We start from the raw sequence: 55,073 nt of genomic DNA, 5'->3' as shown, positions 1-55,073 counted from the left end.
ATCGCCTTCTCGCCCAGGCCCGCGCCGCCGGTGATGACGAGGACACGGCTGATCTCCTGAACCAAGCCCTCGGTTTGTGGCGAGGGGAGGCCTTCGCCGCCCTGGACAGTCCGTGGATCAACGCCATCCGCGACAGTCTGAACCGGGAACGGTGGGCCGCCGAACTCGACCGCAACGACCTGGCACTACGCCGCGGTCAACACGCCGCCCTGGTGGCTGAGCTGGCCGCGAGATCCGCCATGGGCCCGCTGGACGAACGACTGGCCAGCCAGCTCATATTGGCCCTGTATCGCTGCGGCCGCCAAGCCGATGCGCTGTCCTGCTACGAGGAGATGCGGCGACGGCTGGCCACCGAGCTCGGGGTTGATCCCAGCCCTCCACTGCAGCGGCTACACCATCAAATCCTCACCGTCGACCCGATACTGGCCGCCCCACCCCTCGTCGCCGACCGGTCCGGGCCAGCGGCAGGATGTTCAATACCGCGCCAACTGCCCGCCTCACCGCAGTCGTTCACCGGCCGTACGCACGAACTCGACCAACTCGACGCGGTCCTGGACGTCGCCGGCCGGCAACCCACGGCGGTGATCATCTCCGCCCTGTCCGGCACGGCCGGGGTCGGCAAGACGGCCCTGGCCGTGCACTGGGCGCATCGAGTGGCCGACCATTTCGCCGATGGGCAGCTGTATGTGAACCTGCGCGGGTTCGACCCCACTGGTGCGGTGATGGACCCTGCCGCAGCGATTCGCGGGTTCCTAGACGCCCTGGCCGTACCGCCACAGCGCATCCCGGCCGATCCGGATGCCCAGGCGGCCCTCTACCGGAGCCTGCTCGCCGGTCGGCGCATGCTGGTTGTGCTGGACAATGCCCGCACCCCCGACCAGGTTCGCCCACTGTTGCCCGGCTCGCCCGGCTGTCTCGTGCTGGTCACCAGCCGCGACCGGCTCTCCGGCCCGGTCGCCGCCAACGGCGCTCACCCGCTCACCCTCGACCTGCTCACCCCGGAGGAGGCGTGGCAGTTGCTGGACGCCCGGCTCGGCACCGCCCGGGTAGCCGCCCAACCCGACACGGTCGACGACATCATCTCGTCCTGTGCGCGGCTGCCTCTGGCCCTGGCGATCGTGGCCGCCCGTGCCGCCGCCCTTCCCCACTTTCCCCTGCACGCCCTCGCCGCCGAACTACACGACGCCCGGGACCGGCTCGACGCCCTGGCCGACACCGATCCGAGCAGCGACGTACGGGCCGTATTCTCGTGGTCCTACCAGCGGCTCAGCGCCGACGCTGCCAGACTGTTCCGGTTACTCGGCCTGGCGCCCGGCCCAGACATCTCCACAGCCGCGGCGGCCAGCCTCGTCGGCCTGCCCTCTCACCGGGTGCGCCTCCTGCTGGTCGAACTCACCCGTGCGAATCTCGTGACCGAACACGTTCCCGGCCGGTACGCGTTCCACGACCTGCTCCGCGTCTACGCCACCGAACGAGCTCACGCTCACGACAGCCACATCGACCGGCGCACCGCAATCGGCCGGCTGCTCGACCACTACCTGCACACGGCGCTGTCCGGCGCTCGTACGGAGTCGCTGTCCAACCCGCATTCGGCTTCGATCACCGCCGCCCCGCCATTGGCCGGAGTCACCCCTCTGGATCTCGCCGACGCCGGCCAGGCGGCGGCCTGGTTCGCCGCCGAGCGCGCCGTGTTGCTCGCCGCCGTGAGCGAAGCCGCCAGCACAGGGTTCGGCATCCATGTCTGGCAGCTTGCCGTGACCCTCACGAACTTCATGAACCGCCGGGGGTACTGGCACGATCAGATCATCCTCCAGCGCGCCGCCATAGCCGCCGTCCCCCTGGCCGACCGGCCCGAACAGGCCCACACCCGCCGCAGACTCGGCCGTGCCTACGATTACCTCGCCATCGCCTACGAACATCTGGGGCGCTACGACGACGCCCTGGCGTGCCTGCAGGAGGCGCTCGATCTGTTCGGCGACCTCGGCGATCAGGCCGGCGCTCACATCCATCTCGCCTGGCTGTCTGGAATGCGCGGCAGCAGACAGGCGGCAATGGATCACCTGCGGCGGGCGGTCGACCTGCACCCGCCTGCCGGCCCGCCGGTAGGGTCGGCAGACGCCCTCAACGCGGCTTGCACGCGTCATCCCCACCTCGACGAACACCAGCAGATCATCGTCCTCTGTCTGAAGGCCCTCGCCCTCACCCAGGAAACGGTGACCGCGACAGTCAGGCAAGGATGTGGTTCGGTCTCGGTGTCAGCCATGACAGGCTGGGCCATCAGGCCCAGGCCGTCGCCTGCTACGAGCAGGCTCTCGACCTGTGCCGCATGGTCGGCGACCGCTATTTGGAAGCCGACACACTTACCCACCTCGGCGACGCCCACCACGCCGTCGGCGAGCACGAAGCCGCACGTGCCGCCTGGCAGCACTCGCTGTTCATCCTCGATCAGCTCGACCACCCGGACGTCGAGGAGGTTCGCACCAGACTCGAGAAACACCACTCGTAACGGGCATCCGGCCGGCGACTCGGTCGACAGAGATCAAGATACCGTCGGGTGTCTCCGGCCGCGGACGACGCTTGCCGGAGCTGACCGGCAAGCGTCAGCTCACGACCCGGCCTCCTGCACCATCGCCGCGAACTCCTCGGCGGTCATCACCGTCACGCCCAGCTGCTGCGCCTTGGCCAGCTTGCTGCCGGCGCCGTCGCCGGCCACCAGGATGTCGGTGTTCTTGCTGACCGAGCCGGACACCGAAGCGCCGAGCCGGGCCGCCGCCTCCTGGGCCTCGGTGCGGCTCAGGCCGGGCACGGAACCGCTCACCACGACCTTCTTGCCGTCCCACGGTTTCGGGCCGCCGGTCTCGACGATCTGCATGGTGAGGCCGTGCGCGGCCAGCCGGTCGATGACCTCGCTCATCGCCGCTAGACCGTCCACCACGTGCTGGGCCTTGATCAGGCCCATCTTGTCGATCTGGGCGATCTCCTCGACCGTCGCGGCGCGCAGCGCGTCCATCGTCTTGAAGTGGGCGGCCAGCCATCGGCCGACGCTGCGGCCGGTCATCCGGATGCCGAGGCCGGTGACGACCCGGTTGAACGGCTGCTTCTTGCTGGCCTCCAGGCCGGCGATGATGCGCTCGGCGTTGTTGCGGCCCAGCGTCACCGTGCCGCCGGCGGCGGTCTTGCCGACCGGGAGGTCGGCGATGCGGTCGACGGTCAGGTCATACAGGTCGGCGACGTTGCGGGCGAGCCCCTGCTCGACCAGCGTGTCGCAGAAGGAGTCGCCGGCGCCGTCGACGTCCAGCGCCTCGCGGCTGCACCAATACGCCAGCGCGTTGGCGGCGGCGCAGGAGGCGGTGTGGCAGCGCCACAGCAGGCTCGACTTGTCCCACGGCTCGCCGCACTGCGGGCACTCCTCGGGGGCGGTCCACGGGGTGAGGCCGTGCGGCTGCTCACCGATCGGCGAGGTGACCCGCGGGATGACGTCGCCGGCCCGCCACACCGCGACGGTCTGGCCGATGGCCAGGCCCTGATCGGCGACCCACTTGGGGTTGTGCAGGGTGGCGTAGGTGACGGTGGTGCCGGCCACGTAGACCGGCTCGACGATCGCGCGCAGGCTGATCCGCCCGGTCCGCCCGACCCGCACCTGGATGTCGCGCAGCACCGTGGAGGCGGTGTCGGGCGGGTATTTGTACGCCGTAGCCCAATACGGCGTACGGCTGGCGAGCCCGAGCCGGCGGCGGGTGCTCTCCAGGTTGGCCTTGATGACCGCACCGTCCAGAGGGAACGGCAGGTCCGAGCGGTGCGCGCCGATCGTGTCGATCGCGGCGATCACCTGCTCGGGGGTGTGCAACTCCCCCGCCACCTCGGGAATCAGGCCACAGGCCGGCGTGAACCCGAGGCTCTCGGCGTGCGCCATGGCGGCCAGGTGACTGCCGAACTCGCCACTGATCTCATAGGCCGCGAAGGTCATCGGCGCCTCGTAGTTGCGGTCGATCGCCCGGATGGCGCCGGCCACCGCACCGCGGGAGTTGACGAACGGCTTGCCACCCGCGGCGACCCGGTTGGCGCCGGCCGCCTCGAAGTCGGCGACGGTCATGAAGACCTCGCCCCGAACCTCACCGCTCCACGACGCGGCCAGTTTCTCCGGCAGGCCGACGACGCCGCGCCGGACCTGGACGGTCACGTCCTCCCCGGTGGTGCCGTCACCGCGCAGGGCGGCGAGGACCAGGGCGCCGTCCACATACTCCGCCCGGATGGCCAGGCCGTCGAGTTTCACCTCGACCAGGCAGCCGTCGCCGCCGAGGGTGGCGACGAACTCGGCGGCCTCCTCCGGCGTCTTGATCTTGTCGAGGGAGAGCATCGCCGTCGGGTGCCGCACGTCCCCGCCGGCGGAGGCGCCGGCGGCGACCGCGGTGGTGATGCCCCGGTCGTCCCAGCCGGGGTGCGCCTCGACGGTCGCGGCGATCCGGTCGGCGAGCACGTCGTAGTCGGCGTCGGTCATCAGCGCGTCGCCGGTGTCGTAATACACCTGGGCGGCCTGGCGCGCCTGCTCCACCGCCTCGTCGAACTCGGCGCGGGTGGAGAACGGAGAACTCGCGGTCATGAGGTGAGACTACGACCGGGGTCTGACATTTTTTCGACCTCGGCGAGGTAGGCGGCGGTCAGTTCGGCGAGCACGGACGGCGTACCCGATGGGCGGGCCAGGCCGAGGTGCAGCTCGCGCAACTCGTCCATGAACCGCTCCCACAGCGCAGGCCCGCCGAGCTCCAGCACCTCGGCGCGGATCGCCAGCTCCGGCGTCACCGGCAGGTGGCGCCGGCCCCAGGCCCCGAGGTGCGCCAGGACCGGGACCAGCTGGATGGCCGGCTCGGTGAGGCTGAGCAGCACGCGCTGCTTGTGCCGCGGATCCGGCGCCGACGTGATCATGCCGAGCTGGGTGAGCCGTTGCAGGCGGTCGGCGAGGATGTTGGAGGCGATGCCCTCCTCGGACTGCGTGAGCAGCGCCCGGAAGTGCCGCCGGTTGCCGAACATCATGTCCCGGATGATCAGCAACGACCACCGGTCGCCGAGAACCTCCAGCGACAGGTTGATCGGGCATCCGGAGCGACCCTCGTCCACGAATTTCCTCCTCAGAACCACTTGCAGTCTACAACCGGTCTTCGCTACGGTCCAGACCAGTAGCAAGTTGCAACCAGTTAGCCAGGGAAAGGGAAAGAGAGTCATGACCTTCGTCAGCGCCTACATCTCCGTGTCCGCGGACGGCTACGCCGCCGGACCCAACCTCAGCGCCGACAAGCCGTTCGGCGACGGCCCGGTCGACGAGCTGCACCGCTGGATGTTCGAGACCCCGGAGGAGAACAAGGAGGTCACCGAGGAGATCGTCGCCGCAGACGCGTTCATCATGGGCCGCAACATGTTCGGCCCGATCCGTGGCGAGTGGGACCTGTCCTGGACGGGCTGGTGGGGCGACGAGCCGCCGTACCACAAGCCGGTCTTCGTGCTCACCCATCACCCGCGCGAGGACCTGCCGATGGCCGGTGGCACGACGTTCCACTTCGTCACCGGCGGCATCCACGAGGCCCTGAAGCGGGCCCGCCAGGTCCCCGGCGACGGCCACGTCACGATCGCCGGCGGCGCCGCCACCCTCAACCAGTACCTCGCGGCCGGCCTGGTCGACGAGCTCACGCTGACCATCGCGCCGGTCACCCTCGGCGCCGGCCAGCGCCTCTTCGAGGGCGTGCCCTCGCTCAAGCTGGAGCAGACCAGGATCCGCCCCGCAAGCCTGGCCACCCACATCACCTACCGCGTGGTCCGCTGAAAACCAGGGCAAAACCTTTCTCCGGTACGCGTCCGCGCCGTCACCGCAAACCACACCTCCCCGCCGAGCCGCGCGATCATCAGCGCCGTCCCGGCCGCAGCGCGGCCGCCGGGAAACGGCACGCCCGGACGGCGGGACCGTCTCAAGAGGACCGCTGCGGGCGCACCCGCGGCCGCTCGCCGCCCAGCATCTCCACGACGGTGCCCGGCTTGCCGTCCCGGACGAGGTCGAGGACAACCGTCACGATGTCCTCCGGCGGGATCAGCGGCCGGGTCGCCGCCTGCCGATCCGGGCTCATGGCGGCCCATTGAGCCCGCGCCCGGTCCAGTCCGATCCAGTCCGGGACGACGCACATCATCCGCACGCGGTGGCTGTCGGCCAGTCCCGCCGAGCTGGTCGTGAACCGGACCAGGCCGGCTTTGGCAGCACCGTACTCCGGTGACTCGTACGGATCGGAGGCGATGCCGGCGGTCGACGCGATGTTGATGATCGCCCCGCCGCCCAGGTCGCGCATGGGTTCCAGGACGAGCTGGCTGAGCAGCATCGGTGCGGTCAGGTTCAGGGCGATGGTGGCCGCCCACTCGGCCGGTGCGGCGACCGGGTACTGGCGCTCCGGGGTCCAGCCGCCGGCGTTGTTGACCAGGACGCCCGGGCCGCCCATCTCGGCCGCGGTCCGCACGACGCGTTCCGCCTCGGCGGGGATGCGGATGTCGCCGTCCACCGCCCGCGCCGGCACCCCGAGCGCGGCGATCGACTGTGCACAGGCCTGCGCGGCCGCCGGGTCGGTGTCCGCGATGACCACGCCGTGACCGGATCGGGCCAGCCCGAGCGCTATCTCGCGGCCCAGTCCGGCGCCGCCCCCGGTCACGATCGCGATGCCGGCCGTCATGGTCGCCTCCGTCCGTCGATGATCCGGATGTGCACCCGGACCGCTACGGCCAGGTAAGCACGGCCAAGGGCAACGTGCCGCACGGGATCACGCTGGCACCGTCGGCGAGCGTCTGCGTCGTGGCCTCCTGGAGGGCGGCGCGGATGTGCGGCTCCCGGACCAGCGAGCCGGTGATGTGGTGGGCGGTGTTGCCGGCGATGACCCGGCCCTGCGTGTTGACCAGCGCGACCGACGCGCCGACCGCGCGCAACGCCGGCCGCAGAGCGCGTTCCAGGTCACCGACGAAGACGTCGGCTCCGGCGATGCCGGCGAAGGCGCCGCGAACGGTGAGCGGGACGGTGAAGGTCAGCGTGTACTGCTCGGCGCAGACGTAGTCCACGTACGGCCCGGTGACGTGGCGGCGGCCGGTGGTGCGGGGCACGGCGAACCAGGCCTGCCGGGACACGTCCACGAAGGTGTCGCTGGCCGGGTCGAGGTCGAGTTCGAGCCGGGTACGGCCCTCGGGCCGACTGTCCATCCACCACTCCAGGCCGGAGCGGTCGTCGGCCAGCGGTGTGGTGATGACACCGGCCCCGGTGATCAGCCCGCCGAGGGCGGCGACCACCTGAGGGCGGAGAACGGCGAGGTCGGCTGAGTGCGGCACGCCACCGGCGAAGAGGTCCTCGGTGAGCCGGCGGAGCTGGTCGGCCACCGTGAACGTCTGCTCGGCGAGCGTGGTGACGTGGCCGGCCAGGGCGGCGCCGGCCGGCGCTGCGGTACGGGTAGTCGCTTGTCCCACGGGACCCACCTCGGCTCTAACGACGGGCGTGGTCACGGCTCGACCAACGTCAGATGCAGGTTTATCAGTCGCTCGACGGCCGTCTCAATGTGTTCCTCGGTGAGCCGCCGGGCCAGATCGTCGTCGCCCTCCGCGATCGCGGCGGTGATCGCCCGGTGCTCGGCGTGCGGATCACCGGTGTCGTCGCTGTGCAGGACCGGTGACCAGAGCAGCGTGCCCAGCTCCGTTGCGAATCGTACTTCCTCACGGGCCAGCCGGGCGGACTGCGCGACGGCCGCGACCTCCAGGTGGAAGGCGCGTTCCACCCGGTGCACCGGCCAGCCACGGTCCCGGGTCTCCTCCTCGACGCGCTCGATGTCGTCGGGGGTGGCGCGCTGCGCGGCGAGCCGGGCGGCGGCTCCGGCGATCGCCACGTAGTGGTCGGCGGTGTCCTGAAGGTTGGGCAGGCTCAGTTCGCCGAGCCGAGCGAGCAGCACCGTGTCGGCGGGGGCCCGGACGAAGCTGCCACCGCCCCGGCCGCGCCGGGTCTCCAGCAGGTCGCGGTGCCGCAGGGCGACCAGGGCTTCCCGGACGGTGACCCGGGAGACGCCGAACTGTGCGGCGAGCTCGGCCTCGCTGGGGAGCTGCTCGGCATCGGTGAGCAGGCCGAACGTGATCGCGTCGGTGAGCCGCCGCACCACGGTCTCGGCACGGCTGTGCGGGTCGAGTGGTGTGAAGACCACGGCTCGCGCGCTGGCTCGGTCCGTCCCCATGCTCAAGATTCTTCCTCACGGCTGTTTACCAAGCGGTTACCGGGCAGCCTTGACCTTTAAAGTCTAACGCCATACGTTTTCCGAAAATTCGCTGCCGGAGGACGCCACGTGACCGACACATCCACACCGGCCATCCGGCTCACCGGACTCCGCAAGTCGTTCGGCGGCGTCGAGGCGGTGGCCGGCATCGATCTGGAGATCGCCGACGGCGAGTTCTTCTCGATGCTCGGGCCGTCCGGATCCGGCAAGACCACGGTGCTCCGGATGATCGCCGGGTTCGAGCTGCCCACGGCCGGGACGGTCGAGCTCGGCGGCCGGGACGTGACCCGGCTGGCGCCGTTCGAGCGGGACGTGAACACGGTCTTCCAGGACTACGCGCTGTTCCCGCACCTCACCGTGATGGAGAACGTGGAGTACGGCCTGAAGGTCCGCAGAGTGCCCAGGAGGGAACGTCGTGTCCGCGCCGAGGAGGCGCTGGCCAAGGTTCGCCTGGCGGGCTTCGGCGACCGCAAGCCGGCCGAGATGTCCGGTGGTCAGCGCCAGCGGGTGGCGCTGGCCCGCGCCCTGGTCAACCAGCCCAAGGTGCTGCTGCTCGACGAACCGCTCGGCGCACTGGACCGGAAACTGCGCGAGCAGATGCAGGTGGAGCTCAAGGCGATCCAGCGCGAGGCCGGCATCACCTTCGTCTTCGTCACGCACGACCAGGACGAGGCGCTCACCATGAGCGACCGCGTCGCGGTCTTCGAGCACGGGCGGATCGCCCAGGTGGGCAAGCCGGAGGCGGTGTACGAGAAACCCGCGAGCTCGTTCGTGGCCGGCTTCGTCGGAACGTCCAACGTGTTCAGCGGTGACACCGCGAAGGCCCTCTTCCACCGCGAGGGCGCGTTCTCCGTACGTCCGGAAAAGATCCTCCTGACGGCCGACGGCGAAGCCGAGGCCGGAACGCCCGGCACCGTGGCCGAGGTGATCTATGCCGGGCCGGTCACCAGGTACGTCGTCGACCTCGACGCGGGCGGCCGGGTCGTCGTCGTCGCGCAGAACCGGCACAACGGCGCCCCGCTCGCCGCCCGCGCCCAGCGGGTGCGCCTGAGCTGGCTCGACGACCACGTCGTCGAGATCCCCCCGAATGACAAGGAGACCGCGAATGCATAGCAGCAGCAGGATGGTCATGGCGGCCCTCGCGGCGGGCGTGCTCACGCTCGCCGGTTGCGGCGGTGGCGGAGACAGCGAGGGCAGCGGTTCGGGTCCCGGCGGCATGGCGGTGCCGAAGATCGACAAGATGGCGTCGCTGGGCGCCGGCGAGGGCACGGTCAACGTGGTGTCGTGGGCCGGGTACGTCGAGGACGGCACCACCGACAAGGCCGTCGACTGGGTGACCGGTTTCGAGAAGGAGACCGGCTGCCAGGTCAACAACAAGGTGGCCGGCACGTCCGACGAGATGGTCGCGCTGATGAAGACCGGCGAGTACGACGTGGTCTCCGCCTCCGGTGACGCGTCGCTGCGGCTGATCTACGGCGGTGACGTGGCCCCGGTCAACACCGATCTGCTTACCAACTACAAGGACGTGTTCGAGGGGCTGAAGAACAAGACCTGGAACTCGGTGGACGGCCAGGCCTACGGCGCACCGCACGGTCGCGGCGCGAACCTGCTGATGTACCGCACCGACGTGGTCAAGCCGGCCCCCACCTCGTGGAGCGTCGTGTTCGACCCGGCGTCGCCGTACAAGGGCAAGATCACCGCCTACGACTCGCCGATCTACATCGCCGACGCGGCGCTGTACCTCATGAAGACCAAACCCGAACTCAACATCAAGAATCCGTACGCGCTGGACGACACCCAGTTCCAGGCGGCCGTCGACCTGTTGAAGCAGCAGAACGAGGTGATCGGCGAGTACTGGTCGGACTACACCAAGGAGGTGCAGGCGTTCAAGGCCGGCAACTCGGTGCTCGGCACGACCTGGCAGGTGATCGCGAACCTGACCAAGGCCGACAAGGCGCCGGTCGAGGTGGTGCTGCCGTCCGAGGGTGCCACCGGCTGGTCCGACACCTGGATGGTCTCCGCCAAGGCGAAGCACCCGAACTGCGCGTACCTGTGGATGAACCACATCATCTCGCCGGAGGCCAACGCCGGTGTCGCCGAGTGGTTCGGTGAGGCGCCGTCGAACAAGCTGTCCTGCGGCAAGACCAAGGACCCGCAGCACTGCACCACGTTCCACGCCGAGGACGAGGCCTACTTCGACCAGGTCTGGTACTGGACCACGCCGCTGGCCCAGTGCGTCGACGGGCGTACCGACGTGACGTGCAAGGACTACGCGGCCTGGACCCAGGCCTGGACGACGGTCAAGGGATGACGTGACGGCTCTCGGTTCGTACCTGCACCGGCACCCGCGCCTGCGCCTGGCCGGGCTGCTCTCCGCCCCGCTGCTCTGGCTGGTCGTCGCCTATCTCGGTGCGCTCGCGGTGCTGCTGGTGTCGGCGTTCTGGACCGTCAACGGGTTCACCGGTGAGACGGTCCGGGAGTTCTCTTTGGCGAACTTCCGGACCATCCTCACCGAGGAGGTCTACCGGGCCGTCACCCTGCGCAGCATCGGGGTGGCGGCCGCGGTCACCGCCATCTGTGTGGTCGTGGCCGTACCGATGGCGTTCTTCATGGCCAAGGTCGCCTCGGCCCGGTCCCGGCACTGGCTGGTGATCGCGATCCTCACCCCGCTGTGGGCCAGCTACCTGGTCAAGGCGTACGCCTGGCGGATCCTGTTCGCCAACGGCGGACCGGTCGACACGCTGCTCGGCGGCCCCGGTCGCGGACCCGGCTACGGGCTGTTCGCCACCGTCGTCGTGCTGTCCTACCTGTGGCTGCCGTACATGATCCTGCCGATCTACGCCGGACTGGAACGGCTGCCGGACTCGCTGCTGGAAGCGTCGGCAGACCTGGGCGCGCGGGCCGGGCGTACGTTCCGGGCCATCGTGCTGCCGATCCTGGTCCCGGCGGTCTTCGCCGGTTCGATCTTCACGTTCTCGCTGTCGCTCGGCGACTACATCACCGTGCAGATCGTCGGCGGCAAGACCCAGCTGCTCGGCAACGTCGTCTACGCCAACATCGGCGCGGCGAACAACCTGCCGTTCGCGGCCGCGATCGCCACCATCCCGGTCCTCGTCATGGTCATCTACCTGGTTGCGGTACGCCGCTCGGGCGCCTTGGAGCAACTGTGACCCTCTCCCCCGCCGCCCGCTGGTCGCTGCGCATCGCGATGGGCCTCGGCCTGGTCTTCATCTACGTGCCGCTGCTGCTCGTCCTGGTCAACTCGTTCAACGGCGACCGCACGTTCGCCTGGCCCCCGGACGACCTCACCACCCGGTGGTGGGCGGCCGCCTGGGCGAACGAGGGAGCCCGGCAGGCCCTGCTGACCTCGGTGAAAGCCGGGCTCGGCGCGACCGCCATCGCCCTCGTGCTGGGCACCATGGTCTCGTTCGCCGTGCAGCGGTTCGCGTTCTTCGGCCGCGACACCGTCTCCCTGCTGATCATCCTGCCGATCGCGCTGCCCGGCATCGTCACCGGCATCGCCCTGGACAGTGCCTGGCGGTCCGTCATGGGCGACCTGGGCATCGGCAAGGGCATGTTCTCCGTCATCGTCGGGCACGCGACGTTCTGCGTCGTCATCGTCTACAACAACGTGCTCGCCCGGTTGCGCCGCACGGGAACGAGCCTGGAGGACGCCTCGGCGGACCTGGGCGCGTCGCCGTGGCAGACGTTCCGGTTCATCACGTTCCCGATGATCCGGACCGCGCTGCTCGCCGGTGGGCTGCTGGCGTTCGCGCTGTCCTTCGACGAGATCATCGTGACCACGTTCACCGCCGGGCCGGGCGTGACCACCCTGCCGATCTGGATCTTCAACAACCTGTTCCGGCCCAACCAGGCACCGATCGTCAACGTGGTCGCGGCCGTCCTGATCGTCCTGTCGGTGATCCCGGTCTGGCTGGCACAGCGGCTGGCCGGCCCGGAGGCCGGCGCCAGCCGCACGTGACGTCAGCCGCCGTAATACCGGGACCGGCGCGAACGGTACGCCGGCCGGCGGCTGCCGGCGAGCTGCCGGGTGGCGAAAGCGCCCGCGGCCAGCCCGCCGGCCAGCGCGGCCAGCACCAGGGGAACGTTTGCTCCGGAGGACGGGGCGTCCTCGGCCGCGGACAGCACCTGAGTGGGAGCCGCTGCCGCCGCCGACGGTGCGGGCGCGGTGGGCAGCGCGGCGAAGTCGACGATGCCGCTGCTCTCCAGCAGGGTCATGTGCGTCATGACGAACTGGTTCGCCTGCTGCGCGAGCTTGCGTACCGTGTCGTTGCGGGTGCTCGACCGGATCGTGGCGATCGCCGGGAAGATCTTGCCGTGCGCCGCCCGGAGCCGGTCGATGTAGACGTCGTCGAATTCGGCGCCCTCCGCCTCCTCCATCTCGGCGAGCCAGCCCTTCTGGTCCTTGTTGGGCTCGTCCGGCAACTCGATGTCCAGCTTCTTCGCGGCGTTGCGGGTGAGCTCGTCGAGCGCGACGTGCTGGTCCGCGATGTTGCGGCCGATCCGCTTGATCCGCGCGCTGTCCGACTTCTGCTGTGCCATCTCCCCGGCCGGGATCTCCCACAGCCCGGCGAGCCGGACCTTCACGACGAAGTCGCGGTCGGCGTCCGAAATCTCGCCCCGCCCCCGGTCGGAGAGCAGGTTCTCGGGCGGCACCGGCACGTCCGGTGCGGCTCGTGCCTTATCCGGCACGAGCAGAATCAGCGCAGTGGCGAGGAGCGCCGCACTACACAGACGGCGCCACCCAGAGCTCAAGCCGACAGCGGCCACGCGAACCTCCTTGACGACAGGTAACCGGAGATACGCAGCAATGACCGGATCGGATCAGCTGTCGCGGTGCGAAACTACCGGGCCCGGATCCGCCACCTCTGATTGACGGTGTCCGCGCAGTCGCGCAGGCGTACGGTGCCCCGGCCGGCCTTGTCGACGCTGACCTCGGTGACGCAGCGGCCGAACCGGCCGGCGCGCAGGGTGGTGCTGAACCACCAGTCCTGGTCGTTCGTGTAGGTGCAGGCGGTCACCCGCACGATGCCGCCGCGAGTCCGCTTGTCCGGCTCGACGCAGTTGCCGTTGTTGGTGAAGTGGCCCTCGCTGGTCTGGTAAAAACTCTGGGCCGGCCGTCCCGGCCGGCAGGCGCTGGTGTGCACAACCGTGCCGATCACACCACCGGTGAGGCAGCGTCCCGGCGCCTGCTCGGTGACGATCCACCCCTGAAGCAGCGGCGGCGGTGCCGGCGCGGCCACCGCGGTGCCGGGTGCGGCGAGCAGGGCGGGAACGGCCACGAACAGGGCGAGGGTACGACGGGTGGCCATGCCCACACTCTAAGTAAGATCGCGCGGCCGCTCACCGAGAACCGGTCAAACGGTCCGGCGGTTCATATGCTGTTCGACGAGCGCCCGCACCGGGCGGCGGAGGTGACCGCCGGCCACTCCCTCGGCCTCGAGCACCGCGTCGGTGAAAGCGTCCACGCCACGCGGCGGCGACGCGCACAGCCGCAGCTTCGCCCTCCGGCGGCAGGCAGAAGCCCAGCGTGACGCAGAGGTCGTCGAGCAGCCGCCCGGCCTCGGCGGACTGATCGCGCAGGGCGGCGACCAGACCGGCCACCGTCTCGCCGTGCCCGGGCCCGAAGGCCGCCCGCTGGACGGCCGCCACCGCCTCATCGTCGACAGGCCGCGCGAGGCGAAGGGGCATGGTGCGGCACGCTAGAGCCTTCGTGGTCAGGGTCTTGTCCGGCCCAACATGGGTGCTGCCTGACGGCCGTTGAGACAGCACTGAGCGCGGGCCAAGCAAGATCACCGCTTGGGGACCCAGCCCTCTAGCCCCGCCACCACGCCGGCCAGTGAATGTCGCCCGCAAGTGACGCCGCGGGTGGCGAACCGCTGTAGCGGATCGCCACCCCGGGCATACCTCAGCCGGCCGCCGTGGGGAAGCGGCGCAGTGGGTAGGTGTCGTTGGTGAGCCAGCGCGGCAGCAGGTTCTGCTCGAAGCGGCCGCCGAGTTGTTCGCTCGCGCCGCCGGGCATCGAGTTCACCGTGGTCCAGCCGGACGCGGTCGCCGAGGCCACGAAGCGGCGGGCCGGGATCAGGCTGATGGTGAACCTGTCCGGCGCGTCGGCGCGGACCGGGTGGCTGGAGACGTCGGGCACGTTGAAGCCGCCGTCGACCGGGATGCCGGGGAGGCCGGGCAGCGGTGAGGTGAACCGGTTGCCGTCGGACGGGATGGTGTACGGCGCACCGAGCGGGGACGTCAGCGTGATCCGGTGCAGCTTGCCCCAGCGGTAGTCGCTCTGCCGTGTGGAGTTCGCGTACGCCGCCTTGAAGTTGTCGGAGGCTGCCAGGGTGAGCGCGTCGCCCAGGCTCTTGAGGATGAGGAAGTCGCGCCGATCCGCAGGATCGGCGATGCCGGGCACCGCGAAGAAGTCGATGCCGGAGCGGCCCACGCCCTTGCGGGTGCCGAAGTCGTCGAGCAGCCGGCGCACGGCGATGACGGACTGGGCGTCGGCGACCGGCAGCTTGGGCGAGATCCGCTGGACGTGCTGGTCGAGCGTGTTGACGACGAACCGGCCGCGCCACAGCGCGTAGATGGTGGCGGCCACACTCTCGTCGATCTCCTGCTGCGACGGGGTGCTCAGCTTGCCGTCGCGGTCGGATGCGTCGTAGCCCTGCGGGATGCCGGTCGGATAGGTGTGCCGCCAGCGGGCCAGCCGGCCGGCGGCCTCGACGATCCGCTTGTCCGAAGCCAGCTCGGCGAGCGAAGGGACTTTGCTGGTACGGGCGCGCTGGAGAGCCTGCGCGACGAGCGGCGTGAAGTACTGGCCGTCCAGGGCGGTGGTGTCGGCCTGCATGGCCCGCACGTCGGCCGCGGTGACCGGGCCCTTGCGGATGGCGGCCCGGACCATGTCGGTGATCCGGCGGGCGCGGAAGCCGTTGTGGAAGAAGGCGAGGTACGAGATCCCGCCGCCCGGCCGCAGCTGGTTGAGCATGTCGTTGTCGAAGGTGTTGGCGGTCGGGTCGTTGTTGGCCGACACGATGAACCCGGCCGGCGGATTGATCACCTTCGGGAGTTCGCTGAACGGCAGGATCTCGTACGGCAGGGACTGGTTGGGCTGCCGGTTGGTGACCGGGAGCCACTCGTTGCCGCCGGTGCCGTCCCGCAGCAGGTAGGGCGGGTTGCCCTTGACCTCGCCGGCCTGCAGGTCCTCGCGGATCGGCACCTCGGCGTTGGTGAAGTACGCGATGGTGCCCTTGCGGTCGGCGTAGACGAAGTGCTGCGCGCCCACGTCGAAGTGCTGGATGGCCTCGCCGAAGTCGTCGACGTCGCGGGCCGGGTTGAGCCGCCGGAAGGCCTCCAGCTCGGTGGTCGGTGAGAAGCCGGTGTACTGCACCGACAGGCCGGTGCCGGCCTGGTCGTCGACCGACAGCAGCGGGCCGTTGTTGCGGCGCGGCACGATCAGGGTCCGGCCGGGCGGCTCGGCGTCGAGCACGTCCAGCTTGCCGGGGGTACGCGGATTGACCCGGAACGTCTCCTCGATGGCCACCACCGGTTCGCGCTTGCCCTGGTAGACGGTGGACAGCCCGCTCGGCGACGCCGGGTCCTTCTCGATCTTCTCGATGTACGTGTCGGTGACGTCGGCGAAGTGCTGGGTCGCGGCGTACGTGATGTCGCGGTTCTGGCCGAGGACGATGAACGGCGTACCGGGAAGGCTGTCGCCCTGCACGTCGAAGCCGCCGCCCTCCAGGGTGATCGGGTGGAACGTGGCGGGCGTCTCCAGGCTCAGGTGCGGGTCGCTGGCCAGGATCGGCCTGCCGGTCGCGGTGTGCTCGCCGCCGATCACCCACGAGTTGGAGCCCCGGTCGCCGGAGCGGTCCAAAGCCGCGGTGATCATCGGGGCCTGCCGGGCGCGTTCCAAATAGTCGGCGGCGAGCCCGGTCGGTGTCGTCCTGGTCTTGACCGCCGTGGAGTCGATCACCGGGGACGCCTCGGCGAACGGCGCGAACGGGAACAGGTCGCCGAACACCGCGGTGTGCCCGTCCAGGCCGGCCGCGTCGTACGCCTGCACGTTCGTGGTCCGGTCGATGTCCAGGTCGAACGAGAGGGTGAAGGCGAGCGCCTTGTTGACCACCAGACTGTCCACCGGCGTCCACGGCGGGATCTTGCTGACCTGTACCGCCGCGTACTGGCCGGGCAGCCTGTTGCGGCTGGTCCAGGCGTTGACGCCGGCGGCGTACGCCCGCAGCGCGTCCTGGGTCTGCGGAGACAGCAGCGGCAGGCTCTTCTCGGCCGTACGCCGCAGTCCCATCGGCCGCATCTGCTGATCGCCGGCGAGCGAGCCGCGGCCGAGCAGCTCGGCGAGGGTGCCGGAGGCACGCCGCCGGGTCACGTCCATCTGGAACAGCCGGTCCTGGGCGTGCACCCAGCCCTGCATGTAGAACAGGTCTTTCGCGCTGGCCGCCTTGATGTGCGGGACGCCGTCGGCGTCGCGCACGACGGAGGCGGCGGCGTGGGCGGGCCCGGCCGGGAGGGCGACGAGTGTGCCGGCCGCCATCAGGCCGGCGGTTAACAGGGCGAGGCGCATGAGCGGCTCCCATACCTCGGTTCAGTTGGCACCGTGGATTCGCCGGAGTGACGCTCATGGATGAAGGTCAGGGACGAGCATGTATTTGCACTTCGTGCAACGATGCACCTAATGTAGCCACCGTGAAGTACGTGGAACCGCCCACCGATCGCCGCGCGGCTCTGAAGGCGCGGCACCGGCGGGCGATCCTCGACGCCGCGCATGCCCTGATATCCGAGGGCGGGGCGGTCCGGTTCAGCGTCGACCAGCTGGCCGAGCGCGCCGACGTCTCCCGGCGCACGATCTTCAATCACTTCGCGTCCATCGACGACGTGGTGACCACGGCCTGCACCGAGGCCCTCGGCGTGGTGATCGAGAACTTTCTGGCGTCGTTCGCGAAGGGCAGCCGGGCCTCGATGTTCGACGACGTGGCCGGCGCGTTGCGGGCCACGGACGTGCCGGGCGTCGTCGCCTTCCTGTGGCGGGCGCTCGGCGGTTTCCACGCCGGCGACCCTCGCCCGCGGCAGATCTTCCAGGCGACGTTCTCCCGCACCACCGACGAGCTGGCCCGCGAGCTGGCGGAACGGCACCCGGAACAGGATCGGCTCGAGGCGGAGCTGCTGGTCAGCTCGCTGATGCACGGCACCGAGGTGATCGTGAACCACTGGCTCACCGCGACCGCGGCCGCCCTCGACGACGAGTCCCGCGCCCTCTGGTGGCACCTGCTCGACCGCCTGATCGAACGCATCCGGACGGGCTACCAAGAAAGATCGGATCACGTTGGCTGAGTTCCTCTACCGCCTGGGCCGCTGGTGCGCCCGGCGCGCCTGGACCGTCCTGGCTTCCTGGATCGTCATCCTGGGCCTGTCCGTCACCGGCTACCTGGCCGCCGGGGGCACCCTGTCCTCGCAGGTGACCATCCCGGGCACGGAGACGGCGAAGGTCACCGACAAGCTCGCCGACCGCCTGCCCAGCGTGGCCGGCGGCAACGGGACGCTGGTCTTTCACACCAGCGACGGGTCGGCCTTCACGGCCGCGCAGCGTACGGCGATCGCCGCGCTGCTGACGACCACCGGTGAGCTCGACGGTGTCGCCGCGACCAGGGATCCGTTCGCGACCCAGCAGCAAGTCGACGAGCAGACCGCACAGGTCGCGGAGGGCCGGCGGCAGGTGGAGGCCGGGCTGGAGCAACTCGACGCCGGGCAGCGGCAGCTGAACGGCGCCCGCGCGCTGGGTGTCCAGGGCCTGGAGGAGCAACAGGCCACGCTGAACGAGCAGCGGGCCGAGCTGGAACCGCAGCGCCGGCAGCTGGAGCGGTCCCAGCAGGTGCTGACCATGTCGTCGAAGATCCGTACGGTGTCCGAGGACGGGACCGCCGCGGTCGCGCCGGTCGTCTTCACCGAGGCGCAGATGGACGTCACCCCGGAGACCAAGGAGGGGGTCGTCGACCACGTACGCGCCGGCCTGCCCACCGGCGTCGAGGTGGAGTTCTCCAACGAGATCACCCAGAGCGTTCCGGAGATCCTCGGCGTGGGCGAGATCGCCGGTCTCGTCGTCGCCGCGATCACCCTGCTGGTCATGCTCGGCACGGCGATCGCGGCCGCCCTGCCGATCATCAGCGCCCTGGCCGGTGTCGGTATCGGCGTCACCGCGTCGCTGTCACTGTCCGGTGTGGTCGACATGCTGAGCATCACCCCGGTGCTCGGCGTGATGCTGGGACTCGCGGTCGGCATCGACTACTGCCTGTTCATCCTGAACCGGCACCGCCGGCAGCTCCTGGAGGGTGCCGGCTTCCACGAGTCGATCGGCCTGGCCAACGGCACGTCCGGCAACGCCGTGGTGTTCGCCGGCGCTACCGTGCTGGTGGCGCTGCTCGCCCTCAACGTCACCGGCGTGCCGTTCCTCGGCCTGATGGGCACGGTCGGCGCGATCTGTGTCGCCGTCGCCGTCCTGATCGCGATCACGCTCACGCCCGCCCTGCTGGCGTTGATCGGGCCGCGGGTGCTCAACCGCAGGGCCCGCAAGCCGTCCGCCGCGCCGACCGAGCCGATCGGCACCGGCCGTGCCGTGCTCACCGTGATCGCCGGCCTGGCCGTCCTGGTGGTCGTCGCCCTGCCGGCCCTGTCGATGCGGCTCGGGCTGCCGGACGGCTCGTCCGAGGCGCAGGACTCCACCCAGTACCGGGCGTACCAGCTGATTCAGGAGAAGTTCGGCGCGGGGGTGAACGGGCCCCTGCTGGTGACGGCCGAGCTGCCGGCCCCGGCGGTCGGGGACGACCTGCTCGCCGCGCAGGCCGAGATCGGCACGGTGCTGCTGGCGCAGCAGAACGTCACCGCGGTCGCCCCGGTCGGGCAGTCCGGCGACAACACGCTGCTCGCCTTCCAGGTGATCCCGGACGACGGGCCGTCCAGTTCCTCGACCGAGCAGCTGGTCCGCGACCTGCGCAGCATCTCCCCGCTCCCCGGTGATGTGGCCCTGGGCGTGGCGGGCAGCGCCAGCGGCAACATCGACATCTCGGCGAAGCTGGCCGACGCGCTACCCGGCTATCTGAGCGTCGTGGTCGGCCTGTCCATGGTCATCATGGTGTTCGTGTTCCGGTCCATCCTGGTGCCGGTCACCGCGACCCTCGGCTTCATCCTGTCGCTGTTCGCCACGTTCGGCGGGCTCACCGCGATCTTCCAGTGGGGATGGCTCGGCGAGATCTTCGGCGTGCACGATCCGAATCCGGTGCTGAGCTTCCTGCCGACCATCCTGATCGGCATCCTGTTCGGGCTGGCCATGGACTACCAGCTGTTCCTGGTGTCCGGCATGCGGGAGGCGTACGCGCACGGCGCACCCGCCCGGGTCGCGGTCCGGCAGGGCGTGCACGCCGGGCGCACCGTGGTGATCGCCGCGGCGATCATCATGATCTCGGTGTTCGGCGGGTTCATCTTCTCCAACTCGGCGATCATCACCTCGCTGGGCTTCGGGCTCTCCTTCGGTGTGCTGGTGGACGCGTTCCTGGTGCGGATGCTGCTCATCCCGGCCGTCATGCACCTGCTCGGCGACTCGGCGTGGTGGATCCCGAAGTGGCTGGACCGGGTCCTGCCCGACGTCGACGTGGAGGGCGCCGCGCTGGAGCGGCGGCACTCAGCGGCGACCGAAGGAGTTGAACAGGCGCAGCAGCAGGTCGATGGTGCGCCAGCGCAGCTTGCCGCCGGAGAAGATCGCCGCGGCGCGTAACGGCAGTTCGGCCAGGCTGTGCTCGTACATGGCGAGCTCGACCGGGTTGTCGCGGGTCGCCTCGTCGATCGGGGCGGCCCGCCACAGCGCCGACTTGAACAGCCGGCCGAGCTGGGTGGTGGCGACCTCGTCCAGCGTGGAGTCGCGGGTGAACGGGCGTACCGATCTCGGTCGGGGAAGCGGGCGGCCGAGCCGGCGCCGGAACTGCTCGTCGGTGACCGCGATCGGCGGCGTGCCCGCCGGTTCGGCGGCGGTCGAGACGCCGTCGCTCACCGTGACCGTCACGGTGGCCACCACATCGGCGCTGGACCGGGCGATCTCCAGATCGAATTCGCCGGCCGGGGTACGCCACTCGCGGGCCACCACGTCGTAAAAAGCGTAGGCGCGCTCCGGCACGTCGATCGTGACGGTCGTGCTCTGCCCGGCCGCCAGATGGACCTTGGCGAAGCCGGCGAGCGAGCGGCGGGGCCGGGCCACCACCCCGGTGCGGTCGTGCAGGTACACCTGCACCACGTCGGAGCCGGCCCGTGTCCCGGTGTTGGTGACCGTCAGCGTGACGGTGTCGCGCACGGCGGCGACGTCCGACCAGTCGAACGTGGTGTAGCCCAAGCCGTGCCCGAACGGGAAGAGCGCGGTCGTGTCGTGCCGGTAGCCGACGTACAGGCCTTCGCGGTACTGGACCTGGCGCGGCTCCCCGGGGAAGTACGGCTCGGCGGCCACGTCGTCGAGTGACGCCGGGAACGTCTCGGCCAGCCGCCCGCCGGGTTCAGCGTCGCCGTAGAGCACGTCGACCAGCGCCGCCCCACCGGCCTGCCCGCCCAGGTAGGACTCCAGGATCGCGGCCGGGGCGTCCTTCCACGGCATCAGCACCGGCGCGCCGTTGGACAGCGCGACCACGGTACGCGGATTCGCCGCGCACACCGCCGTGACCAGCTCGTCGTGCTGCCCCGGCAACCCCAGATCGGTACGGTCGAAGCCCTCGCTCTCGTACACCGGAGGCAGTCCGGCCAGCACGACGGCCACGTCGCAGGACCGGGCCGCCGCCACGGCCTCGGCGATCAGGTCCGGGTCCGCGTGCGAGTCGTTCGGGTCGTACCCCGGTGCGTAGGCCACCTCGATGCCGCGCCGCGCGAACTCCGCGCGCGCCGTGCTGATTCGCGTGGGGTTGACCAGCGAACTGCCGCTGCCCTGGTAGCGCGGCTGGTCCGCGAACGCCCCGATCAACGCCACCCTGGTGCCGGGAGCCAGCGGCAGGATCCCGTCGTTGGTCAGCAGCACGGTGCCCGCGGCCGCCGCCCGCCGGGCCAGCGCGTCGTGCTCGTCGACCGGAATCGCCGGGCCCCTGGTGCGCGCGGACCGGGCCACCAGGTCGAGGACCCGCTGCGCCGAGGCGGTGACCAGCTCGGCCGGCAGCCGCCGGGACGCGACCGCCTTCAGCACCTCCCGGTCGAACAGGCCCTTGCTGCCCGGCATCTCCAGGTCCATGCCCGCGGCCACCGCCGCCACCCGGTCGTTGGTGGCCGCCCAGTCGCTCATCACCAGGCCGTCGAAGCCCCACTCCTCGCGCAGGATGCCGGTGATCAGCCGCCGGTGCTGGGTGGCCGGATGCCCGTTCACCGAGTTGTACGCGGCCATCACGGTCCACGGCCGGCTGGTCTTGACCGCGTACTCGAAGCCGGACAGGTACAGCTCGCGCAGCGTCCGCTCGTCGACCACCGCGTCCACCACGTACCGGTGCGACTCCTGGTTGTTCACCGCGTAGTGCTTCAGGCAGGCGCCGACCCCGTGCCGCTGCAAGCCGTTCACCATGGCCGCCGCGAGCCGCCCGCTGAGCAGCGGGTCCTCGGAGAAGTACTCGAAGTTGCGCCCGCACAGCGGATGCCGCTTGATGTTGAGGCCGGGCCCGAGGACCACGTCCACCCCGTGTGCCCGGGCCTCCACGGCCAGGGCGTGCCCGATCCGCTCGGCCAGCTCCTCGTCCCAGGCGCTGGCGACGGTGACCGCGGTCGGGAAGCAGGTGGACGGCTCGCTGCCGCTGACCCCGAGGCGATCGCCGGCGTCGGCCTGGAACCGCAGCCCGTGCGGGCCGTCGCTGAGCGCGCAGGACGGCACGCCGGCCTCCGGCAGCGGCTGGGTGTTCCAGGCGTCGCTGCCGGAGAGCAGGGCCACCTGCTGGCGAAGGGTGAGGGCGGAGGCCTCAGGCAGGTCAGTCACACCCCAGAGCTTTGTTCATGGGGTGACGATCGCGAAATCCGGGTCCGGCTCGTCCAGGGCGGCGAGCAACCGCCCGAACACCGCGGTGTTCCCCTCCACGGTGACCCCGGCGGCGGCCAGCTCGGCCGGGTCGGCGACGGTCACGGCCAGCGGAAGCACGGCACTCGGCAGGGTCACTGTGGCGTCCGCCAGATCGGGCTGGGGCGCCGCCGTGTGGGTGAGTACGCCGTTGCGCAACGACAGCCGGTACTTCCGTCCGATGTCGGTGAGCTGGATGTCGACGTGGACCTCGTCGTCCCAGCACCGTGGGCCGTTGACCCGGATGGCCATGGCGGCGAACAGCTGCTCCGGGGTGAGCTGCGCGATCATGTCGGCCGAACTGGTGGTGGCCGGCGTACCGAATGAGCCGTGCCGCAGTTCGTGGGCGGCGGACAGGTAGACGCAGCGCCACGTGCCGTTCTCCGAGCCGTAGCCGAGCTGCTCGTACGTGTCGGCCAGCAGCTCACGCGCCGCGCCGTGACCCGGCTCGGCGAAGATCACGTGGTTGAGCACCTCGGCGGCCCAGCGGAAGTCGCCGGCGTCCACGGTGGCCCGGGCCTTGGTGACCACGCTGTCGGCGCCACCCATGAAGTCGACGTAACGGCGGGCCGCCTCGGCCGGCGGGTGCGGCCACAGGTGTGCCGGGTTGCCGTCGTACCAGCCGAGATAGCGCTGGTAGATAGCCTTCACGTTGTGGCTGACCGAGCCGTAGTAGCCGCGGGCGTGCCAGGCCTGCTCCAGCGCCGGCGGCAACTGGATGGCCTCGGCGATCTCCGGACCGGTCATCCCGACGTTGATCATCCGGACGGTCTGGTCGTGCAGGTACGCGTACAGGTCCCGTTGCAGCAGCAGGAACTCCACGGCACGCTCGCGGCCCCAGGTCGGCCAGTGGTGCGAGGCGAACAGCACTTCCAGGTCGCCGCCGTACAGCTCGGCCGCCTCGGACAGGTAGCCGGCCCAGGCGTGCGGGTCGCGTACCTCGGCGCCGCGCAGGGTGAGCAGGTTGTGCAGGTTGTGGGTGGCGTTCTCGGCCATGCACAGCGCCCGGTGGTCCGGGAAGTACAGGTGCATCTCGGCGGGGGCCTCGCTGCCCGGCGCCATCTGGAAGACCATCCGTATGCCGTCGACGGTCTCCTCCTGCCCGGTGTGCCCGATGTCGACCGTCGGCGGGATCAGGGTGACCGTGCCGGTCGAGTTGGTCTGGCCCAGGCCGGCACCGACCTGCCCCTGCGGGCCGCGTGGGAGGACCGCACCGTACATGTAGGCGGCCCGCCGTGACATGGCGGTGCCGGCGTACACGTTCTCGTTGACCGCGTGCCGGGCGAAGCCGGCCGGCGCCAGCACCGGCACCCCGCCGGCCTGGTCGCCGGGCAGGATGCCGCGGGCCCCGCCGAAGTGGTCGACGTGGCTGTGCGTGTAGACCATCCCGGTCACCGGCCGGTCACCGCGGTGCTCCCGGTAGAGGGCGAGGGCGGCCGCCGCGGTCTCGCTGGACACCAGCGGGTCGATGACGAGCACGCCGCGCTCGCCCTCGACGAAGGTGATGTTCGACAGGTCCAGTCCGCGCACCTGGTAGATGCCGGGAACCACCTCGAACAGGCCGTGGATGCTGGTGAGCAGCGACTGCCGCCACAGGCTGGGGTTCACCGTGGCGGGAGCCTCACCGGTGAGGAAGGCGTACGGGTCGCTGTCCCAGACGACCCGGCCTTCTGCGGTCTTGACCAGCGCCTGGTCCAGCGCGGCGACGAAACCGCGCCGGGCGTCCTCGAAGTCGCGCCGGTCGTGGAACGGCAGGGCTTTCGCCAGGTACTCGTGCTGGGCCTCGATCGTCCTGCTGGCGGGGTTGGCCATGGATCGCCCCTTCGGTCAGTGGTGGAAGCTCGAGGAGTTGGCGGCGTCGTGCACCGGGCCGGACTGCTTGTCGAGATGCTGGAGATGCCGCTTCAGGTCCTCGACGAGCATGTCGGCGAGGTCGTGGGTGAACCCCCGGCGGACCACCACGCGCAGCGCGGCCACGTCCTCGCGGTTCTTCGGGAACGTGTACGCGGGCACCTGCCAGCCGCGTTCGCGCAGCGCCCGGGAGATGTCGAACACCGTGTAGTTGGTGACCCCGTCGCGCAGCTTCACCGCGAACACCGGCAGCTCGTCACCGCGGGTGATCAGCTCGAACGGGCCCAGGTCGGCGATCAGCCCGGACAGCCGGGTGGCGACCTCGCGGGCGTAGCCGTGCACCCGGGCGTAGCCGTCGAAGCCGAGCCGCAGGAGGTTGTAGTACTGGGCGACGACCTGCGCGCCGGGCCGGGAGAAGTTCAGCGCGAACGTCGGCATGTCGTCACCGAGGTAGTTGACCCAGAAGATCAGGTCCTCGGGCAGCGCCTGCGCGTCCCGCCAGATGATCCAGCCGACGCCGGGGTAGACCAGGCCGTACTTGTGCCCGGACGTGTTGATCGAGGCCACCCGGGGCAGCTGGAAGTCCCACACCAGGTCCGGGTCGACGAACGGGGCGACGAACGCGCCCGAGGCGCCGTCCACATGCACCGGGACGTCGATGCCGGTGCGGGCCTGGAACTCGTCGAGGGCGGCGCAGATCTCCGCGACCGGCTCGTAGGAGCCGTCGAACGTGGACCCGAGCACCGCGACCACGCCGATGGTGTTCTCGTCGCAGAGCTTCACGGCCTCCTCGGCGTTGAGGTGGAAACGCTCGCCGTCCATCGGGACCAGGCGCATCTCGACGTCCCAGTAGTTGGCGAACTTCTCCCAGCACACCTGCACGTTGATGCCCATCACCAGGTTCGGCCGCCCACCACGGGCGTGCTTGCGCTGCCACCGCCGTTTCAGGGCGAGCCCGCCCAGCATCGCGGCCTCACTGGAGCCGGTGGTCGAGCAGCCGGTCGCCTGCCGGGGGTCCGGCGCGTTCCAGAGCCGGCTCAGCATGTGCACGCACCGCGACTCGATCTCCGCGGTCTGCGGGTACTCGTCCTTGTCGATCATGTTCTTGTCGAAGCACTCGGCCATCAACCGGTCGGCCTGCGGCTCCATCCAGGTGGTGACGAAGGTGGCCGTGTTCAGCCGTGAGTTGCCGTCGAGCATCAGCTCGTCGTGCACGATCTGATAGGCCACGTCCGGCGGCATCTCCCCCACCGGCATCTCGTGCCGCGGGATCGTCACCCCCTCCATCCCGAACCGCGGTGCCACCGACAGGCTCTGTGGCACCGACCGGGCCGCCTTGGGATGCTTCAACATCGCGCGTCTCCCCTCGTCGCTGCCACCAATCTCAGCCACGCCGGCGCGGCCTCACCTCCTCCGCCGCGGATGAAAGACCTTCGGCTACGAGACGAACAGATCCGCGTAGGCCTCGCCGGGCTCCACCGTGGTGATCACGTCGATCAGCACGCCGTCCGGGCCGGCGACGATGAAGTGCCGCTGGCCGAACTCCTCGGTCCGGATCGGCAGCAGCGCTTCGAGGGCTCCCCCGCCGACCAGGCGCTCCCACTCGGCGTCCACGTCGTCGACCTCCACGTTGAGCAGCATGCCGCCGGCGCTGCGCCCCCGGTAGGCGGCCGGGATCGTCTCGTGGCCGCCGTCCAGCACGGCCAGCTCCCACTGGCCGCGGCGCAGGCTCACGTACCAGTCGGCCTCGAAGGTCGGCTCGAAACCGAAGTGCTTGCGGTAGAAGGCCGCGGTGGCGGCCACGTCGGTGGTCATGAGGACGGGGTACGAGCTGGTGAGTGCCATGATGTCCGCTCCTTTACATACACTGTGCAGGTAAGTCGACTATACATACAGCGCGTATGTAAGAGAAGGGGCCGGCATGGCGCGAGCGACCAAGGAGCAGAGCGAGATCACCGCCCGGCGGATCCGGGAGGTGGCGACCGGCATGTTCGCCGAGCGCGGCTACGCCTCCGTCGGCCTCGAGGAGGTGGCCGCCGCCGCCCAGGTCACCCGGGGCGCGGTCTACCACCACTACGGCAACAAGCAGACCCTGTTCGAGGCGGTCGCGGCCGCCGCACAGCAGCGGGTGGCCGACGCGGTGACCGCCGCCGCCGACGCGGCCGCCGACCCCTGGGACGGGCTGATCGCCGGCTGCCGGGCCTTCCTCACCGTGAGCGTCACCGACAGCCACCGGCGGATCCTGCTGCTCGACGCGCCCGCGGTGATGGGCTGGAGCACCTGGCGCAGCCAGGACGCCGCCGCCTCCGGCCACCACCTGACCGAGGCCATCGCCGACCTGGCCGCGACCGGCCACCTCACGATCACCTCGCCCGAGGCGACGTCCGCCCTGCTCTCCGGCGCGATGAACGAGGCCGCCCTGCGCATCGCCGAGGCTCCGGACCGCGATGCCGCGCTGGAGGAGACCTGGTCCGACCTCACGCGCCTGCTCAACGGCCTGCGCAGCGCCGCCGGTCCCGCTTCTTCGGGGTACGCGTAACCGGCCGACCCGTCCCCGCCCTCCCGGCGGTGATCTTGCTTAGCCCACGCTCGACGCTGTCTCAACGGCCGCCAGACAGCACCCACGTTGGGCCGGACAAGAACCAGCGCCGTCAGGTGCGCACGAAGAGGCAGAACGGGTGGCCGTCCGGGTCCAGGCACACCCGCACGTCGTCCTGGGGCTGGAACTCGGCGACGGTCGCGCCCAGCGCCACCGCGTGGGCGACGCCCTGGGGCAGGTCGTCGACCTCGATGTCCAGGTGCATCTGCATCTGGGGCCGGCCGGGGCGGGCCGGCCAGGCCGGCGGCTCGTAGGTCGCCTCGCCGTGGACGGAGATGCCGGGGCCACCGTCCGGTGAGGACAGCTCCACCCAGCCGTCGGCCGACTCCTTGACCGGCCAGCCGAGCAGGCGGGAGTAGAACTCGGCCAGCTTGCGCGGCTCCGGCGAGCTGATCGTCGTGGCCGCCAGGGTCGTCCGTACGGTCTCAGCCATCGGCACACCGTAACCCCAACCCGGCCGGCACGCCGCCCGTCCGTTTCCCGGCGGCCGCGCTATGGCCGGGAGTGGGCAGCCGGTCGCGTGGCGCCGGCGGGACGGCCATCGCTGGTTTCGGACGGCCGATCACCCGTACCGATGAAAGAATGCGGCCGTGATCGAACTGGTGGTTGTTCTTGATTGCGCTGATCTGGATCGGTCGGCGCAGTTCTGGGGTGAGGTGCTGGGGTATCGCGCCACCTCCAGCGATCCGGGGCAGTACCGGAGGCTGCTGCCGATCGACGGGCCCGGCATCGAGCTGCTGCTGCAACGCGTGCCGGAGCCGAAGACCGACGTGAAGAACCGGCTGCACCTGGACCTGCGCGTCGCCGATCTGGAGGCCGAGGTGGCCCGGGTGACCGCGGCGGGCGGCCGGCTGATCACCGACGAGCCGGTCCGGGAGGACGGCTGGGTGTGGCACGTCCTCGGCGACCCGGACGGCAACGAGTTCTGCGTGCTGCAACCGCCGAAATGATCTCAGCCGCCGTTGCCGAAGCTGGTCAGTCCGAGCCGGGCGGCGGCGTCGTAGGCGAGCAGGAAGCCGACGATGCCGACGATCCACGCCAGGGTGTTGCTGTTCGCCATCCAGTCGCTGATCCGGGTCAGCGGCTTGGTGACCCAGTCGCCGGCGGCCAGCCGCACGGCCAGCAGCAGCAACGCGGGAACGATCATCAGCAGGCAGTAGCCGGCCATGACCAGCCCGACCTGCGCCGCCGGTAGTTCCGCGGTGGTCAGCAGGCCGATCGCGGCGAGGTACGGCAGCATCGTGGTCACCTCGGCGGCGGCCGCGGCGAGCGCGAGCGCGGCCAGGCCGCCGGTGCCGCCCTCGTCGGAGAGTGCGCGTTCCCGCCAGCGGAGCAGGCGGCCGCTGCCGGAGCCGGTCTTGTTCTTCTGTTCCAGCCGGAAGCTCCAGAAGAACAGGGCGACGCCGATGACCAGCTGGATCCGCATCGCGATCGAGGTGTCGAGCACCCGGTTGATCTGCGGCAGGAACGCGTCCGCGCCGAGCGCGACGGCGACGCCGACGGCGAAGTAGAACGTGGCGACCGTACCGAGGAAGACCAGGATACGGCCGGGCCGCATCCGGCCCGGATGCAGCATCAGCCAGATCGGGATGAGCAGGGTGCCGAAGCTTGTCGAATCAATCAGAGCGAGCACGGCGAGAGATCCGAGGAGCGCCAAATCCATGCCGTGAGAGTGCTGGTCACGCGCGGTCGGCGCGTCCGCCGAAGGATGTCCGGCACGCGGGCGCATACATCATTCGAGGTACGCCGGACCGCGTGATCCGTGATGGGATGAGAGCGTGGGGCCGAAAGCGCGGGACGTCGTCGAGGCGGCGGGCACGTTCGCGGCGGGTCTGGCGTTCAACCTCGTCGGGCTCACCGATGTCTGGGACCTTCCGGAGCCGGACGCCCTGGCCGGCCTGTCCGGGTGGTGGCACACCCTCCCGCTGGCCGTCGGCTGTCTCGCCATGCTCGGCAAACGCCGTCATCCGATGCTCGCGCTCGGCACCGGCGTCGTCGCGGTCACCGCCGACCTGCTGCTCGGCGGCAGCATCGCGCTCGTCCTCGTCCTGTTCGACCTGCTCTTCTCGGCCGGTCTGTTCGCCTCCGCCCGGGCCCGGACCGCGGTGACGACCGCGGTGTTCGTGGTCATCGGCACGGCCAGCGTGGTGGGCGGCCTGGCCGGCGGCGAGTTCCGGCTCGCCGTCTTCATCGGCCTGCAGATGACCACCCTGCTGTTCGTGCCGCTGTGGTGGGCGGCCAGCGTGCGCCAGCAGCGCCAGCTCGGCATGCTCGACGCCGAGCGGACGGCCCGCGAGGCGGTCCTCGCCGAACGCGCGGCGATGGCCCGCGACCTGCACGACGTGATCGCGGCCCACCTGTCCACCACGGCGATCCACTCCGGTGCGGCCCTGGCCCGCCCGCCGGACACCGACCGCGACCGGGCAACCCTGCAGGCGGTCCGGACCACCAGCCTGGCCGCCCTCGAGGAGATGCGTTCCATGATCATGCTGTTGCGGGCGGACGATCCGGCGGGCACGGATCCCACCCTGCCCGGCGGCCTGGACCGCCTGCCCGACCTGGTGGAGGCGGCCGCCGCCGGCGGGCTGCGGATCGAGACGCAGACCCGGGAGATCCCGCAGATCCCGGCGATCGTGGCGCACACCGTCTACCGGATCGTGCGGGAGGCGCTGACCAACGCCGGCAAGCACGCCCCGGAGTCGGAGGTCCGCCTCGAGGTCCGCCCGGCCGGCGACGTCGTGACCGTGACGGTCACGAACACCCTGACCCGCGCCGGCGCGGTCGACCACCAGGCGCTCAGCTCGGGCACCGGCCTGATCTCGATCCGCGAGCGCGCCGCGCTGCTCGGCGGCGAGCTCACCGCCGGCCGCGACGGAGACCATTTCCGGGTACGGGCGACGCTGCCCCTGCATCCGGTAGGAAGTGAGTCGTGATCCGGATCCTGCTCGCCGACGACCACGCGGCCATCCGCGCCGGGATGCGGCTCATGCTGGATCAGGCGCCCGACATCGAGGTGATCGGCGAGGCCGCCGACGGCGCGGTCGCGATCCGCCAGGCCACCGCGCTGCGGCCGGACGTGGTCCTGATGGACATCCGGATGCCCGGCACCGACGGGATCAGCGCCACCCGGGCGATCACCTCGGCCGGCCTGTCCGACGTGCTGATCCTGACCACGTTCGACTTCGACGACTACCTGTTCGGCGCGCTCCGCGCCGGCGCCGCCGGCTTCCTGCTGAAGTCGGTCGAGCCGGCCGCGCTGATCGACGCGGTACGCCGGGTCGCGGCCGGCGACGGCTTCCTGGCGCCGGAGGTGACCCGCCGCTTGCTGGCCGCCTTCGTCGCCACCCCGGCGGCGCCACCGCCGGCCCCCGCTCTGGACGGATTGACCGAGCGGGAACGGGATGTGCTGGCCGCGCTGGGGCGCGGACTGTCGAACGCGGATCTGGCGGCGGAGCTGGCGATCACCGAGGCGACGGCCAAGACGCATGTGTCGCGGGTGCTGGCGAAGCTGGGCTGCACGTCGCGGGTGCAGGCCGCGATCCTGGCCAAGGAGGCCGGCCTGGCCTGACGCCGGCCTCGAGCTGACTATCCGGCCCGCGTGAACTCCATGATCCAGTTTGACTCCCAGGTCTCTCCGCCGTCGATCGAGAACTCCTGCTCCCAGCGCGCCGACGTGGCGGTGATGTCCGACCAGATGAAGTGCACCTTGATCGGCTTGCCGTCGTAGGTGTCGTCTCCGTAGAAGTCGCCTCGGCCGCCGGTGAAGGTGCCCACGACGGGCGGGTAGAGCAGCCCGGTGCGGCCGCTCGCCCAGTACAGCGACCACTCCTTCCGCTCGAGGTCGAACAGCCGCAGGGTGAACCCACGCCAGCCCTGCGCCGTGAAGATGATCTCGTCGGTGTTGCCGCCGCCGTCGAGAATCGACCGGCTGACCGAGGTGGCGGGGAACACGTCCCAGTCGTCGCTGCCGTCGAACATGGTGGTGCGGCGCCGGTTGACCACGGTCCACGAGCCGATGAAGAAGTCGAAGTCGTTCATGCCGCCGATCTTGACGGGCTACCCCTGACAGCTTCTGTCAGTGGCCTGGCAGACTCTCGCGCATGCGCGCCAGCCGACTGTTGTCCCTCATGCTGCTGCTGCAGAACCGCGGCCGGATGAGCGCCGCACAACTCGCCGCGGAACTCGGCGTCACCGCCCGGACCGTCTACCGCGACGTCGAGGCACTCGCCTCCGCGGGCGTGCCGGTCTACGCCGAACAGGGTCCAACCGGTGGATACGAGCTGCTGGACGGCTACCGCACCCGGCTGACCGGGCTCACCGCCGACGAGGCGGAGTCACTGTTCCTCACCGGGATGGCCGGCCCGGCCGCCGAGCTCGGCTTCGGCGCACAGGTCGCCGCCGCCCAGCTCAAGCTGATGGCGGCACTACCGGTGCCGTACCGTGACGCGTCCCTGCGGATCCGCGAGCGCTTCCACCTGGACGCGCCCGGCTGGTATCGAGAGCCGGACGCGGTGCCACATCTGCTCGGCGCCGCCCAGGCGCTGTGGCAGGACCGGATGATCGAGATCGACTACCGGCGCTGGGCGCCCCGGCCGGGCGTGGTCACCCGCCGGGTGCATCCGCTCGGCCTGGTTCTCAAGGCCGGGGTCTGGTATCTGGTCGCCGCAGGGTCCGGCCCACCACGCACCTACCGGGTGTCGGCCATCACCGGGCTGCGGCCGCTGCCCGAGGCGGCCGAGCGCCCCGGCGATTTCGACCTGGCCGAGTTCTGGCGCGGCCACGTCGAACGATACGAGCAGGCCGACGACACCGAGGTCGCCGTGGTCAGCCTGTCCCCCGCAGGTTTGACGGCTCTGCCGGACGTGCTCGGCCCGAAGGCGGCGCGCCTGGCGTCGCGCACCCTCACTGACCCCGGCGCGGACGGGTGGCGGCGTGCCACGATCCCGCTGGAGAACGTGTCGCATGCGACCGCCTCACTGCTACGGCTGGGCGCGGAGGTCCGGGCTCTCGCGCCTGCCGAGCTGGTCACCCACCTGGCGGAGACGATCCGGGCGATGGCGCGGCTCTATCGGTCCAGCTGAGCAGGCGGCTCAGATGCGGGTCCTCGGTGCCGGCCGTGGTGCCCGGGTCGCCGAGGACCACCTCGCCGCCGGTGCCGTCGATGGTGATGAACGTTCCCTCCGGCACGGTCCGGTCGCCGGCGCGGACGCATCCGGCCGCGGCGTCGACGGTGAGCGCGGCCGCCGCGACCACGGCGGGTTTGCCCATGGACCGGGCGACCACGGCCGCGTGGCTGGTGGGCCCGCCCCGGCTGGTGACGATGCCGGTCGCGGCGGCGAGGCCGTGCATGTCCAGGGGTGAGGTGTGCGGGCGGACGAGCACGACCGGTCCGGCGGCGGCCATCCGGGCGGCGCTGTCGGCGGTGACCGCGATGCGGCCGGCCGCGACACCGGGGCTGGCACCCTGACCGCGGGCGAGCACGTCACCGGTCCGGATCCGCGGGGTACGCGCGGCGCGCAGGTCCCGCTCGCTGACCCGGTCCACCGCGGTACGCCGGTCGATGACCCGCTCGTCGGCGAGGTCCACGGCCACCCGGACGGCCGCCCGCCCGACCAGGCCGCCGGGCCGCACCTGCAGGAACCACAGCCGCCCCGACTCGTACGTGAACTCCACGTGGCACACGTCCCGGTAGTGCCGCTCCAGCCGCCGCAGCGCCGACGACAGCTCCGCCCACACCGCCGGCTCGCGCGAGGCCAGATCGGCCAGCGGCCGGGTGGCGTGTGCACCGCCCACCACGTCGGTGCCCGGCCGCCCGAACAGGACCTCACCGAACAGCTCCGGAGCTCCGCTGCTGGGATCGCGGCTGAACGCCACCCCGCTCCCGCTGCGCTGATCACGGTCACCGAACACCATGGCTTGCACGATCACCGCGGTGCCCAGGTCGTGCGGGATGCCGTGCAGCTCCCGGTAGGTCGTGGCACGCGGCGTGTGCCAGGACGCGAACACCGCCTCCACGGCCGCCCGGACCCGGTCCGGTGCGACATCGAGGACGGTGTCCATCATCCCGGGCATCGACACGGCGGCACCCGAGCGCACCGCCACACCGGGCGCGCCGAGCGAGGCCAGGGCCTCGTCGAGTCCGTCCGGGAACCGTCCGTCACGCAGGAACTGCCGGCACGCCGCGACGTCGATCACGAAGCCGGGCGGGACCGGCAGGCCGAGGCGGAGCAACTCGTTGAGGCCGTGCGCCTTGCCGCCGATGACGTCGGCGGGCTGAGCCGCCAGCCCGTCGAGCCGGTGGATGTGGCTCATCGCGGGATACCGAGGGTGGCCAGCAGATCCTCGTGCAGCTGGAACCACACGCTGTGATAGGAGTCGATCCGGTCGGCCAGGTACCCCAGGTCCCCGCCGCGGGCCCGGTCGAGCGCCTTCGTCAGGCGTACCCGATAGCGGTTGAAACGCGGCAGGGCCGCGCCGAGGTCGGCGCAAACGGCGCCGGCACGCCGGTCCAGGTCGGCGAACCGGCCGAAAACCAGGGCATCGTACGAGGCGTCCGCGTGATCGTTGGCCACGGCGACCCCGTCGGCGGTGCGCATGTGCCAGGCCGTGCTGAGGTCCAGCAGCTCCGGATTGAGAACCATGAAGTCCTGGTACGCCGAAGCGACCGCCTCGCGGGCACCGGCCCGGTCGAGCTCACCGGCCGTCCGCCGGGCGTCCTCGGCCCGGCCCACCTCGGTCAGCCCCCACCCGCCGAACTCGCGGGTGACGAACCCGTCGACCGCGAGATCGATCAGGTGCGACTCCACGTCGGCCTCGTCGAGTCCGCACGCGTCGGCGACCCGCGCCAGCTCGGCGTATCCGATGCAGCGCAGCGTGTGCAGAACCGTGTCCTGGCTCATCGCTCCCCCTCCGCGATCGCGGCCGCGTGTCCGGCGCCCCGCCCGCCGGCCCGGGCCACGATCACGCCGTTTCGGACGCGCACGGCGGCCTCGGTGTCGTCCGCCGCGTCCACGCCGGCCGCCGCGGCGAGGGCACCACCGTCGTCGAGGATCACGCGTACGGATGTTCCGGCCGGGCCGAAGACCCGCCGCAGCCCGGCGGCCAGGCCGGTGATCCGCAGCCGGACCAGCGCGCCCGCCTCGGCCGGGTCGCTGGTCACCGCGGCGATGGTGACCAGGTCGCCGGGGCGGGCGGCGCGGACCGCCTCCTCGCCCCCGCCGAGCCGGCGCGAGCCCAGGACGACGACGACCCCGTCGCCACCACAGCCGGCCGGCCCGTCGGTGAGCTCGTCGATCAGTCCGGCGGGCGGATTCCACGGCTCGTGGCAGGGCTGGGCCGGGTCGATGTACGGCAGATGCGGCGGATCCCAGCCGTCCGGCGCCTCCATGGCCGCCAGGTACCGGCAGGCGCGGACGACGTCGAACGCGTCGCCGAAGCCGGGAGCCGACTGGGCCAGGTGATCGGCCCCGTGCAGCAGCGTGAGGATCAGTTCGGCGAGGCGTACCCGCCGGGCCTCGCGGGGCCGGGACGTCTCCAGCCGCAACGCCAGCAGCAGGCTCTCCAGCTGGGTGAGGCCGGCCATGACGGCGCGGCCCGGCTCGTCGTCGAAGACCCCGGTCACCGACTGTGCCCGCAGCCGGGCACCGGCTGCGGTGTCTCCGGCCAGCGGCAGCCGCTCCAGCCAGATCCGGGCGAAGGCCTCGGCCGCCTCGGCGACGTCGCCGGGCGGCTCCGCGTTCGCCGCCACCGGCCGGTTCCGCGCGGAGTCGAGGAGGACCGCCAGGTAGAGGGACCGCTTGCTAGGGAAGTTGGAGTACACCGCGCCGCGGGTCAGCTCGGCCCGGTCAGCGATGCGATCGATCTTGGCGTCTGGGTAGCCGCGCTCGCCGAATTCGTGTGCGGCCGCGGCGAGCACGGCCGCGCGGGTACGCGCCTGCTGCTGGATACGGGTCAACCGGGGCACCGCGCCAGCATACTCACAACATCCAGATACTCAGAACATCTGAATCGTGGTTCACATCCGGCGGAGCACCGAGACCACCTTGCCGAGGATGACCGCCCGGTCCCCGTCGATCGGCTCGTACGCCGGGTTGCGCGGCTCGAGCACCACGTGACCGCCGCGCCGCCGGAACACCTTGACGGTCGCCTCCTCGTCGATCATCGCGGCCACGACGTCCCCGTTGTACGCCTCGTGCTGCTGCCGGACCACCACGATGTCCCCGTCGCAGATCGCCGCGTCGACCATCGAGTCGCCCTGCACCCGCAGGCAGAACAGGGTGCCCCGGCCGACCAGGTCGCGCGGCAGGTTGAGCAGTTCCCCGGTTTCCTCCTCGGCCAGGATGGGTGTGCCGGCGGCGATCGTGCCGACCACCGGCACGCCCACCGTCGACTCGCTGCCCGACTCACGGGTGGCCGGTTCCAGGTACATGCGCACGTCGATCGGCCGGGTGACGTTGCGCCCCCGGCGCAGGAACCCGAGGTCCTCCAGGACGCGCAGATGGCGGCTCACCGACGAGGCCGAGGCCAGGCCGACCGCGTCCCCGATCTCGCGGGTGGACGGCGCGTGGCCGTACCGCACCGCCCAGTCGCGGATCACGGTCAGGATCCGCCGCTGCCGCTCGGACAGTACGGACGTGTCGAGTTCCTCGGGCCAGCGCACCTGGCGGATCTTGCCAGACGGGTGGTCCCGGTCATCGCGGGGCGCGCCCGGACTGCGGCAGGATCACCCGGGTGAGTATTCGTGACCTTCTGCGCGGCCTGCCGGTCTTCGCCCGCCCGCTGCCGGCGTTCGACCCGGCCGGGGCGCCGGACGACCCGCACGATCTGTTCGCCGCCTGGTTCGCCGAGGCGGTCGGCGCCGGAGTGGTGGAACCGCACGCCATGACGCTGAGCACGGTGGACGCCGACGGCCTGCCGGACACCCGCGTGCTGCTGCTCAAGGAGTTCGACGGTCGCGGCTGGCAGTTCGCCACCGACGCGACGAGCGCGAAGGGCCGCCAGGTGGCCGCCAACCCGGCCGCCGCCCTCGGGTTCTACTGGCGTGAGCAGGGCCGGCAGGTACGCGTACGCGGCAGTGTCACCGCGCTGGACCGGGCGGCCGCGGACGGCGACTTCCTGGCCCGGCCGGTGGGCGCCCGGGTCGCCAGCCTGGCCAGCACGCAGAGCGCGGTGCTCGACGACCCGGCCGACCTGGAACGCGCCCTGGCCGCGGCCGGGCAGACCGTCGAGAACGACCCGGGCACGGTCTGTGCCGAGCACACCGTGTACGCCGTCACCGCGGTGAGCGTCGAGTTCTGGCAGGGCGACAAGGAACGCCGGCACATCCGCCTGCGCTACCGCCGCGACGGCGACGCCTGGGTCAGGGAGCGGCTCTGGCCCTGACCGCACCGCGCCACCGACGATCAGGTCTGGGGCAGCCCGAACGGCTTGACCACCTTCGTGGTCGGCGACGTCTGGAGCAGGATCTGCTGCGGGCCGGCGGCCGGGACCGGCAGCAGCTCGAATTGGAGCGCGTGTGCGCGTACCCCCGGGGTCAGATCCTCCGGGTCCCGCGCGACAAGCAGGCCGTCCCTGCCCAGCCGGCCGTAGACCGGCGTAGCCGGTGCGGCCGGGTCCATCGGCGAACCCGGCGGCGCGCCCGGCGGTGCCGCCCCGGCGTGCGTGCGGAATCTGGTGAAGTAGGCCCGCATGCCCGGGTCGTACTCGTAGATCGCCACCGCGACCCGGACCAGCACGTCGGCGCGGCCCGACTGCCGCAGGGCGGCCAGGGTCTGCGCCACCCCGATCTCGGCGTAGGCGAAGATCCGGATCGGGTCGCCGGGCACCGTCGACCAGGACAGGCTGCCGAGCACCGCGACGGCCGGGGTGAGCCGGACACCGGCGCCGGGTGACGGCTCGGCGGTCACGTCGGTGGGCACCGCCACCTTCAGTCCGGCCGGCACGATCGTGTCGCCGACGGCAAGGTCCAGCAGGTAGCCGGCCGGCCGGGTCTCGTCGGCCCGGAAGTCAAGAGCGTCGATCGGATCGCAATGTTCGCTGAATTCGGGCATACCCGCACGGTAGGACGCCACCCGGCTCAAGAGTGTCGGCTGATCTACATACGTGATTTGCTTGATCCATGAGTGACTGGAACACACAGATCATCGAGGAATTCCGCGCCAACGAGGGACGGGTGGGCGGCCCGTTCGCGGGCGCGCCGATGATCCTGGTGCATCACCGGGGTCGCAAGAGCGGGCGTGAGGTCGTCGCCCCGCTGATGTATCTGCCGCACGAGACCGATCCGGACATCATGTACGTCATCGCCTCCAAGGGCGGCGCGCCGACGCACCCGCAGTGGTACCACAACCTGCTCGCCGCCGGAGAGGCGACCGCCGAGGTGGGCACCGAGACGTTTCCGGTCACCGTGAAGGAGCTGACCGGCGACGATCGGGACCGGGCGTTCAACGAGCAGGCCCGCCGCTATCCGGGTTTCGCGGACTACGAGCGCAAGACCGCCGGCATCCGCGTCATCCCGGTGCTGGAGCTGACCCGGATCCGATGACTGTCCGGGTGGCGATGTGGTCGGGGCCGCGCAACATCTCGACCGCGATGATGCGCAGTTTCGAGTCGCGTGCCGACACCGTGGTGGTGGACGAGCCGCTCTACGCCCACTACCTGGCGGTGACCGGGATCGACCACCCCGGCCGGGACGCGATCCTGGCGTCGCAGCCCACCCGCTGGCAGGAGGTGGCGGCGGCCCTGACCGGGCCGCTGCCCGGCTCGCCGGCCGTGCAGTATCAGAAGCACATGGCCCACCACCTGCTGCCGGAGATCGGCCGGGACTGGCTCGGCGGGCTGACCCACGCGTTCCTGATCCGCGATCCGTCGCATGTGGTCACGTCCTACGCCCGGGTACGCGGCGAGCCCACCCTGGAAGATCTCGGCTACCCGCAGCAGGTGGAGATCTTCCGGGCCTTCGGCGGGCCGGTGGTGGACGCGGCGGACGTGCTACGCGATCCGGAAGGCACGTTGCGGCGGCTGTGCGCCGGTCTCGGCTTCGCCTTCGACCCGGCGATGCTCTCCTGGGCGCCGGGCCCGCGCGACAGCGACGGCGTGTGGGCACCTTTCTGGTACGCGGCGGTACGCGCTTCCACGGGCTTCGCCGCCTACGACCCGTCACCGGCCGACGTCCCGGAGCGCCTGCGGCCGCTGGTCGAGGCCGCACTCCCCTACTACGAGGAGCTCGCCGCGCGTCGGCTGTGAGCGTGGCGACCCCACCAGGTTGAGGACATTATGCGACCGGCGGTGCCGGCTGCGCAGCGATCCGCCGGGATCGCCGCAATCTTCCGCAGCCGGCCCGGCACAGAAGGAGAATGAGTAGGCCCTCCATCGTGCCGTCGCCGGATGACGCGGCGCAGGGTGCGGTGCGGGCGGTGATGGTCGTGATGGCGCGGAACAGGGATCCTGGCGGGAGCGAGCATGATGAGGCGTTCTTGTCGGCGGTGGTGAGGTCGACCGCGGACGCCATCGTCGGCTGCGACGCGCAGGGCCGGATCACGGCCTGGAATCCGGCGGCCGAGCGCATCTACGGCTACCGCTCTGACGAGGTTCGCCGCCGGCCGGTGACGATGATGTATCCCGCCGATGTCGCCGACCGTGACTGGCAGGTGTTCCAGAAAGCGCTGCGCGGTACCCCGACCGGTCAGTTACGGACGGTCCGGCTGCGCAAGGACGGCACCCGCGTCCCGGTCCGGATGTCGTTCGCCCCGATCGAGGGCGTGGACGGCTCGGTGCGCGGGGTCGTCAGCGTCGCACACGAACTCACCGACGAGATCCGGTCGGAAGCGCGGATGGCCGCGCTGCTGGAAGCCACCCCGGACGCGATCGTCGGTGTGGACCGGGACGGGCGCATCGTGTTCGCCAACCCCTCGTGCGAACGGCTGCTGGGCTATCGCCCGGACGAGCTGACCGGCCGGCACGCCCGGATCCTGTTCGCCGACGACGTACGCACCGAGATGATCGAGCTGCGCGAGCGCCTGTTCACCGATCCGGAACTGCGGGCGCGCGTCCACACGCTGGAGACCAGACTGCTGCGCAAGGACGGCACCGTCCTGCCGGGCGAGACGACGCTCAGCTGGCAGGAGGAACCGGAAGGACCGCTGATGATCGCGGCGACCCGGGACCTGTCCGAGCTGTACCGGGCCGAGTCGCGGCTGCGTGCGCTGATCGAGGCGGTGCCGGACGCGATCACCGGGGTCGACCGGCACGGCCGGATCGTGACGGCGAACCAGGGCACCGAGCGGCTGCTGGGGTATCCACGACAACAGTTGCTGGGCGTGCCGTACGCCCGGTTGTTGCCCGAGGAGGAGCGGGAGCGCCTCGCACAGTTCGTCGGCGCGGTGTTCGCGTCGCCGGAGCCCCGGTCCGTGGTCTACGCCGACGCGATCCGCGCCGACGGCACCCGGGTGCCCACCGAGAACACCGTGACGCGTTTCGACACTGGCAGTGAGCAGATTCTGCTCGTGGTCAGCCGGGACATCACCGACCGGGTGGCCGCGGAACAGGACCGGGCCCGGCTGGTCGAACAGGTGGAGCGGCAGCGAACCGAACAGGCGATCCTGCGGACCCAGCGGCTGGAAGCTCTCGGGCAGCTGGCCGGCGGCGTCGCCCACGACTTCAACAACCTGCTCGCGATCATCACCAACTACGCCGATCTGCTCGGCGAGGAGATGACCGACCTGGCCCGTACGGACCCGCGGCAGTGGCAGCCGTTCATCGACGACCTGGCCCGGATCCAGCAGGCGGCACAGCGCGGCGCGGTCCTCACCCAGCAGCTGCTGACGTTCAGCCGCCGCGACCTGAACCGGCCCGAGGTGCTGGCGCCCGCCACGGTCCTCGAGCGGCTGCTCCCGACGCTGCGCACCACCGTCAGCGAGAACAACGATCTACAGCTGGACGCGGGCGCCGAACTGTGGCCGGTGCTGCTCGATCCCGGCCAGCTCGAGCAGATCCTGGTGAACCTGACCGTGAACGCCCGCGACGCGATGCCCGGCGGCGGGCTGGTGCGGATCACCGCCGACAACTTCCAGCCCCCGGAGGCGGACCCGGTCTTCCATCCTGCCCCCGAACCGGGACGGCGTTACCTGCGGTTACGGGTGGCCGACACCGGTACCGGCATGACGGCCGACGTCGCCGCGCGCGCGTTCGAACCGTTCTTCACCACCAAGCCGAAGAGCTCCGGGGCGGGCCTGGGTCTGGCCGCCGTGTACGGCATCGTCGGGCAGGCGGGCGGCTGCCTGGCCATGGAAACGCAGCCGGGCGCCGGCACCACCATGACCGTGCTGCTCCCGGCCACCGATCAACCGCCGTCGGATCCGGCGGAACGCGCCGGCACCGGCCCGGACACCGAGATCGCGGATCTACCGGAGCAGCAGGTGGTGCTGCTCGTCGACGACGAGGAAGGAGTACGCGAGTCCACCGCCCGGGTGCTCACCCATCACGGCTACCGGGTCCTGACCGCGCACGACGGGCTGGCCGCACTCGCTGTCGCCGAGCAGCACCGCGATGAGATCGACGTGCTGCTCACCGACGTCATCATGCCCAGGATGCACGGCGGTGAACTGGCTCAGCGCGTCGCCGAGCTCATCCCGGGCATACAGATCATCTTCATGTCGGGGTACGCGGAGCCGCTGCTCGGTGCCGCGACCTCGGACTCGGCCGTCCCGTTGCTCGAGAAGCCGTTCACCATCACGAACCTCCTGCGGGCTCTGCGCACCGCCGCGCCCTAGAGCAACCGGACGCCGTGCGAAGCGGCGTACTCCCGGTAGATCTCGGCGATGCGGCTGGTCAGCGGGCCGACCTCGCCCGCGCCGATCGGGCGGCCGTCGATCACCGTGACGGCGGCGATCTCGCCCATGGTGCCGGTGCAGAACACCTCGTCGGCGGCGTACATCTCGGTCAATGACACGTCCCGGACCGCCGCCGGGATGGCGTGCGTGGCGGCCAGGTCCAGGACGGTCTGCCGGGTGATGCCCTCGGGGCACGCGGCCGTGGTCGGCGTGACCAGGCCGCCGCCGATCACCGCGAACAGGTGGGTGGCGTTGGTCTCCGCGACGAAACCACGCCGGTCCAGCATGAGCGCGTCGTCGGCGCCGGCGGCGTTCGCCTCGATCTTCGCCAGTATCGAGTTCAGCAGGTTGTTGTGGTGGATCTTCGGATCGAGCACGTCCGGGGCCGGGCGGCGCACGCTCGCCGTCGCCAGCCGCAGCCCGGTGGTGTCGTAGACCGGAGCCTTGTGCTCGGCGAGGACGATCAGCGTCGGCCCGGCCCGGTTGAGCCGCGGGTCCATGCCGCTGGTGACCTTCACCCCGCGGGTCAGGGTGAGCCGGATGTGCACGCCGTCGTACATCTCGTTGGCCCGCAGCGTGGCCGTGATCGCCTCGATGATCGCGTCGTCGGCGGGGATCTCGGTGAAACCGAGCGCGAGCGCGGATCGGCGCAACCGGGCCAGGTGCTCGGTGAGGCCGAAGATCGCACCCTGGTAGAGGCGCAGGCCCTCCCAGACGGCGTCACCGCCCTGCACCACCGAGTCGAACGGGGACAGGCCCGGCTGGTCGCGGTGCAGCAACCTGCCGTCGATCCAGTAGCGGATGCCGGCGTTGCGCTCGTCGTACTGCTGAAGCATCGCTCGATCATAGGGAGCCGTCAGGGCCGCGCCACGTACACGAGATTGAACGGTGTCTCGGCGACCCGCTGGAAGGTCCGGAACCCGGCCTCCCGAACCACGGCACCGGTCGGTGCCTCGCCGGCCTGGTTGCCCAGCGCGTTCGCGGCGCCCTCCGAGATGGCGTGCGGCACGCACAGGTACGTGGAGAACGAGTAGTAGACCCGGCCGACCGGATTCAGGTTCTCCCCCGGCGAATCACCGGCGAACGGCTCGACGATGAGCCAGTACCCGTCCCCGGCCAGGGCGTTCCGGATGTGCCGGGCCGCGCCGACCGGGTCACCCATGTCGTGCAGGCAGTCGAAGGTGGCGACCAGGCCGTACCCGGTGCCGGGGAAGTCCTGGGCGCGGGCCACCTCGAACGTGCACTGCCCGGCCGCCTTGCGGGCCAGCGCGATCGAGCCGTCGTGCGGGTCGAAGCCGGTGTACGCCGAAGCCGGGAAGGCGTCGGCCATGATCCGGGTCGACGCACCGAGACCGCAGCCCACGTCGGCGACCGCGATGCCGGCGGTCAGCCGCTCGCCGAGCCCGTCGACCGCGGGAATCCAGGAACCGACCAGGTTGGCCACGTAGCCGGGACGGAAGAACCGCTCGCACCCGGTGTAGACCTCCGGATGATGGTCACCCCAGGCCACTCCGTTTCCGGTACGGAACGCGTCGAGGATCTTCGGCGTGTCGGCGAGTCCCGCCACGGCGAGCTGGAACGCTCCCGGCAGCGCGGGACCGTCCGGGTCGGCGAAGGCGTACGCCTGCTCGGCGGTCATCGAGTACCTTCCCGTCACGTCGTCGTACGAGATGTACCCGCCGGCCGCCTGACCGGGCAGCCACTCCCGGACGTAGCGTTCCGCCGTCCCCGTGTAGCTCGCGAGGTCCGCCGCGGTGAACGGCCCGGCCTCAGCGAGAGCCCGGTACAGGCCGAGCTTGTCGCCGATGACCACGTTGCCGGCCGAGACCGTCGCGCCGAGATCGGCGACGAAGCGGCCCAGCAGTTCGTCGAGTTGGTTCTGCTGTAGTTCAGTCATGCCGACCACGGTGTCCGGCGAGCCTTGGCGGCGCCTTGGCACAACCTTGGCGTGCCGGTCAGTCCGGCAGCAGCTCGATCCAGCCGCGGATGTCCTCGGCGGTCTCGGTACCGACCATGGTGGGATGGTCGATCTCGATGTGGGTGAGGACCAGGGCGATGACGGCGTCGTCGGACTCGGCCCGGGCCGTGAAACCGCATTCGCATCGAACCTGACGGGTCATGGTTCCGCCCTCCGTCGGTAACGTTCGGAAACGTGTCGAGCCGTGTGCAACTGTGCGGGCCGTTCGCCGTGGAGCTCGGCGGCCGGCGGGCCGACCAGGCGTTCCCCGGCCGGCAGGGACGGCTGCTGTTCGCGTACCTGGTGGTCGCGGAACCGCAGCCGGTCCACCGGGACACCCTGGTCGAAGCGCTGTGGGGCGACAAGCCGCCCGCGTCGGCGGGTGCCGCGCTGAGCGTCGTCATCTCGAAGGTACGCACGGCGGTCGGGCCGCACATCCTTCAGGGCCGGGCCGGCCTGTCGTTGCGGCTGCCCGAGCCGGCGTACGTCGACGTCCGCACCGCCCTGGCGTCGGTCCACGCGGCCGAGTCGTCGATCGCCCAGCACGACTGGCGGCGGGCCTGGACGGTGTCGCTGGCCGCGCAGTTCGTCGGCCGCCGGCGGTTCATGCCGGAGACCGACGCGCCCTGGGCCGAATCCTGGCGGCGTCGCCTCGCCGACGCGCGGGCCCGGGCGCTCGAATGCTACGGAACGGCCTGCCTGGAGCTGGGCGGACCCGAGCTGCCGGGCGCCGAGCGGGCCGCCCGGGAACTGCTGGAGATCACCCCGCTGCGGGAGACCGGCCACCTGCTGCTCATGCGCGCGCTGGCGGCCCGGGGCAACGTGGCCGAGGCGCTCGCGGCCTACCAGCATGTGCGCGCTCTGCTGCGTGACGAGCTGGGCGTCAGCCCGTGTCCGGCCCTGCAGGACGCATACGCCGCCCTGCTCGCCTGACCGCGCCACCTACTCGAGGCCGTCCCGTGGAATCGGCTCGCCGACCCGGAAGTCCCGGAAGGTGACCTCGAGCCCGGCGCGCTGCGGCGAGCAGCACATGACCCCGACGTCGACCGTCTCCGGCAGGTCCAGATGGCCGAGCCGGACCAGCTGCCACGATCCGTCCGGGTCGCCGCGATGCACGCAGACCGCCGAGCCGAAACGGGTCAGCCGGAGTGCCAGCTCGCCGCGGTAGCCGGGCACCGGCACCACGGACAGGTCGGAGTGGTCCCGGGTGAGAACCGTGCTGAGCTGCACCGCGCCGGACGTGACCTCGAGCCCGGTCTTCAGCCAGGTCCGCTCGCCGGCCCGCAGCATCAGCCCGGCCTGATCGAACAGCGCCGAGTGTCCCGCCGACACCACCACCTCGGCCGTGAAGTCGCCGGTCACCGGCCGGTGGTAGAAATGCCCGTTGTCGGTGACGTAACCGTAGAACGTCCTCCGCCAGAAGTCGGTCTTCAGGCCGGTGACGGCCCGGATCACGCCGTCCTGGTCTGACCATTGCGGCGGCTCGTTGAGCCAGGACATCACTGCGGACATCGGGCCAGTCTAGGGCGGTGATCTTGCTCGGCCCAACCTCAATGCTGTCTCAACGGCCGCCAGACAGCACCCACGTTGGGCCGCACAAGACCCTGACCGCGAAGGCTCTTTAGGGTCCGCGATCTGGCGATTGGCCGTTCACGTGCGGCGGTGACCGCGATGGGATGGTCACCATGTTGGTTCGACACCTGTGGCAGCTGTACGAGCCGTTGCACGCGGTCACCTACTTCGCGCCTGAGGCGCGGGGCGCGTACGAGAGCGCCGGCCTGCGCGGTTACTGGCGGGGATACTTCGCTGGGCGGGCTGCTCCGCTAGGGGCAGCGGCGGCCGGACCCGTCACCGCGTTGTTCTTCTCCTTCGCGCCCGCCATGGTCGCGCGCGCCGTACCCGACATCTGGCAGCGAGCGACCCCGGAACAGGCTCTCGCCGCGCGCCTGGAAGGCGCGGAGGCTGCGCTGCGGGCGGTCCTGCCCGACGAGCCGGCGCGGTGGGCGCGGGCCGCCGACCTCCTCGAGGCCGCGGCACAGGCGGCCGCGACCGACGGCCGTGCCCTCGGCGCGGCCAACGCCGCCCTGCCACGCCCGTCCGGCGTGCTCGCCCGGCTGTGGCAGGCCGCCACCGTGCTGCGCGAGCACCGGGGTGACGGGCACATCGCCGCGCTGGTCGGCGCCGAGCTGACCGGCTGCCAGGCTTTGGTGCTGCGCGACGCCGTACACGGTGGCCGGGAGCAGACGCAGCCCAACCGGGGCTGGACCGACAGCGAGTGGGATGCCGCGGCCCGCGCCTTAGTGCAGCGCGGCTGGCTCGACGACGAGGGCCGGCCCACCACGACCGGAACGGCCGCACTGCGAGACGTCGAAACCCACACCGACCGGCTCGCCGCGCAGCCGTGGAGCGCACTGCGCTCCGAGGAGCAGACCGATCTGGTACGCACACTCGCGCCGCTGACCCGCGCCGCGGAAGCAGTGGTCCCCTACCCGAACCCGATGGGTCTGCCCCGCGCCGGCTGACGGACGGGTGGCTCATGGGGTGACGAGGCCGGCCCGGTACGCCACGATCACCAGCTGGACCCGGTCGCGGGCCGCGAGTTTGGTCATCAGCCGGCCGACGTAGCTCTTCACCGTCGGCATCGTAATGTGCATCCGCTCGGCGATCTCGCTGTTGGTGGCCCCCTGACCGATCAACGTCAGCACCTCACGCTCGCGGTCGGTGATGCCGCCCAGCTCGGGCCGGGCCTCCGCCGCCGGTGACGGATGCTTGACCACCATCTCGATGAGGCGCCGGGTCACGCTCGGGGCGATCAGCGCGTCCCCGGTAGCCACCACCCGGATCGCGGTGACGATCTCCTCGAGCGCCATGTCCTTGACCAGGAAGCCGGACGCACCGGCGCGCAGCGCGCCGTACACATACTCGTCGTCGTCGAAGGTGGTGAGCACGACGACGCGGGGCGCCCCGGCCTCGGCGGTGATCTGCCGGGTGGCCTCGATGCCGTCCAGGCCGGGCATGCGGATGTCCATCAGCACCACGTCGGGCTTCAGCTCACCGCACAGCCGCACGGCCTCCGCGCCGGTCTCCGCCTCCCCGGCCACCTCGATGTCCGCCGCGTCGGTGAGGACCATCTGGAGGGCGCTGCGGATCAGCGCGTGGTCGTCGGCGAGCAGAACGCGCACCGTCACGTCGCGACCGGCAGCCGCGCTGCCACCCCGAACCCGCCGCCGGGCCGGGCGCCGGCGATGAACGTGCCGTTGGCCAGGGCGACCCGCTCGCGGAGGCCGACCAGCCCGAACCCGCCGCCGGCCGCCGGGTCGCCGCCGTGGCCGTCGTCCACCACCTCGATGGTCAGCTCGGCCGGACGGTACTCCACGGAGACCTGGCAGGTCGCGGCACCGGCGTGCCGCAGCACGTTGGTGAGCGACTCCTGGATGATCCGGTACGCCGAGAGCTCCACGTCGGCGGCCAGAGCCCGCCGCTCGCCCTGAACGGTGAGGCCGACGGCGACACCGGCGGCCGTCGCGGCGCCGACCAGCTGGTCGACGTCGGCCAGGCCGGGCGCGGGACGCAGCTCCTGAGTGCGCAGGCCACCGAGCAGGCGGCGCAGCCCGGACAGGGTGTCGCGGCTGGTCGTCTCGATGGCACGCATCGCCTCGCGGGCCCGGTCCGGCTGAGTGTCCATGACCCGGGCCGCCGCCCCGGCCTGCAACGCGATCACGCCGACGCTGTGCGCCACGTGGTCGTGCAGCTCCCGGGAGATCCGCAGCCGCTCGGCCACCACGGCCTGCTCGGCGGCCTGTGCGCTGAGCCGCCGTGCGTACTCCCGGGCCTGGCGGATCGAGAAGCCGAGCATGCCGGCGACCACGGCGGGCAACAGCCCGAACGCCACCCAGACGGTCCCGTGCAGCTGGAGGCCGGCGTCGCCGGTCGGGTCGGGCTGCTGGAAAACGGCCCGCAGCACCGCGCTGACCGGCATCGCGGCGAGCACCGGCAGCAGCGCGGCACCCCACGCCCACGGTGGCCGGTTGACGACGACGCGGGCGAGCACCACGTCGGCGGCGACCAGGAAGAGGCTCAGCGCCTGATCGGGGGAGCCGGCGAGGCCATCGGTGCCGACGGCGAGGACGAGCACGACGGCGGAGACGACCATCAGGTACAGCGCGGCCAGTGGGCGGCGCCGCACCTGGGTGCTCGCGCCGAGCCCGGCCATGACCACCACCGCGGCGAGCGCCCAGCACCAGGCCGGGCGCGGTGACAACCCGGTCGGCATGCCGGGCACACCGGAATAGCCACGCATCGCGGCGAACGCCGCGATCGACCAGATCAGCGCCGTCCAGGCTCCCGGTGGCAGGGCTCTGCGGAACATGCGGCGAGCCTATCGGCGGGGTCCGACAAGAACATCGGACCACGGGCGTACGACCACGGTCGGCACCCGTGACGGCCCCCGGTCCGATGACGGGCCGGGGTGGCGAGCGGAACAGTGATCGCCATGATTGAAGTCGACCAGCTGGTCAAACGCTACGGGTCCACCACCGCGGTGGCGGGACTCTCGTTCACCGCCCGGCCGGGCCGCGTCACCGGCTTCCTCGGCCCGAACGGCGCCGGCAAGACGACCACCCTGCGGGTCCTGCTCGGCCTGGACGCGCCGACCAGCGGCAGCGCGACGATCGACGGCGTGCCGTTCCGTTCGCACCGGCGCGGGCTGCGGCACGCCGGCGCGCTGCTCGACGCCCAGCAGGCGCATCCCGGTCTGACCGCGGCGGTCCACCTGGCCGCGCTGGCCCGTGCCAACGGCCTGCCCGGACGGCGCGTCGACGAGGTGCTCGGCGAGGTCGGCCTCACCGAGGTGGCGGGGCGGCGCGTCGGGACGTACTCCCTGGGTATGCGTCAGCGGCTCGGGGTCGCGACCGCGCTGCTGGGTGATCCCCCGGTGCTCGTCTTCGACGAGCCGGTGAACGGGATGGACCCCGAAGGGGTCCGGTGGGCGCGCGGGTTGTTCCGGCGGCTCGCCGCCGAGGGGCGCACGGTGTTCCTGTCCAGCCATCTGATCGGCGAGATGGCGGCCACCGCCGACGACGTCGTCGTGGTCGGCCGGGGCCGGCTGCTCGCCGAAGGGCCGATCGGCGATCTGGCCGGCGCGGCCGGCTCGCTGGAGGACGCGTTCCTGGAGCTCACCTCGGCGAGCGTCGACTACCGGGCCGGGGGTGCGTGATGCGGGATCTGATCGCGGCCGAATGGCTCAAGACCCGCTCGTTGCGCTCCACCCGGTGGACCGTCGCGGTGACGGTGCTGCTGGTCGTCGGTTCGGCGGCGGTGGCGGCGTACACCAAGTCGCCGGCCGACGAACCCACCTTGAATGACGGGTTTCCGCTGGCCGGCGTCCTGACACTGATCATCGTGGCGACCAGCTTCGGCGCGTCGACGATGATCGGTGAGTACAGCAGCGGCCTGATCCGGGCCACCGCGGTGGCCGTGCCGGCCCGGGCGGAGCTGGTGCTGGCCAAGGCGGCCGTGGTCGCCACCCTCTGGACGGTGATGGGCGCGGTCATGGCGGCGGGTTCGTTCACGGTGGCCGGCCTCGTCCTGGGCGACCTGACTCTCGACCGACCGGGTACCGGGACGGCGCTGCTCGCCGCGACGCTGATCGGGCCGGCCTGCGCCCTGGTCGGCCTGGGCCTGGCAGTGCTGGTACGGCACGGCGGCGCGGTGTACGTGTCCGGCATCCTGCTGCTGGTCCTCGCCCCGCAGCTGTTCACCACCCACCAGGACCTGCCGCGGACGATCAACCACGCGATGCTCGTCCCGGCCTGGCAACGGCTCACCCAGTCGTACGGGTCACCGGCGGCGGTGGGCGACATCTACACGACGGTCACGCAGGCCTGGCTCGCGTACGCGCTGTGGCCCTCGCTCCTGTTGATCGCCGCCCTGCTGGTGCACCGCCGCCGCGACGTTTAGCCGGCGTTCGCCCGCCGCCGTCGGCGGCGGGCGAACGGTCAGCGGGTCAGGACGACGTGCAGGTGATGTCCGCCGGAGTGCTGGCGGCACCCGAGCCGATCAGCCCGAACGTAGTGCTCGCCCCGGCCGCCAAGGCCCCGTTGTGTGCCACGTTCCGCACCGTCACGGCCGGCGTGGCGGTCACCCCGTTCCACACCGAACCGACGGTGGTTCCGCTGGGATAGGTCCAGTTCACCGACCACCCGGTCGAGGCGCTGGTGCCGGTGTTCTTCACCGTGACCTCGGCCTGGAAGCCACCCGACCAGGAGGTGACCGTCTTGTAGGCGGCCGAGCAACCCTGGTCACCGCCACCACCACCCGCGGCGGTGGTGACGCTGCGCCCGGCGGACGCCGCGGAGACGTTCCCGGCGGCATCACGGGCACGCACGCTGAAGGTGTACGCCGTGTTCGCCGTCAACCCGGTCACGTCATAGGTGGTGCCGGAGACCGTGGCCACCACGGTCGCGCCGCGCAACACGTCGTACGAGGTCACCCCGACGTTGTCGGTCGACGCCGCCCAGGTGAGCCGGACCCCGCTCGACGTCACGTTGCTCGCCGTGGGCTGACCCGGCACCGACGGCGCGGTGGTGTCGCCCTCTCCCCCGCCGTCGCCGTAGCGCTGACCGAGACTGATGCCGGTGGTGCTGCCCGCACCGCCCAGCGGCGTCTGGTGGTCGAGGCTGACGAACTTGCCGCCGTGCTGCCACAGCGCCGGCTTGAGCAGCGCGTACTTCTGCTCGTCCCAGGTCTTCCAGTCGTCGAGCAGCAGACCGCCGGTGTCGCCGGAGTTCGGGTTGAGCACCCAGAACGTCTGGTGCAGCCGGTGCTCGGCGATCAGGTCGCGCAGCGCGGTCATCCACTTGTCCTGCCGGGCGTCCTGTCCCAGCCGGCCACCCCACTCGCCGATCAGCAGCGGCGCGGTCCCGTTCTCGTGGATGTAGAACCAGTTCGGCCGCCACACGTCGTTGGTCAGCGTGGTCTTGTCGAACGGCTTGTCGAACCACGGCTGGTTGAACACCAGGGGCCCGTAGTCGTGCGGCGAGTAGACCAGCTGGTCCTGGTTGGCACCCAGGTTGATCGGGTGGTCCTTGACCCCGCGCAGGTTGCCGCCCCACCAGTTGTAGTAGTAGTTCGGCGACCGGTCCGGGTCGGTGTTCGGCGAGCTCCAGGTCTCACCCTCGCGCGGGTAGACCTCCTGGCCCTCGACCAGCACCAGAACGTTCGGGTTGATGGCGAGGATCCGCTTCGCCGCCGTCTCCGCGGTGTACTTCCAGTTGTCGACGTCGGTCGAGTTGTCCCACTTGGCACGCTGGGTGTCGTTCGGCGTACCGTGCGGCTCGTTCTTGATGTCCATCGCCACGATCGTGTCGTTGGCCTTGTAGCGGTTCGTCACCCACTCCCAGCCCTGGTAGAACAGCTCGGGAGTGATCGAGCCCTTGTACCAGACCGGATAGACGTGACCGGAGTTGTCGGCCTCGGCGCTGTGCACGTCCAGCATCACCTTGATGCCGTACTGCTTGCAGAGCTCCAGCCAGAAGTCGAAGATCTGCAGGCTGTTCTTGCCGGCGAGCTCCGGGTTGGCGTACGTGTTCACGTTGACCGTGCCGAACGTCCCCGCCTTCCACTCCAGCAGCAGCTGGGTGGAGATCGGCACGCGGACGATGTTGATGCCGCGGTCGGCCATCGATTTGGTGATCTCGGTGACGTTGCCGGACCACAGGCCGTGGAAGACCCGCTCGGAGGCGTTGAAGCCGAACCAGTTGGTGCCCGTCAGGCGCACCAAACCACGCTGTCCGCTGACCTATAGCTAAGCAGATGCTTACACCTGAGGTACATCTGGGCATGCGGCCAGACCCGTCGCCTCCGAGGACCGTTTGGGCAGAACGCACCATCGGTAAAGCATCCTAGGAACCTGGCTTGATTCCTAATGCCACCCAAGCTTCGGCCACCAGAGCGGTTTGCCCTACGCGTGCCAACTCGGCGGCTGGCAGGCAATACCCATGGGCCGACTACTACGAGCCCGCACGGCCAGAATCGCGACGAGTCGGCCACCAGATCTCGACCGTCAACCGACGGAACAGGTGCCCGCTCGGGATGATTGCTGGCCGCCCAAGCGCCTCCCTGGGCACGAAATGCGCCCTACTACCTGATCATTCAGCAGCCGAGGCTGAGCCTGACACCTGGACCCGCAGCATCCCGGCCCCAACGACTGAACTGGCATTCAGCCACCTCCTCCCCGACGACGCCGCCCGGCCTGCCATGGCAGCAGACGACCGCGAAGGCCAGAGAGAAGTCATTCTCATGCCGAGATGAGTGCGTCGGCAGCAGCCAGGACCAGCCGAAGAGGAGCTGCACGGTGCGATGATGAACCGCGTGAGTGACACGTTCATGAACGTGACCAGGCCGTCCCAAGGAGGGCCGTATGCGTGTCCCTGCTGCGGGTTTGTCACGCTGAGCCAGCGGGGCTACTACGAAATTTGCCCGGTTTGCTTCTGGGAAGATGACGGACAGGATGATCATGACGCTGAGGAGATTCGCGGCGGGCCGAACCGCTCGCTGAGCCTAACTCAAGCGCGTCGGAACTTCGCATGCTATGGCGCCTCAGATGAGCGGAGATTAGCCCTCGTCCGTGCGCCCTTGGATGGTGAGCAACCGCTTCGGGAGCAACAGTAGGGACAAATGCCATTGTCGGGCGGCCTAAACTGCCGATGAGCGGTCATGATCGTGGTCACAGCGACGCCGGTCGCGTCCGACATAGAGTTGCTCGGGTGGAATCTCGTCATATCGACCGTGACGGTGTCCGCTTGCACGCTCTGTGGCGTCCGGGGACTGGCACGCCGCTGGTGGCCGCCCCGGGCGTCATGACCGACGCAAAGGGATGGCGCCGTGTCATGGTCGCCGTCAACCGACCCGAGCCGATCCTCATCCTCAACCGGCGTGGCCGGGTGCCCAGCGGACCACTCGGAGACAACTACGGCGTCGAGACCGAGGTGCTCGATCTGCTGGCATGGCTCGAATGGCTCGACGAGCCGATGCGGTTATTCGGCTGGAGTTACGGCGCACTCGTCGCCATCGAGGCGGCAACACGGACGGCGGCGGTGCGGCACGTGATCGCGTACGAGCCGGTGTTGCGTCCGTTCGGGGCCGATGCTGTGCCGGCGTTGCGTGCGGCTATCACCGCCGGAGACCTGGACCGGGCCGTCGAGGTGGTCAACATTGACGTCTCCAGGTATTCGCCGGAGCACGTCGCGGCGTTGCGGGCCAGTCCCGCCTGGGCGCCGTTGCGACTGTGGGCGGCGCCGGTGGCGGAGGAGCTCGCGGCGCTCAACGCCTTCGACCCCGAGCCTGAGCGGTGGGCGGCACTCGACGTGCCGGTCGACCTCGTCGTCGGCGAGTACAGCCGGGACGGCGAGCCCTACGGCACCGCCTTCACCGCCGTCGAGCGGATGCTGCCGGGCGCGGCCGTGCACGTCCTGTCCGGGCAGGGCCACCTCGCTCACGTCGAGGGACCGGAAATGCTAGGGCACCTGGTCAGCTGCATAGTCGCCGACCGTGCGGCGGTTCTGGGCCGATAGGACTGACCGATGCCAACCTCGCGGCAGGCACCAGTGGCTCGAATGACTGGACCAGGGCGCTTGATCGGCTGCGCACATCTGCCGCCGTCCGTGCTCGTTGGCCAGCAGGGCCGTCACCCTTCGTATCCCTACGCGCTCGCTGGCGTACGCTCCTGCCGATGAGCAACTTGGCGGCTGTCAGCTCGAACCCGGGTATGCCGCTGAATGCGCTCGGTTCGGTAGAGCCGACTGGACCGCTTACCTGGCCGCCGGACCTACCGGCGGACACCAGCGTCCCGGCCGCGCCGTCGTTCATGCGCGACCACTATGGGCGGCCAAGGCACGCCGCAGGACATCAACACCCGGCCGGAGCAGTCCGACATCGGCGATGAACGCACCGTTGCGGACCCGGGGAAGGCCATAGTGCACGTCGGCTCGCTGGACCCGGCTCATCTCGACCGGGGTGACCCGGAGAACGGTTCGCAGTCCTTGCCGCCGTACCTCAACGGACGCGACGTCGGGCCAGGCCAGCAGGATGGGGTCGCTGCCCGCGGCACAGAGCTCCAACCCTCCGTCGGAAATCCGTACCCAGTTATGGAACGGTGAGCGAGGCAAGAGCGCCATACCACCGGCGGCCAACGCGCTGTAGATGGCCCCCTGCAGCAGCAGGACCCACCATGGATCGCGTTCCGCGCCCAAGGCCAGCCCTACCAGCGGCTGAATTACCAGGTAGACCAGCCAGAAGATCCCGGACAGCCGGACAATGCTCAGCACCCACGAAACCCGGAACAGCGCCGCGCCGCTGGCGGGTGCCGCTACCGCCATGGGCGTGGGTCTCCTCGTCATGACGTGGGCGTACCCGATCACCCTCCGATTAAGACATAGAGACCCGCTCGGTCCGGTAAGGGACAGCGCCGTCAACCGCCTGGATTGGCGCGCATGTCTGCCGCTGAGCATGCGTGCTGGCGGCTGAGCTGCCATCACGCTTCGTACGGGCCGCGCCATGGGGGCGTGCGCGACTTTGCCGAGATGAGGGTCCTTCTGGATGCACCTTCCGAACTTTGTCACCCGAATCATTCATGAGGTTTCACGCGGTTGATAGCCCGCTCCCACTCGCCGATGAGGGAGTCTTCAAGCCCGGAATCCATTCGTCCGGATTCAACCATGCCGACGAATTCGCTGGCGTACTCGAACTGGAAGGACGCGTGGTACTCATCCGAGAGTCGACAGATCTCGCCGATCAGCTCCTTGACCTCTTCTAAGTGGGCCCTGTCCACCTGCGGGTCGATGTCATCACCCCATGGCGGCAGGGCTGTGTAAAGCCGCAGCCCAAATCCGACCCAGCGTGCGCCAGACTCATCCGACTGATCGACAAAGCTGGGCGGATCGATTACCCAGTCACGCTGGTCAGCAAGCCGCTGAGCTGACACACGCATCGCGCTGACGATCGATGCGGCGGGGTCTCCTTCTAGCGCGACAACAAGCTGGTCGACGGGATGATCTTCTCGCACAGAATGCCTCCGGTAAGCCGACAACTCGGGCCGCACAGGCTGGCGGACGCTTGACAAAACGGCAATCCACCTCCGTGCACCAGACCACCCCAGTCGGCGTATCGCATGATCCTACGGACGTGAGCGGGGCCCGCCTGGTCCGTGTCTCGAGGTGCACTGATCTGCCGCTGTCCGCGCCGGTGGACTATCCGGCGGAGGCACGCCACCAGGCAGTCAGTCGCTCTGCCACCTCGCTGGTCTCAGCCTGGTCGATCGACATGCCGAAGTGCTCGGCGAGCTCGGCGTCCAGGAACTGCTGTATGACACCAGGATCCCCGTCCGTAGCCAGGAGGTGCAGCAGAGGCGGGATCATGCAGTCGTACTCATCGGTGTTGGTCTCGGGGTCGAAGGCACCTATGAAGTCCCACTCGTTTAGCAGCCGACGAAGCTGGTGCCACCGGTCGTCCACCCAGCCATGATTGCAGCCGCCCCGCACAAGTGCGCGCGATCCCGGAGGCGCCAGCAGGGCGTCCGGATGTCTGCCGCGGCCCGTGCGCGCTGGTCCGCCAACGAGCACGTCACGCGCCGTAACCAGGGGTCGCTGGCGCTCGACATCCGACTTTGCCGATGTGCGGACGTTCTGCACGCACCGATCAACGCGGCGAATCCGCCCGCCCAAGAGTCGAGACCGAACCCGAGTCAGTAACCAGGTTCGTGGCCCGCGGCCAGCCGTGCCGCCGCTTCGGCCGGAGTGTCGTCGTAGCCGGGCCTGGCGATGAGCACGGACTGGAAGAAGTGACCCTGCGTCTCATCCGGGTCGTCATCCGCAGCGAAAGGCCGCCACAGCGCAAGATACAACTCTCGCGCGGTGAACCCGTCATCCTCCTCGTTCGCGTCCACCTCCACATGACGACGCAGCTGCTCTACGACCTCCAGCGCAGGCACACCGAACACGTCGACGTCGCGATACCGCACCACGTCACGTTCGTGTGGACGCCATACCTCGATCGCGTTAACCCTGTTAAGCGTCACGCCGACCCCGAAACCCACACTGAACCCCAAGCCGCTGGCGAGATGCACGGCGAGCTCGCCATAGGCCGTAGGCTGCAGCGGGCCGATGCTCTCGAGCACCGCCCGTACCTCGTCTGGCGCCATCCCAAGCCGTAACGGACCGACGCCAAAGGGCGGATCGAGCAGGAACTCCATCCGGTGATGATCGCAAACATCATCCGAGGGGTGCGGATCGGACTGCTCACCCCGGCGGGTACGGATCTAGCCGCGAGTCGCTCGCTACGCAACGTCACGGCGACCATCCCGGCCAGCGCACGCCCCGCCGAAAGTAGTGCGTCGGTCAGGCCAGGAGAGTCAATGCCGTCCTTGCCAACGCCCTGACCTCATCCCATTCCGTTCTCCTGGCCAAGGCCTCGACTTGCCACA

General features: G+C 70.6%; 56 protein-coding genes and 1 pseudogene (2 of these 57 only partly in view). 25 read left to right on the top strand and 32 right to left on the bottom strand.

Annotation, left to right across the window (positions count from 1 at the left end):
* Positions 1–65, bottom strand: the beginning of a protein-coding gene (locus tag I4J89_RS49725) for a hypothetical protein (RefSeq protein ID WP_230859451.1). Its footprint begins 103 nt before the window's first position; the window shows 65 of its 168 coding nt (coding positions 1–65); it begins with the start codon at positions 63–65; the stop codon falls past the left edge of the window.
* On the opposite strand from I4J89_RS49725, the pseudogene I4J89_RS23230 reads away from it, so the two are divergent.
* Positions 1–1,931: pseudogene (locus I4J89_RS23230) on the top strand (AfsR/SARP family transcriptional regulator); its annotated part reaches 13 nt to the left of the window's first position; the annotation flags it as partial. The gene I4J89_RS49725 and the pseudogene I4J89_RS23230 sit on opposite strands and share 78 nt — an antisense overlap.
* A 305-nt stretch (positions 1,932–2,236) precedes the next feature.
* A complete protein-coding gene (locus tag I4J89_RS49720; RefSeq protein ID WP_230859450.1) occupies positions 2,237–2,506 on the top strand; it encodes a tetratricopeptide repeat protein in 270 nt (89 codons plus the stop codon).
* A 99-nt stretch (positions 2,507–2,605) separates the two neighbouring features.
* Here I4J89_RS49720 and ligA read toward each other — a convergent pair whose 3' ends face one another.
* Positions 2,606–4,600: an NAD-dependent DNA ligase LigA gene (gene ligA, locus I4J89_RS23225; protein ID WP_196416156.1), complete on the bottom strand. Its 1,995-nt coding sequence runs from the start codon at positions 4,598–4,600 to the stop codon at positions 2,606–2,608.
* Positions 4,597–5,115: a winged helix-turn-helix transcriptional regulator gene (locus I4J89_RS23220; protein WP_309238438.1), complete on the bottom strand. Its 519-nt coding sequence runs from the start codon at positions 5,113–5,115 to the stop codon at positions 4,597–4,599. Before I4J89_RS23220 ends, ligA begins: the two co-directional genes overlap by 4 nt.
* 103 nt (positions 5,116–5,218) lie before the next feature.
* Here I4J89_RS23220 and I4J89_RS23215 point away from each other — a divergent pair, with 103 nt between their 5' ends.
* A complete protein-coding gene (locus I4J89_RS23215; protein WP_196416154.1) occupies positions 5,219–5,815 on the top strand; it encodes a dihydrofolate reductase family protein in 597 nt (198 codons plus the stop codon).
* Between the two features lie 142 nt (positions 5,816–5,957).
* Here I4J89_RS23215 and I4J89_RS23210 read toward each other — a convergent pair whose 3' ends face one another.
* Genes I4J89_RS23210 through I4J89_RS23200 form a run of 3 tightly spaced genes read right to left on the bottom strand, consistent with a single transcriptional unit; the run spans position 5,958 to position 8,234 of the window.
* Positions 5,958–6,704: an SDR family NAD(P)-dependent oxidoreductase gene (locus I4J89_RS23210; protein WP_196416153.1), complete on the bottom strand. Its 747-nt coding sequence runs from the start codon at positions 6,702–6,704 to the stop codon at positions 5,958–5,960.
* A gap of 43 nt (positions 6,705–6,747) precedes the next feature.
* A complete protein-coding gene (locus tag I4J89_RS23205) occupies positions 6,748–7,482 on the bottom strand; it encodes a cache domain-containing protein (RefSeq protein ID WP_196416152.1) in 735 nt (244 codons plus the stop codon).
* A 32-nt stretch (positions 7,483–7,514) separates the two neighbouring features.
* Complete coding sequence (locus tag I4J89_RS23200; protein ID WP_196416151.1) at positions 7,515–8,234, bottom strand: FadR/GntR family transcriptional regulator; 720 nt, start codon at positions 8,232–8,234, stop codon at positions 7,515–7,517.
* A 108-nt stretch (positions 8,235–8,342) separates the two neighbouring features.
* Here I4J89_RS23200 and I4J89_RS23195 point away from each other — a divergent pair, with 108 nt between their 5' ends.
* Genes I4J89_RS23195 through I4J89_RS23180 form a run of 4 tightly spaced genes read left to right on the top strand, consistent with a single transcriptional unit; the run spans position 8,343 to position 12,255 of the window.
* Positions 8,343–9,386: an ABC transporter ATP-binding protein gene (locus I4J89_RS23195; protein WP_196416150.1), complete on the top strand. Its 1,044-nt coding sequence runs from the start codon at positions 8,343–8,345 to the stop codon at positions 9,384–9,386.
* Entirely contained in the window at positions 9,379–10,584 is a 1,206-nt protein-coding gene (locus tag I4J89_RS23190) for an ABC transporter substrate-binding protein (protein WP_196416149.1), read from the top strand. Before I4J89_RS23195 ends, I4J89_RS23190 begins: the two co-directional genes overlap by 8 nt.
* 1 nt (position 10,585) lies before the next feature.
* Positions 10,586–11,443 (top strand): ABC transporter permease, encoded by an 858-nt coding sequence (locus tag I4J89_RS23185; RefSeq protein ID WP_196416148.1) that lies wholly within the window; start codon positions 10,586–10,588, stop codon positions 11,441–11,443.
* Positions 11,440–12,255 carry an ABC transporter permease gene (locus tag I4J89_RS23180; RefSeq protein ID WP_196416147.1) on the top strand — a complete coding sequence of 272 codons (816 nt, stop codon included), beginning with the start codon at positions 11,440–11,442 and terminating at the stop codon, positions 12,253–12,255. The genes I4J89_RS23185 and I4J89_RS23180 overlap by 4 nt, the downstream gene beginning before the upstream one ends.
* A 2-nt stretch (positions 12,256–12,257) precedes the next feature.
* On the opposite strand, the gene I4J89_RS23175 is transcribed toward I4J89_RS23180, so the two are convergent.
* Positions 12,258–13,064: a DUF4142 domain-containing protein gene (locus I4J89_RS23175; RefSeq protein WP_309238437.1), complete on the bottom strand. Its 807-nt coding sequence runs from the start codon at positions 13,062–13,064 to the stop codon at positions 12,258–12,260.
* A gap of 74 nt (positions 13,065–13,138) precedes the next feature.
* Entirely contained in the window at positions 13,139–13,606 is a 468-nt protein-coding gene (locus I4J89_RS23170; RefSeq protein WP_196416146.1) for a ricin-type beta-trefoil lectin domain protein, read from the bottom strand.
* 142 nt (positions 13,607–13,748) lie between these two features.
* Here I4J89_RS23170 and I4J89_RS23165 point away from each other — a divergent pair, with 142 nt between their 5' ends.
* Positions 13,749–14,000 (top strand): hypothetical protein, encoded by a 252-nt coding sequence (locus tag I4J89_RS23165; protein WP_196416145.1) that lies wholly within the window; start codon positions 13,749–13,751, stop codon positions 13,998–14,000.
* 202 nt (positions 14,001–14,202) lie between these two features.
* On the opposite strand, the gene I4J89_RS23160 is transcribed toward I4J89_RS23165, so the two are convergent.
* Positions 14,203–16,869 (bottom strand): penicillin acylase family protein, encoded by a 2,667-nt coding sequence (locus I4J89_RS23160; protein ID WP_196416144.1) that lies wholly within the window; start codon positions 16,867–16,869, stop codon positions 14,203–14,205.
* Positions 16,870–16,991: 122 nt separating this feature from the next.
* Here I4J89_RS23160 and I4J89_RS23155 point away from each other — a divergent pair, with 122 nt between their 5' ends.
* Both I4J89_RS23155 and I4J89_RS23150 read left to right on the top strand, forming a co-directional pair.
* Entirely contained in the window at positions 16,992–17,636 is a 645-nt protein-coding gene (locus I4J89_RS23155) for a TetR/AcrR family transcriptional regulator (protein ID WP_309238436.1), read from the top strand.
* On the top strand, positions 17,629–20,070 hold the full coding sequence (locus tag I4J89_RS23150; protein ID WP_196416142.1) for an MMPL family transporter: 2,442 nt from the start codon (positions 17,629–17,631) through the stop codon (positions 20,068–20,070). Before I4J89_RS23155 ends, I4J89_RS23150 begins: the two co-directional genes overlap by 8 nt.
* Here I4J89_RS23150 and I4J89_RS23145 read toward each other — a convergent pair.
* The 4 genes from I4J89_RS23145 to I4J89_RS23130 form a co-directional block, all read right to left on the bottom strand.
* Positions 19,978–22,284, bottom strand: coding sequence for a glycoside hydrolase family 3 C-terminal domain-containing protein (locus I4J89_RS23145; protein ID WP_196416141.1), 2,307 nt, complete (start codon positions 22,282–22,284; stop codon positions 19,978–19,980). The two genes, I4J89_RS23150 and I4J89_RS23145, sit on opposite strands and share 93 nt — an antisense overlap.
* Positions 22,285–22,299: 15 nt before the next feature.
* Positions 22,300–24,174: an alkyl/aryl-sulfatase gene (locus tag I4J89_RS23140; RefSeq protein ID WP_196416140.1), complete on the bottom strand. Its 1,875-nt coding sequence runs from the start codon at positions 24,172–24,174 to the stop codon at positions 22,300–22,302.
* A gap of 15 nt (positions 24,175–24,189) precedes the next feature.
* Entirely contained in the window at positions 24,190–25,566 is a 1,377-nt protein-coding gene (gene gad, locus I4J89_RS23135) for a glutamate decarboxylase (RefSeq protein ID WP_196416139.1), read from the bottom strand.
* Positions 25,567–25,650: 84 nt separating this feature from the next.
* Positions 25,651–26,058 (bottom strand): VOC family protein, encoded by a 408-nt coding sequence (locus tag I4J89_RS23130; RefSeq protein WP_196416138.1) that lies wholly within the window; start codon positions 26,056–26,058, stop codon positions 25,651–25,653.
* Positions 26,059–26,134: 76 nt separating this feature from the next.
* Here I4J89_RS23130 and I4J89_RS23125 point away from each other — a divergent pair, with 76 nt between their 5' ends.
* On the top strand, positions 26,135–26,752 hold the full coding sequence (locus tag I4J89_RS23125; RefSeq protein ID WP_196416137.1) for a TetR/AcrR family transcriptional regulator: 618 nt from the start codon (positions 26,135–26,137) through the stop codon (positions 26,750–26,752).
* A gap of 112 nt (positions 26,753–26,864) precedes the next feature.
* On the opposite strand, the gene I4J89_RS23120 is transcribed toward I4J89_RS23125, so the two are convergent.
* Positions 26,865–27,245, bottom strand: coding sequence for a VOC family protein (locus tag I4J89_RS23120; protein WP_196416136.1), 381 nt, complete (start codon positions 27,243–27,245; stop codon positions 26,865–26,867).
* Between the two features lie 157 nt (positions 27,246–27,402).
* Between I4J89_RS23120 and I4J89_RS23115 the strand changes: the two genes are divergently transcribed.
* Positions 27,403–27,762, top strand: a complete 360-nt coding sequence (locus I4J89_RS23115; protein ID WP_309238435.1) for a VOC family protein — start codon at positions 27,403–27,405, stop codon at positions 27,760–27,762.
* Positions 27,763–27,764: 2 nt separating this feature from the next.
* On the opposite strand, the gene I4J89_RS23110 is transcribed toward I4J89_RS23115, so the two are convergent.
* The gene (locus I4J89_RS23110) at positions 27,765–28,475 is read right to left on the bottom strand and encodes a GAP family protein (protein ID WP_196416135.1); all 711 of its coding nucleotides are present in this window, start codon (positions 28,473–28,475) and stop codon (positions 27,765–27,767) included.
* 115 nt (positions 28,476–28,590) lie between these two features.
* Between I4J89_RS23110 and I4J89_RS51570 the strand changes: the two genes are divergently transcribed.
* Together I4J89_RS51570 and I4J89_RS23100 are read left to right on the top strand one after the other, a co-directional pair.
* On the top strand, positions 28,591–29,745 hold the full coding sequence (locus I4J89_RS51570) for a sensor histidine kinase (RefSeq protein ID WP_196416134.1): 1,155 nt from the start codon (positions 28,591–28,593) through the stop codon (positions 29,743–29,745).
* Entirely contained in the window at positions 29,742–30,380 is a 639-nt protein-coding gene (locus tag I4J89_RS23100) for a response regulator (protein ID WP_196416133.1), read from the top strand. The genes I4J89_RS51570 and I4J89_RS23100 overlap by 4 nt, the downstream gene beginning before the upstream one ends.
* Positions 30,381–30,397: 17 nt before the next feature.
* Here I4J89_RS23100 and I4J89_RS23095 read toward each other — a convergent pair whose 3' ends face one another.
* A complete protein-coding gene (locus I4J89_RS23095; protein ID WP_196416132.1) occupies positions 30,398–30,850 on the bottom strand; it encodes a hypothetical protein in 453 nt (150 codons plus the stop codon).
* Positions 30,851–30,912: 62 nt separating this feature from the next.
* On the opposite strand from I4J89_RS23095, the gene I4J89_RS23090 reads away from it, so the two are divergent.
* The gene (locus I4J89_RS23090) at positions 30,913–31,893 is read left to right on the top strand and encodes a helix-turn-helix transcriptional regulator (RefSeq protein ID WP_196416131.1); all 981 of its coding nucleotides are present in this window, start codon (positions 30,913–30,915) and stop codon (positions 31,891–31,893) included.
* On the opposite strand, the gene I4J89_RS23085 is transcribed toward I4J89_RS23090, so the two are convergent.
* Genes I4J89_RS23085 through lexA form a run of 4 tightly spaced genes read right to left on the bottom strand, consistent with a single transcriptional unit; the run spans position 31,838 to position 35,471 of the window.
* Complete coding sequence (locus I4J89_RS23085) at positions 31,838–33,124, bottom strand: PEP/pyruvate-binding domain-containing protein (RefSeq protein ID WP_196416130.1); 1,287 nt, start codon at positions 33,122–33,124, stop codon at positions 31,838–31,840. The two genes, I4J89_RS23090 and I4J89_RS23085, sit on opposite strands and share 56 nt — an antisense overlap.
* Positions 33,121–33,711: a transcriptional regulator gene (locus I4J89_RS23080; RefSeq protein WP_196416129.1), complete on the bottom strand. Its 591-nt coding sequence runs from the start codon at positions 33,709–33,711 to the stop codon at positions 33,121–33,123. Before I4J89_RS23080 ends, I4J89_RS23085 begins: the two co-directional genes overlap by 4 nt.
* Positions 33,708–34,775, bottom strand: coding sequence for a TetR/AcrR family transcriptional regulator (locus I4J89_RS23075; protein WP_196416128.1), 1,068 nt, complete (start codon positions 34,773–34,775; stop codon positions 33,708–33,710). The genes I4J89_RS23080 and I4J89_RS23075 overlap by 4 nt, the downstream gene beginning before the upstream one ends.
* 51 nt (positions 34,776–34,826) lie before the next feature.
* Complete coding sequence (gene lexA, locus I4J89_RS23070; protein ID WP_196416127.1) at positions 34,827–35,471, bottom strand: transcriptional repressor LexA; 645 nt, start codon at positions 35,469–35,471, stop codon at positions 34,827–34,829.
* Positions 35,472–35,542: 71 nt separating this feature from the next.
* On the opposite strand from lexA, the gene I4J89_RS23065 reads away from it, so the two are divergent.
* Complete coding sequence (locus I4J89_RS23065; protein WP_196416126.1) at positions 35,543–36,193, top strand: pyridoxine/pyridoxamine 5'-phosphate oxidase; 651 nt, start codon at positions 35,543–35,545, stop codon at positions 36,191–36,193.
* Between the two features lie 20 nt (positions 36,194–36,213).
* On the opposite strand, the gene I4J89_RS23060 is transcribed toward I4J89_RS23065, so the two are convergent.
* Positions 36,214–36,861: a hypothetical protein gene (locus I4J89_RS23060; protein ID WP_196416125.1), complete on the bottom strand. Its 648-nt coding sequence runs from the start codon at positions 36,859–36,861 to the stop codon at positions 36,214–36,216.
* Positions 36,862–36,929: 68 nt separating this feature from the next.
* Here I4J89_RS23060 and I4J89_RS23055 point away from each other — a divergent pair, with 68 nt between their 5' ends.
* The 3 genes from I4J89_RS23055 to I4J89_RS23045 all read left to right on the top strand — a co-directional run bounded on the left by I4J89_RS23055 (position 36,930) and on the right by I4J89_RS23045 (position 40,578).
* Positions 36,930–37,352 carry a nitroreductase family deazaflavin-dependent oxidoreductase gene (locus I4J89_RS23055; RefSeq protein WP_196416124.1) on the top strand — a complete coding sequence of 141 codons (423 nt, stop codon included), beginning with the start codon at positions 36,930–36,932 and terminating at the stop codon, positions 37,350–37,352.
* Positions 37,349–38,053: a sulfotransferase-like domain-containing protein gene (locus tag I4J89_RS23050; RefSeq protein WP_196416123.1), complete on the top strand. Its 705-nt coding sequence runs from the start codon at positions 37,349–37,351 to the stop codon at positions 38,051–38,053. Before I4J89_RS23055 ends, I4J89_RS23050 begins: the two co-directional genes overlap by 4 nt.
* Before the next feature lie 110 nt (positions 38,054–38,163).
* Positions 38,164–40,578 (top strand): PAS domain-containing hybrid sensor histidine kinase/response regulator, encoded by a 2,415-nt coding sequence (locus tag I4J89_RS23045; protein WP_196416122.1) that lies wholly within the window; start codon positions 38,164–38,166, stop codon positions 40,576–40,578.
* On the opposite strand, the gene I4J89_RS23040 is transcribed toward I4J89_RS23045, so the two are convergent.
* Genes I4J89_RS23040 through I4J89_RS23030 form a run of 3 tightly spaced genes read right to left on the bottom strand, consistent with a single transcriptional unit; the run spans position 40,575 to position 42,758 of the window.
* Positions 40,575–41,474, bottom strand: a complete 900-nt coding sequence (locus I4J89_RS23040; RefSeq protein WP_196416121.1) for an aminotransferase class IV — start codon at positions 41,472–41,474, stop codon at positions 40,575–40,577. The genes I4J89_RS23045 and I4J89_RS23040 overlap by 4 nt on opposite strands.
* Before the next feature lie 20 nt (positions 41,475–41,494).
* The gene (locus I4J89_RS23035; protein ID WP_196416120.1) at positions 41,495–42,535 is read right to left on the bottom strand and encodes a class I SAM-dependent methyltransferase; all 1,041 of its coding nucleotides are present in this window, start codon (positions 42,533–42,535) and stop codon (positions 41,495–41,497) included.
* Between the two features lie 58 nt (positions 42,536–42,593).
* Entirely contained in the window at positions 42,594–42,758 is a 165-nt protein-coding gene (locus tag I4J89_RS23030; protein WP_196416119.1) for a DUF1059 domain-containing protein, read from the bottom strand.
* 32 nt (positions 42,759–42,790) lie between these two features.
* Between I4J89_RS23030 and I4J89_RS23025 the strand changes: the two genes are divergently transcribed.
* A complete protein-coding gene (locus I4J89_RS23025; protein ID WP_196416118.1) occupies positions 42,791–43,528 on the top strand; it encodes an AfsR/SARP family transcriptional regulator in 738 nt (245 codons plus the stop codon).
* 9 nt (positions 43,529–43,537) lie between these two features.
* On the opposite strand, the gene I4J89_RS23020 is transcribed toward I4J89_RS23025, so the two are convergent.
* Positions 43,538–44,107: a DUF1349 domain-containing protein gene (locus I4J89_RS23020; RefSeq protein WP_196416117.1), complete on the bottom strand. Its 570-nt coding sequence runs from the start codon at positions 44,105–44,107 to the stop codon at positions 43,538–43,540.
* Between the two features lie 173 nt (positions 44,108–44,280).
* Here I4J89_RS23020 and I4J89_RS23015 point away from each other — a divergent pair, with 173 nt between their 5' ends.
* On the top strand, positions 44,281–45,117 hold the full coding sequence (locus I4J89_RS23015) for an SCO6745 family protein (protein ID WP_230859449.1): 837 nt from the start codon (positions 44,281–44,283) through the stop codon (positions 45,115–45,117).
* A gap of 12 nt (positions 45,118–45,129) precedes the next feature.
* Here the strand turns inward: I4J89_RS23015 and I4J89_RS23010 are convergent, their stop codons facing one another.
* Together I4J89_RS23010 and I4J89_RS23005 are read right to left on the bottom strand one after the other, a co-directional pair.
* Complete coding sequence (locus I4J89_RS23010) at positions 45,130–45,783, bottom strand: response regulator transcription factor (RefSeq protein ID WP_196416115.1); 654 nt, start codon at positions 45,781–45,783, stop codon at positions 45,130–45,132.
* A complete protein-coding gene (locus I4J89_RS23005) occupies positions 45,780–46,964 on the bottom strand; it encodes a sensor histidine kinase (RefSeq protein WP_196416114.1) in 1,185 nt (394 codons plus the stop codon). Before I4J89_RS23005 ends, I4J89_RS23010 begins: the two co-directional genes overlap by 4 nt.
* Positions 46,965–47,087: 123 nt before the next feature.
* Between I4J89_RS23005 and I4J89_RS23000 the strand changes: the two genes are divergently transcribed.
* Positions 47,088–47,810: an ABC transporter ATP-binding protein gene (locus I4J89_RS23000; RefSeq protein ID WP_196416113.1), complete on the top strand. Its 723-nt coding sequence runs from the start codon at positions 47,088–47,090 to the stop codon at positions 47,808–47,810.
* Complete coding sequence (locus I4J89_RS22995; RefSeq protein WP_196416112.1) at positions 47,810–48,553, top strand: hypothetical protein; 744 nt, start codon at positions 47,810–47,812, stop codon at positions 48,551–48,553. The genes I4J89_RS23000 and I4J89_RS22995 overlap by 1 nt, the downstream gene beginning before the upstream one ends.
* Before the next feature lie 46 nt (positions 48,554–48,599).
* Here the strand turns inward: I4J89_RS22995 and I4J89_RS22990 are convergent, their stop codons facing one another.
* Complete coding sequence (locus I4J89_RS22990; protein WP_309238434.1) at positions 48,600–50,372, bottom strand: cellulase family glycosylhydrolase; 1,773 nt, start codon at positions 50,370–50,372, stop codon at positions 48,600–48,602.
* 581 nt (positions 50,373–50,953) lie between these two features.
* Here I4J89_RS22990 and I4J89_RS22985 point away from each other — a divergent pair.
* Together I4J89_RS22985 and I4J89_RS22980 are read left to right on the top strand one after the other, a co-directional pair.
* The gene (locus tag I4J89_RS22985; protein ID WP_309238433.1) at positions 50,954–51,265 is read left to right on the top strand and encodes a CPCC family cysteine-rich protein; all 312 of its coding nucleotides are present in this window, start codon (positions 50,954–50,956) and stop codon (positions 51,263–51,265) included.
* A 218-nt stretch (positions 51,266–51,483) separates the two neighbouring features.
* Positions 51,484–52,167 (top strand): alpha/beta fold hydrolase, encoded by a 684-nt coding sequence (locus I4J89_RS22980; RefSeq protein WP_230859448.1) that lies wholly within the window; start codon positions 51,484–51,486, stop codon positions 52,165–52,167.
* A 291-nt stretch (positions 52,168–52,458) separates the two neighbouring features.
* Here the strand turns inward: I4J89_RS22980 and I4J89_RS22975 are convergent, their stop codons facing one another.
* The 4 genes from I4J89_RS22975 to I4J89_RS22960 form a co-directional block, all read right to left on the bottom strand.
* Positions 52,459–52,971, bottom strand: coding sequence for a hypothetical protein (locus I4J89_RS22975; protein ID WP_196416109.1), 513 nt, complete (start codon positions 52,969–52,971; stop codon positions 52,459–52,461).
* A 248-nt stretch (positions 52,972–53,219) separates the two neighbouring features.
* Positions 53,220–53,657 carry a hypothetical protein gene (locus I4J89_RS22970; protein WP_196416108.1) on the bottom strand — a complete coding sequence of 146 codons (438 nt, stop codon included), beginning with the start codon at positions 53,655–53,657 and terminating at the stop codon, positions 53,220–53,222.
* 184 nt (positions 53,658–53,841) lie between these two features.
* Complete coding sequence (locus I4J89_RS22965) at positions 53,842–54,105, bottom strand: hypothetical protein (protein ID WP_196416107.1); 264 nt, start codon at positions 54,103–54,105, stop codon at positions 53,842–53,844.
* A gap of 230 nt (positions 54,106–54,335) precedes the next feature.
* Positions 54,336–54,842: a hypothetical protein gene (locus I4J89_RS22960; protein ID WP_196416106.1), complete on the bottom strand. Its 507-nt coding sequence runs from the start codon at positions 54,840–54,842 to the stop codon at positions 54,336–54,338.
* Positions 54,843–55,073 lie beyond the last annotated feature (231 nt).

Origin of the sequence: Actinoplanes aureus (assembly GCF_015704865.1) — a bacterium.
In the GTDB taxonomy this organism is placed as follows: Bacteria; Actinomycetota; Actinomycetes; order Mycobacteriales; family Micromonosporaceae; genus Actinoplanes; species Actinoplanes aureus.
This window is presented reverse-complemented; position numbering and strand designations above follow the sequence as displayed.

What these genes read in the sequence shown, in the direction of transcription:
- I4J89_RS49720 (WP_230859450.1), top strand. Translation starts at nt 2,237, where the DNA reads ATGTGGTTCGGTCTCGGTGTCAGCCATGACAGGCTGGGCCATCAGGCC.
- ligA (WP_196416156.1), bottom strand. Translation starts at nt 4,600, where the DNA reads ATGACCGCGAGTTCTCCGTTCTCCACCCGCGCCGAGTTCGACGAGGCG.
- I4J89_RS23215 (WP_196416154.1), top strand. Translation starts at nt 5,219, where the DNA reads ATGACCTTCGTCAGCGCCTACATCTCCGTGTCCGCGGACGGCTACGCC.
- I4J89_RS23210 (WP_196416153.1), bottom strand. Translation starts at nt 6,704, where the DNA reads ATGACGGCCGGCATCGCGATCGTGACCGGGGGCGGCGCCGGACTGGGC.
- I4J89_RS23200 (WP_196416151.1), bottom strand. Translation starts at nt 8,234, where the DNA reads ATGGGGACGGACCGAGCCAGCGCGCGAGCCGTGGTCTTCACACCACTC.
- I4J89_RS23190 (WP_196416149.1), top strand. Translation starts at nt 9,379, where the DNA reads ATGCATAGCAGCAGCAGGATGGTCATGGCGGCCCTCGCGGCGGGCGTG.
- I4J89_RS23170 (WP_196416146.1), bottom strand. Translation starts at nt 13,606, where the DNA reads ATGGCCACCCGTCGTACCCTCGCCCTGTTCGTGGCCGTTCCCGCCCTG.
- I4J89_RS23160 (WP_196416144.1), bottom strand. Translation starts at nt 16,869, where the DNA reads ATGCGCCTCGCCCTGTTAACCGCCGGCCTGATGGCGGCCGGCACACTC.
- I4J89_RS23140 (WP_196416140.1), bottom strand. Translation starts at nt 24,174, where the DNA reads ATGGCCAACCCCGCCAGCAGGACGATCGAGGCCCAGCACGAGTACCTG.
- gad (WP_196416139.1), bottom strand. Translation starts at nt 25,566, where the DNA reads ATGTTGAAGCATCCCAAGGCGGCCCGGTCGGTGCCACAGAGCCTGTCG.
- I4J89_RS23130 (WP_196416138.1), bottom strand. Translation starts at nt 26,058, where the DNA reads ATGGCACTCACCAGCTCGTACCCCGTCCTCATGACCACCGACGTGGCC.
- I4J89_RS23125 (WP_196416137.1), top strand. Translation starts at nt 26,135, where the DNA reads ATGGCGCGAGCGACCAAGGAGCAGAGCGAGATCACCGCCCGGCGGATC.
- I4J89_RS23120 (WP_196416136.1), bottom strand. Translation starts at nt 27,245, where the DNA reads ATGGCTGAGACCGTACGGACGACCCTGGCGGCCACGACGATCAGCTCG.
- I4J89_RS23110 (WP_196416135.1), bottom strand. Translation starts at nt 28,475, where the DNA reads ATGGATTTGGCGCTCCTCGGATCTCTCGCCGTGCTCGCTCTGATTGAT.
- I4J89_RS23095 (WP_196416132.1), bottom strand. Translation starts at nt 30,850, where the DNA reads ATGAACGACTTCGACTTCTTCATCGGCTCGTGGACCGTGGTCAACCGG.
- I4J89_RS23090 (WP_196416131.1), top strand. Translation starts at nt 30,913, where the DNA reads ATGCGCGCCAGCCGACTGTTGTCCCTCATGCTGCTGCTGCAGAACCGC.
- I4J89_RS23085 (WP_196416130.1), bottom strand. Translation starts at nt 33,124, where the DNA reads ATGAGCCACATCCACCGGCTCGACGGGCTGGCGGCTCAGCCCGCCGAC.
- I4J89_RS23080 (WP_196416129.1), bottom strand. Translation starts at nt 33,711, where the DNA reads ATGAGCCAGGACACGGTTCTGCACACGCTGCGCTGCATCGGATACGCC.
- I4J89_RS23060 (WP_196416125.1), bottom strand. Translation starts at nt 36,861, where the DNA reads ATGCCCGAATTCAGCGAACATTGCGATCCGATCGACGCTCTTGACTTC.
- I4J89_RS23055 (WP_196416124.1), top strand. Translation starts at nt 36,930, where the DNA reads ATGAGTGACTGGAACACACAGATCATCGAGGAATTCCGCGCCAACGAG.
- I4J89_RS23050 (WP_196416123.1), top strand. Translation starts at nt 37,349, where the DNA reads ATGACTGTCCGGGTGGCGATGTGGTCGGGGCCGCGCAACATCTCGACC.
- I4J89_RS23045 (WP_196416122.1), top strand. Translation starts at nt 38,164, where the DNA reads ATGAGTAGGCCCTCCATCGTGCCGTCGCCGGATGACGCGGCGCAGGGT.
- I4J89_RS23040 (WP_196416121.1), bottom strand. Translation starts at nt 41,474, where the DNA reads ATGCTTCAGCAGTACGACGAGCGCAACGCCGGCATCCGCTACTGGATC.
- I4J89_RS23035 (WP_196416120.1), bottom strand. Translation starts at nt 42,535, where the DNA reads ATGACTGAACTACAGCAGAACCAACTCGACGAACTGCTGGGCCGCTTC.
- I4J89_RS23030 (WP_196416119.1), bottom strand. Translation starts at nt 42,758, where the DNA reads ATGACCCGTCAGGTTCGATGCGAATGCGGTTTCACGGCCCGGGCCGAG.
- I4J89_RS23020 (WP_196416117.1), bottom strand. Translation starts at nt 44,107, where the DNA reads ATGTCCGCAGTGATGTCCTGGCTCAACGAGCCGCCGCAATGGTCAGAC.
- I4J89_RS23015 (WP_230859449.1), top strand. Translation starts at nt 44,281, where the DNA reads ATGTTGGTTCGACACCTGTGGCAGCTGTACGAGCCGTTGCACGCGGTC.
- I4J89_RS23005 (WP_196416114.1), bottom strand. Translation starts at nt 46,964, where the DNA reads ATGTTCCGCAGAGCCCTGCCACCGGGAGCCTGGACGGCGCTGATCTGG.
- I4J89_RS23000 (WP_196416113.1), top strand. Translation starts at nt 47,088, where the DNA reads ATGATTGAAGTCGACCAGCTGGTCAAACGCTACGGGTCCACCACCGCG.
- I4J89_RS22995 (WP_196416112.1), top strand. Translation starts at nt 47,810, where the DNA reads ATGCGGGATCTGATCGCGGCCGAATGGCTCAAGACCCGCTCGTTGCGC.
- I4J89_RS22985 (WP_309238433.1), top strand. Translation starts at nt 50,954, where the DNA reads ATGATGAACCGCGTGAGTGACACGTTCATGAACGTGACCAGGCCGTCC.
- I4J89_RS22980 (WP_230859448.1), top strand. Translation starts at nt 51,484, where the DNA reads ATGGTCGCCGTCAACCGACCCGAGCCGATCCTCATCCTCAACCGGCGT.
- I4J89_RS22975 (WP_196416109.1), bottom strand. Translation starts at nt 52,971, where the DNA reads ATGGCGGTAGCGGCACCCGCCAGCGGCGCGGCGCTGTTCCGGGTTTCG.
- I4J89_RS22960 (WP_196416106.1), bottom strand. Translation starts at nt 54,842, where the DNA reads ATGGAGTTCCTGCTCGATCCGCCCTTTGGCGTCGGTCCGTTACGGCTT.